At 68.5% G+C, this 54,458-nt stretch carries 60 protein-coding genes and 8 pseudogenes (2 of these 68 running past the window's edge); 28 read left to right on the forward strand and 40 right to left on the reverse strand.

Annotated elements, in window-relative coordinates:
• Nucleotides 1-88: the start of a caspase family protein gene (locus STRBO_RS0125040; RefSeq protein ID WP_020115004.1), read on the reverse strand. Its footprint begins 1,067 nt before the window's first position; 88 of the gene's 1,155 nt are visible here — the first part of the coding sequence; it begins with the start codon at nt 86-88; its stop codon lies beyond the left edge, outside the window.
• A complete protein-coding gene (locus STRBO_RS0125045; protein WP_319239509.1) occupies nt 85-564 on the reverse strand; it encodes an effector-associated constant component EACC1 in 480 nt (159 codons plus the stop codon). Before STRBO_RS0125045 ends, STRBO_RS0125040 begins: the two co-directional genes overlap by 4 nt.
• 782 nt (nt 565-1,346) lie before the next feature.
• Between STRBO_RS0125045 and STRBO_RS0125050 the strand changes: the two genes are divergently transcribed.
• Nucleotides 1,347-1,673 carry a hypothetical protein gene (locus STRBO_RS0125050; protein ID WP_005477261.1) on the forward strand — a complete coding sequence of 109 codons (327 nt, stop codon included), beginning with the start codon at nt 1,347-1,349 and terminating at the stop codon, nt 1,671-1,673.
• A 10-nt stretch (nt 1,674-1,683) separates the two neighbouring features.
• Complete coding sequence (locus STRBO_RS0125055) at nt 1,684-2,673, forward strand: helix-turn-helix domain-containing protein (protein WP_005477271.1); 990 nt, start codon at nt 1,684-1,686, stop codon at nt 2,671-2,673.
• Between the two features lie 244 nt (nt 2,674-2,917).
• Here the strand turns inward: STRBO_RS0125055 and STRBO_RS40525 are convergent, their stop codons facing one another.
• Both STRBO_RS40525 and STRBO_RS0125065 read right to left on the reverse strand, forming a co-directional pair.
• Nucleotides 2,918-3,175 (reverse strand): hypothetical protein, encoded by a 258-nt coding sequence (locus tag STRBO_RS40525; RefSeq protein WP_020115006.1) that lies wholly within the window; start codon nt 3,173-3,175, stop codon nt 2,918-2,920.
• A 152-nt stretch (nt 3,176-3,327) separates the two neighbouring features.
• Entirely contained in the window at nt 3,328-3,903 is a 576-nt protein-coding gene (locus STRBO_RS0125065; protein WP_005477278.1) for a GNAT family N-acetyltransferase, read from the reverse strand.
• A 470-nt stretch (nt 3,904-4,373) separates the two neighbouring features.
• Between STRBO_RS0125065 and STRBO_RS0125070 the strand changes: the two genes are divergently transcribed.
• The 3 genes and pseudogenes from STRBO_RS0125070 to STRBO_RS44980 all read left to right on the forward strand — a co-directional run.
• Nucleotides 4,374-5,261, forward strand: coding sequence for a DnaB-like helicase C-terminal domain-containing protein (locus STRBO_RS0125070; RefSeq protein WP_005477279.1), 888 nt, complete (start codon nt 4,374-4,376; stop codon nt 5,259-5,261).
• A 212-nt stretch (nt 5,262-5,473) separates the two neighbouring features.
• The gene (locus tag STRBO_RS0125075; protein ID WP_245170620.1) at nt 5,474-5,845 is read left to right on the forward strand and encodes a hypothetical protein; all 372 of its coding nucleotides are present in this window, start codon (nt 5,474-5,476) and stop codon (nt 5,843-5,845) included.
• A 212-nt stretch (nt 5,846-6,057) separates the two neighbouring features.
• Nucleotides 6,058-6,422 (forward strand): annotated as a pseudogene (locus STRBO_RS44980) (transposase); the annotation flags it as partial.
• A gap of 15 nt (nt 6,423-6,437) precedes the next feature.
• On the opposite strand, the gene STRBO_RS44985 reads toward STRBO_RS44980, so the two are convergent.
• Both STRBO_RS44985 and STRBO_RS44990 read right to left on the reverse strand, forming a co-directional pair.
• The gene (locus STRBO_RS44985; RefSeq protein WP_225968474.1) at nt 6,438-7,085 is read right to left on the reverse strand and encodes a hypothetical protein; all 648 of its coding nucleotides are present in this window, start codon (nt 7,083-7,085) and stop codon (nt 6,438-6,440) included.
• 78 nt (nt 7,086-7,163) lie between these two features.
• Nucleotides 7,164-7,601: a hypothetical protein gene (locus tag STRBO_RS44990; protein WP_020115007.1), complete on the reverse strand. Its 438-nt coding sequence runs from the start codon at nt 7,599-7,601 to the stop codon at nt 7,164-7,166.
• 628 nt (nt 7,602-8,229) lie between these two features.
• Here STRBO_RS44990 and STRBO_RS0125105 point away from each other — a divergent pair.
• The 3 genes from STRBO_RS0125105 to STRBO_RS0125115 all read left to right on the forward strand — a co-directional run bounded on the left by STRBO_RS0125105 (nt 8,230) and on the right by STRBO_RS0125115 (nt 10,338).
• Nucleotides 8,230-8,979: an IS5/IS1182 family transposase gene (locus tag STRBO_RS0125105; protein ID WP_028796838.1), complete on the forward strand. Its 750-nt coding sequence runs from the start codon at nt 8,230-8,232 to the stop codon at nt 8,977-8,979.
• 396 nt (nt 8,980-9,375) lie between these two features.
• Nucleotides 9,376-9,915 (forward strand): hypothetical protein, encoded by a 540-nt coding sequence (locus STRBO_RS0125110; protein WP_005477292.1) that lies wholly within the window; start codon nt 9,376-9,378, stop codon nt 9,913-9,915.
• A 108-nt stretch (nt 9,916-10,023) separates the two neighbouring features.
• On the forward strand, nt 10,024-10,338 hold the full coding sequence (locus tag STRBO_RS0125115; protein ID WP_237547399.1) for a hypothetical protein: 315 nt from the start codon (nt 10,024-10,026) through the stop codon (nt 10,336-10,338).
• A gap of 135 nt (nt 10,339-10,473) precedes the next feature.
• On the opposite strand, the gene STRBO_RS0125120 is transcribed toward STRBO_RS0125115, so the two are convergent.
• The 7 genes and pseudogenes from STRBO_RS0125120 to STRBO_RS0125140 form a co-directional block, all read right to left on the reverse strand.
• Nucleotides 10,474-10,959 carry a hypothetical protein gene (locus tag STRBO_RS0125120; RefSeq protein ID WP_020115010.1) on the reverse strand — a complete coding sequence of 162 codons (486 nt, stop codon included), beginning with the start codon at nt 10,957-10,959 and terminating at the stop codon, nt 10,474-10,476.
• Between the two features lie 94 nt (nt 10,960-11,053).
• Nucleotides 11,054-12,046 (reverse strand): annotated as a pseudogene (locus STRBO_RS40535) (IS256 family transposase); the annotation flags it as partial.
• A 38-nt stretch (nt 12,047-12,084) separates the two neighbouring features.
• A pseudogene (locus tag STRBO_RS45520) lies at nt 12,085-12,141 on the reverse strand (hypothetical protein); the annotation flags it as partial.
• On the reverse strand, nt 12,122-12,340 hold the full coding sequence (locus tag STRBO_RS45525) for a hypothetical protein (RefSeq protein ID WP_272926544.1): 219 nt from the start codon (nt 12,338-12,340) through the stop codon (nt 12,122-12,124). The pseudogene STRBO_RS45520 and the gene STRBO_RS45525, both read right to left, overlap by 20 nt.
• Before the next feature lie 33 nt (nt 12,341-12,373).
• Nucleotides 12,374-12,592, reverse strand: a complete 219-nt coding sequence (locus STRBO_RS0125130) for a hypothetical protein (protein ID WP_005477300.1) — start codon at nt 12,590-12,592, stop codon at nt 12,374-12,376.
• Nucleotides 12,593-12,820: 228 nt separating this feature from the next.
• Nucleotides 12,821-14,134, reverse strand: a complete 1,314-nt coding sequence (locus tag STRBO_RS0125135; protein WP_005477302.1) for an MFS transporter — start codon at nt 14,132-14,134, stop codon at nt 12,821-12,823.
• Nucleotides 14,131-14,736: an ArsR/SmtB family transcription factor gene (locus tag STRBO_RS0125140; protein ID WP_005477304.1), complete on the reverse strand. Its 606-nt coding sequence runs from the start codon at nt 14,734-14,736 to the stop codon at nt 14,131-14,133. The genes STRBO_RS0125135 and STRBO_RS0125140 overlap by 4 nt, the downstream gene beginning before the upstream one ends.
• A gap of 281 nt (nt 14,737-15,017) precedes the next feature.
• On the opposite strand from STRBO_RS0125140, the gene STRBO_RS0125145 reads away from it, so the two are divergent.
• Nucleotides 15,018-15,554: a 2'-5' RNA ligase family protein gene (locus STRBO_RS0125145; protein ID WP_028796839.1), complete on the forward strand. Its 537-nt coding sequence runs from the start codon at nt 15,018-15,020 to the stop codon at nt 15,552-15,554.
• Between the two features lie 42 nt (nt 15,555-15,596).
• On the opposite strand, the pseudogene STRBO_RS43050 reads toward STRBO_RS0125145, so the two are convergent.
• From STRBO_RS43050 to STRBO_RS0125170, 5 genes and pseudogenes are all read right to left on the reverse strand, one after another.
• Nucleotides 15,597-15,791: pseudogene (locus STRBO_RS43050) on the reverse strand (IS5/IS1182 family transposase); the annotation flags it as partial.
• Between the two features lie 198 nt (nt 15,792-15,989).
• Nucleotides 15,990-16,448 carry a GNAT family N-acetyltransferase gene (locus tag STRBO_RS0125155; RefSeq protein ID WP_106438186.1) on the reverse strand — a complete coding sequence of 153 codons (459 nt, stop codon included), beginning with the start codon at nt 16,446-16,448 and terminating at the stop codon, nt 15,990-15,992.
• 138 nt (nt 16,449-16,586) lie between these two features.
• Nucleotides 16,587-17,719: pseudogene (locus STRBO_RS45710) on the reverse strand (IS630 family transposase).
• A gap of 377 nt (nt 17,720-18,096) precedes the next feature.
• Nucleotides 18,097-18,561, reverse strand: a complete 465-nt coding sequence (locus tag STRBO_RS0125165; protein WP_005477317.1) for a hypothetical protein — start codon at nt 18,559-18,561, stop codon at nt 18,097-18,099.
• 107 nt (nt 18,562-18,668) lie between these two features.
• Entirely contained in the window at nt 18,669-20,273 is a 1,605-nt protein-coding gene (locus STRBO_RS0125170) for an ISL3 family transposase (RefSeq protein WP_005477319.1), read from the reverse strand.
• 262 nt (nt 20,274-20,535) lie between these two features.
• Here STRBO_RS0125170 and STRBO_RS0125175 point away from each other — a divergent pair, with 262 nt between their 5' ends.
• Nucleotides 20,536-21,063, forward strand: a complete 528-nt coding sequence (locus tag STRBO_RS0125175) for a DinB family protein (protein ID WP_028796840.1) — start codon at nt 20,536-20,538, stop codon at nt 21,061-21,063.
• Nucleotides 21,064-21,194: 131 nt separating this feature from the next.
• Here STRBO_RS0125175 and STRBO_RS0125180 read toward each other — a convergent pair whose 3' ends face one another.
• The 6 genes from STRBO_RS0125180 to STRBO_RS0125210 form a co-directional block, all read right to left on the reverse strand.
• Nucleotides 21,195-21,737, reverse strand: coding sequence for a hypothetical protein (locus tag STRBO_RS0125180; RefSeq protein WP_005477324.1), 543 nt, complete (start codon nt 21,735-21,737; stop codon nt 21,195-21,197).
• Between the two features lie 55 nt (nt 21,738-21,792).
• Nucleotides 21,793-22,871, reverse strand: a protein-coding gene (locus tag STRBO_RS46035) for an IS630 family transposase (protein ID WP_425336025.1) whose coding sequence is annotated in 2 segments (ribosomal slippage) — nt 21,793-22,370 and nt 22,370-22,871 — 1,080 coding nt in all. Because the reading frame shifts where the segments join, the coding sequence is not laid out codon by codon here.
• Nucleotides 22,872-23,182: 311 nt separating this feature from the next.
• Nucleotides 23,183-23,755 carry a hypothetical protein gene (locus tag STRBO_RS0125195; protein WP_005477333.1) on the reverse strand — a complete coding sequence of 191 codons (573 nt, stop codon included), beginning with the start codon at nt 23,753-23,755 and terminating at the stop codon, nt 23,183-23,185.
• On the reverse strand, nt 23,755-26,295 hold the full coding sequence (locus STRBO_RS0125200) for a type II toxin-antitoxin system prevent-host-death family antitoxin (protein ID WP_005477339.1): 2,541 nt from the start codon (nt 26,293-26,295) through the stop codon (nt 23,755-23,757). The genes STRBO_RS0125195 and STRBO_RS0125200 overlap by 1 nt, the downstream gene beginning before the upstream one ends.
• 277 nt (nt 26,296-26,572) lie before the next feature.
• Nucleotides 26,573-27,193, reverse strand: a complete 621-nt coding sequence (locus STRBO_RS0125205; RefSeq protein ID WP_020115018.1) for a hypothetical protein — start codon at nt 27,191-27,193, stop codon at nt 26,573-26,575.
• A gap of 415 nt (nt 27,194-27,608) precedes the next feature.
• Nucleotides 27,609-28,487 carry a hypothetical protein gene (locus STRBO_RS0125210; RefSeq protein WP_005477347.1) on the reverse strand — a complete coding sequence of 293 codons (879 nt, stop codon included), beginning with the start codon at nt 28,485-28,487 and terminating at the stop codon, nt 27,609-27,611.
• Nucleotides 28,488-28,710: 223 nt separating this feature from the next.
• Here STRBO_RS0125210 and STRBO_RS0125215 point away from each other — a divergent pair, with 223 nt between their 5' ends.
• The 5 genes from STRBO_RS0125215 (at nt 28,711) to STRBO_RS44205 (ending at nt 32,900) form a co-directional block, all read left to right on the forward strand.
• Entirely contained in the window at nt 28,711-29,169 is a 459-nt protein-coding gene (locus STRBO_RS0125215; RefSeq protein ID WP_020115019.1) for a hypothetical protein, read from the forward strand.
• Nucleotides 29,170-29,361: 192 nt separating this feature from the next.
• Complete coding sequence (locus STRBO_RS40545) at nt 29,362-30,081, forward strand: hypothetical protein (RefSeq protein WP_020115020.1); 720 nt, start codon at nt 29,362-29,364, stop codon at nt 30,079-30,081.
• The gene (locus STRBO_RS0125225) at nt 30,047-31,069 is read left to right on the forward strand and encodes a tyrosine-type recombinase/integrase (protein ID WP_005479607.1); all 1,023 of its coding nucleotides are present in this window, start codon (nt 30,047-30,049) and stop codon (nt 31,067-31,069) included. The genes STRBO_RS40545 and STRBO_RS0125225 overlap by 35 nt, the downstream gene beginning before the upstream one ends.
• A complete protein-coding gene (locus STRBO_RS45010; protein ID WP_005479606.1) occupies nt 31,069-32,289 on the forward strand; it encodes a hypothetical protein in 1,221 nt (406 codons plus the stop codon). Before STRBO_RS0125225 ends, STRBO_RS45010 begins: the two co-directional genes overlap by 1 nt.
• On the forward strand, nt 32,178-32,900 hold the full coding sequence (locus tag STRBO_RS44205; RefSeq protein ID WP_245170656.1) for a tyrosine-type recombinase/integrase: 723 nt from the start codon (nt 32,178-32,180) through the stop codon (nt 32,898-32,900). Before STRBO_RS45010 ends, STRBO_RS44205 begins: the two co-directional genes overlap by 112 nt.
• Before the next feature lie 39 nt (nt 32,901-32,939).
• On the opposite strand, the gene STRBO_RS40955 is transcribed toward STRBO_RS44205, so the two are convergent.
• Nucleotides 32,940-33,308, reverse strand: coding sequence for a hypothetical protein (locus STRBO_RS40955; RefSeq protein ID WP_158698344.1), 369 nt, complete (start codon nt 33,306-33,308; stop codon nt 32,940-32,942).
• Nucleotides 33,309-33,518: 210 nt separating this feature from the next.
• Here STRBO_RS40955 and STRBO_RS40555 point away from each other — a divergent pair.
• Nucleotides 33,519-34,896 (forward strand): annotated as a pseudogene (locus STRBO_RS40555) (IS1380 family transposase).
• A gap of 165 nt (nt 34,897-35,061) precedes the next feature.
• Nucleotides 35,062-35,481 (forward strand): annotated as a pseudogene (locus STRBO_RS0125250) (IS21 family transposase); the annotation flags it as partial.
• Nucleotides 35,482-36,302: 821 nt separating this feature from the next.
• Here the strand turns inward: STRBO_RS0125250 and STRBO_RS45015 are convergent.
• The 3 genes from STRBO_RS45015 to STRBO_RS45025 form a co-directional block, all read right to left on the reverse strand.
• The gene (locus STRBO_RS45015) at nt 36,303-36,896 is read right to left on the reverse strand and encodes an RHS repeat-associated core domain-containing protein (RefSeq protein ID WP_237547392.1); all 594 of its coding nucleotides are present in this window, start codon (nt 36,894-36,896) and stop codon (nt 36,303-36,305) included.
• Nucleotides 36,897-36,958: 62 nt separating this feature from the next.
• A complete protein-coding gene (locus STRBO_RS45020; protein WP_020115021.1) occupies nt 36,959-37,174 on the reverse strand; it encodes a hypothetical protein in 216 nt (71 codons plus the stop codon).
• 170 nt (nt 37,175-37,344) lie between these two features.
• On the reverse strand, nt 37,345-38,154 hold the full coding sequence (locus STRBO_RS45025; RefSeq protein WP_005477362.1) for a hypothetical protein: 810 nt from the start codon (nt 38,152-38,154) through the stop codon (nt 37,345-37,347).
• 99 nt (nt 38,155-38,253) lie between these two features.
• Here STRBO_RS45025 and STRBO_RS0125265 point away from each other — a divergent pair, with 99 nt between their 5' ends.
• Complete coding sequence (locus STRBO_RS0125265; RefSeq protein ID WP_051085321.1) at nt 38,254-39,438, forward strand: IS701 family transposase; 1,185 nt, start codon at nt 38,254-38,256, stop codon at nt 39,436-39,438.
• 162 nt (nt 39,439-39,600) lie between these two features.
• Here the strand turns inward: STRBO_RS0125265 and STRBO_RS43515 are convergent, their stop codons facing one another.
• The 3 genes from STRBO_RS43515 to STRBO_RS0125275 form a co-directional block, all read right to left on the reverse strand.
• Nucleotides 39,601-39,801 carry a hypothetical protein gene (locus tag STRBO_RS43515; RefSeq protein WP_158690958.1) on the reverse strand — a complete coding sequence of 67 codons (201 nt, stop codon included), beginning with the start codon at nt 39,799-39,801 and terminating at the stop codon, nt 39,601-39,603.
• 753 nt (nt 39,802-40,554) lie between these two features.
• Nucleotides 40,555-40,935 carry a PIN domain-containing protein gene (locus STRBO_RS0125270; protein ID WP_020665611.1) on the reverse strand — a complete coding sequence of 127 codons (381 nt, stop codon included), beginning with the start codon at nt 40,933-40,935 and terminating at the stop codon, nt 40,555-40,557.
• Nucleotides 40,932-41,189 carry a hypothetical protein gene (locus tag STRBO_RS0125275; protein ID WP_020115022.1) on the reverse strand — a complete coding sequence of 86 codons (258 nt, stop codon included), beginning with the start codon at nt 41,187-41,189 and terminating at the stop codon, nt 40,932-40,934. The genes STRBO_RS0125270 and STRBO_RS0125275 overlap by 4 nt, the downstream gene beginning before the upstream one ends.
• A 533-nt stretch (nt 41,190-41,722) precedes the next feature.
• Here STRBO_RS0125275 and STRBO_RS0125280 point away from each other — a divergent pair.
• A complete protein-coding gene (locus STRBO_RS0125280) occupies nt 41,723-42,400 on the forward strand; it encodes an HNH endonuclease family protein (RefSeq protein WP_005477369.1) in 678 nt (225 codons plus the stop codon).
• Entirely contained in the window at nt 42,397-42,687 is a 291-nt protein-coding gene (locus tag STRBO_RS0125285) for a hypothetical protein (protein ID WP_005477370.1), read from the forward strand. The genes STRBO_RS0125280 and STRBO_RS0125285 overlap by 4 nt, the downstream gene beginning before the upstream one ends.
• A 390-nt stretch (nt 42,688-43,077) precedes the next feature.
• On the opposite strand, the gene STRBO_RS45715 is transcribed toward STRBO_RS0125285, so the two are convergent.
• From STRBO_RS45715 to STRBO_RS43060, 4 genes and pseudogenes are all read right to left on the reverse strand, one after another.
• The gene (locus STRBO_RS45715) at nt 43,078-43,323 is read right to left on the reverse strand and encodes a DUF6417 family protein (RefSeq protein ID WP_020115023.1); all 246 of its coding nucleotides are present in this window, start codon (nt 43,321-43,323) and stop codon (nt 43,078-43,080) included.
• A 12-nt stretch (nt 43,324-43,335) separates the two neighbouring features.
• Nucleotides 43,336-43,701, reverse strand: a complete 366-nt coding sequence (locus STRBO_RS45720; RefSeq protein ID WP_063744655.1) for a DUF6417 family protein — start codon at nt 43,699-43,701, stop codon at nt 43,336-43,338.
• A 209-nt stretch (nt 43,702-43,910) separates the two neighbouring features.
• Entirely contained in the window at nt 43,911-44,501 is a 591-nt protein-coding gene (locus STRBO_RS0125300; RefSeq protein WP_020115025.1) for a hypothetical protein, read from the reverse strand.
• A gap of 160 nt (nt 44,502-44,661) precedes the next feature.
• Nucleotides 44,662-44,823 (reverse strand): annotated as a pseudogene (locus STRBO_RS43060) (IS5/IS1182 family transposase); the annotation flags it as partial.
• A gap of 334 nt (nt 44,824-45,157) precedes the next feature.
• Here STRBO_RS43060 and STRBO_RS0125305 point away from each other — a divergent pair.
• Nucleotides 45,158-45,643, forward strand: coding sequence for a lamin tail domain-containing protein (locus tag STRBO_RS0125305; RefSeq protein WP_005477379.1), 486 nt, complete (start codon nt 45,158-45,160; stop codon nt 45,641-45,643).
• Nucleotides 45,644-46,052: 409 nt separating this feature from the next.
• On the opposite strand, the gene STRBO_RS46040 is transcribed toward STRBO_RS0125305, so the two are convergent.
• Nucleotides 46,053-46,562, reverse strand: a complete 510-nt coding sequence (locus STRBO_RS46040) for an excalibur calcium-binding domain-containing protein (protein ID WP_401612564.1) — start codon at nt 46,560-46,562, stop codon at nt 46,053-46,055.
• 315 nt (nt 46,563-46,877) lie between these two features.
• Here STRBO_RS46040 and STRBO_RS0125310 point away from each other — a divergent pair, with 315 nt between their 5' ends.
• The 5 genes from STRBO_RS0125310 (at nt 46,878) to STRBO_RS0125330 (ending at nt 49,443) form a co-directional block, all read left to right on the forward strand.
• Nucleotides 46,878-47,087, forward strand: coding sequence for a hypothetical protein (locus STRBO_RS0125310; RefSeq protein ID WP_020115026.1), 210 nt, complete (start codon nt 46,878-46,880; stop codon nt 47,085-47,087).
• Nucleotides 47,088-47,091: 4 nt separating this feature from the next.
• Nucleotides 47,092-47,628, forward strand: coding sequence for a DUF6879 family protein (locus STRBO_RS0125315; protein ID WP_005477383.1), 537 nt, complete (start codon nt 47,092-47,094; stop codon nt 47,626-47,628).
• Entirely contained in the window at nt 47,625-48,467 is an 843-nt protein-coding gene (locus STRBO_RS0125320) for a helix-turn-helix domain-containing protein (protein WP_005477384.1), read from the forward strand. The genes STRBO_RS0125315 and STRBO_RS0125320 overlap by 4 nt, the downstream gene beginning before the upstream one ends.
• Before the next feature lie 293 nt (nt 48,468-48,760).
• Complete coding sequence (locus tag STRBO_RS0125325) at nt 48,761-49,246, forward strand: hypothetical protein (RefSeq protein WP_020115027.1); 486 nt, start codon at nt 48,761-48,763, stop codon at nt 49,244-49,246.
• Nucleotides 49,243-49,443: a hypothetical protein gene (locus tag STRBO_RS0125330; RefSeq protein WP_005477387.1), complete on the forward strand. Its 201-nt coding sequence runs from the start codon at nt 49,243-49,245 to the stop codon at nt 49,441-49,443. Before STRBO_RS0125325 ends, STRBO_RS0125330 begins: the two co-directional genes overlap by 4 nt.
• Nucleotides 49,444-49,740: 297 nt before the next feature.
• Here the strand turns inward: STRBO_RS0125330 and STRBO_RS0125335 are convergent, their stop codons facing one another.
• Nucleotides 49,741-50,238: a lamin tail domain-containing protein gene (locus STRBO_RS0125335; protein WP_005477392.1), complete on the reverse strand. Its 498-nt coding sequence runs from the start codon at nt 50,236-50,238 to the stop codon at nt 49,741-49,743.
• Nucleotides 50,239-50,451: 213 nt separating this feature from the next.
• On the opposite strand from STRBO_RS0125335, the gene STRBO_RS0125340 reads away from it, so the two are divergent.
• Nucleotides 50,452-51,051, forward strand: coding sequence for an isochorismatase family protein (locus STRBO_RS0125340; RefSeq protein ID WP_005477397.1), 600 nt, complete (start codon nt 50,452-50,454; stop codon nt 51,049-51,051).
• Nucleotides 51,052-51,061: 10 nt separating this feature from the next.
• Nucleotides 51,062-51,970 carry a GlxA family transcriptional regulator gene (locus tag STRBO_RS0125345; protein ID WP_020115029.1) on the forward strand — a complete coding sequence of 303 codons (909 nt, stop codon included), beginning with the start codon at nt 51,062-51,064 and terminating at the stop codon, nt 51,968-51,970.
• A 288-nt stretch (nt 51,971-52,258) separates the two neighbouring features.
• Here the strand turns inward: STRBO_RS0125345 and STRBO_RS0125350 are convergent, their stop codons facing one another.
• The 3 genes in view from STRBO_RS0125350 to STRBO_RS0125360 are tightly spaced (at most 60 nt apart) and all read right to left on the reverse strand, a layout consistent with a single transcriptional unit that may run on beyond the window.
• Nucleotides 52,259-53,398 (reverse strand): Gfo/Idh/MocA family protein, encoded by a 1,140-nt coding sequence (locus STRBO_RS0125350; protein ID WP_005477399.1) that lies wholly within the window; start codon nt 53,396-53,398, stop codon nt 52,259-52,261.
• The gene (locus STRBO_RS0125355; protein ID WP_020115030.1) at nt 53,368-54,078 is read right to left on the reverse strand and encodes a ThuA domain-containing protein; all 711 of its coding nucleotides are present in this window, start codon (nt 54,076-54,078) and stop codon (nt 53,368-53,370) included. Before STRBO_RS0125355 ends, STRBO_RS0125350 begins: the two co-directional genes overlap by 31 nt.
• Nucleotides 54,079-54,138: 60 nt before the next feature.
• Nucleotides 54,139-54,458, reverse strand: the 3' portion of a protein-coding gene (locus STRBO_RS0125360; RefSeq protein WP_005477403.1) for a class I SAM-dependent methyltransferase. It continues 532 nt past the right edge of the window; 320 of the gene's 852 nt are visible here — the last part of the coding sequence; the start codon falls outside the window, past its right edge — the gene reads right to left on this strand; its stop codon occupies nt 54,139-54,141.

Genomic DNA, 54,458 nt, shown 5'->3' on the forward strand with positions numbered 1-54,458 from the left:
AAACAGCCGGCAGCTGCTCCAGATGCTCATAGCGGCCCGTGCCCACCACAACCGCCCGCGAGGCCCCCGGATCGGGCAACACGCTCACCGACCACCGCCCTCATCACGGGCGGCGGCATCAAGCGCCCGGACCGCCCGCTCGATCTCCTCCTCGGAACAGTCCATGAGGACGACGACCGTGTCCCCGCGGCGGATCTCCACCCGCGGCCGCTGCGGCCGGGACTGCCGCCACGCCACCACCGCCAAAACGAACGACGCCGCACTCCACCCATTCCCCGTCACCAGCTGCAGCACCTCAAGCCCCGTGCCCATCTCCCCCGGCCCAGGCACACCACCCCGTACCTCAACCGCGGCCGACCGGCGCACCTCAGGATCCGCACGCAACCAGCCCTGCAACGACCGCAACTCCCCCACAGCCGACCCGACCCGCACCTGTAACCGCACCCTCGCCCTCCCCTGACCGGCGTGCACCCAACCCGACCACCATGCACAACCGATCAAGAAAACCGCTACAGGACAACACCCCCACCGACCAGGCAAAACACCCCTGACCAGGCAAAACACCAATCAAACCCTTAGACGCAGAAGCCACCCACAACACCCCGGCCATTCCCACTGAAACCCCCACAACCCCAGGTCACCGCCCCCACAGCCCACCAAACGCAGTTATCAACCAACCACCAACACCCCAGCTCACCCACCACCCCACACACCAACTACCCCCCGCCTCAGCGACAGCCCGGCCGGACAGGACGGCCGCGGCCTGCGGTCCCGCGCTTCCTTCGCACGTTGCGCGGGACCGCACTCATCGCGGAGCACCGCAGCTCGAGGACGGGGATGCCGGGAACGGCGCCGAGCCGGCACCGAGGGCGGTGCCGGCTGGGCGGGTCGGCGGGCGCGGGCCAACGCGCCTGCCGGAGAGTCCTGAAACGGGTTCGGGCTTGCGACCAGGGCCGTCAGGAGAACGCCGGCGGCTTGGCCGTCGGCGTTGTGCTGGGACCACCGTCTTTCTGATGGGGCCTGGGCCGCAAGTCGGCTGGAACAAACGGTGAGCCGCCCAGGGCGCTGTGCGCGCGGACGGCGACGTCGCCGGCACGGTGGGCGGGGGCCGGCGAGGCGGCGGATTTCGTGGCGGAGCGGGGAACATCCGCGAGGCCAGGAAGCCACATAACGGATAGAAGGTGCGCCGGGGTGGGGCGGCGGAATCCGGGATCGTGGAAGGCTGTGTGCCGCGCAGCCCGCAGCGTGGCAGGGCCAACTGCCTTGCGGGACGCGTCACTTTGCGACCAGAGCCCGGGTCCCGGCATGCCGCCGGCGGCCCCTGTCAGGACGGAGTCCTGCACGCCATGAGCCATGTCCCCCTCCCCCGCCCGGCCGGCCCCGCCCCGGCCTGTGCCTGTCCCTCCGCCGCCGCCGTGCCGCCAACAGCCCGCGGCATCGAACCGGACGGTACCGCCGGGCGGTTCGGGCCCACCCACGCGCTGATCCTGCTGATCGCCTTCCTGGGGCTGGGCTGCGGCCTGTTCCTCGCCGGCACCGAGCTGGACACCGTCCTTGTGCTGCTGGGCGGCTGCGGGGCGATCGGCGCGGCCACGCTCGCCGCGGCCAGCGGCGGCCGCCGCCTGATGACGGTCCTCGTGGAGACCGCCGTGCGCTCCGGCGCGGGCAGGTAGGCGGCCGTCCATGACCCGTTCTGCTGCCGACGGCGCACCGCAGCGCCCCTACGCTCACCTCGCGGAACACCTGGCCGAGCTGCGCCGGGCCGCCCGGCTGCCCCAGCGCACCCTGGCCGAAGCCGCCAACATCTCCCGCGGCGCCGTCCAGCGCGCCGAGTCCGGCACCGCCGCGCCCACCGAGGCCGTCCTCGACGCCTACCTGCACGCCTGCAGGGCCGGCGAGGCCGACCGGGCCCGGGCCCGCCTCCTGCGTACCCGCGGTCGCACCGCACAGCGCGACAAGCTCCACGAGCTCAAGGCACCAGCCCCCGAGTTCATCACCACCAAGCGGGACCTCGCCCTCGCCCTCGCCGAACTCTACGAACGAGCCGGCGCCCCCTCCCTCAACGACGCCCGCGTCCGCAAGCTGCTGCCACGCACCACCGCCTGGCGGATCGTCAACCGCAAGGGCCTGCCGGCCAGCGCCGAGCAGCTGATCACGTTCCTGAGCGCCTGCGGCATCAGCCGTCCGGCCGCACAGCGCCCGTACATCGACGCCTACCACCACGTCATCACCCAGCGCGGCACGCGCCCCGCGCCCCCACGCACACAACGCATCGACGGCCGCATCTACCGGACACCCCTGGCGTACAGCGGCGGGATCTACACCGAGATGAGCTCCGAACTCGCCGCCACGACCGCCGACCTCGCCCGGCTGTTCCCCGCCCGCGTCCTCGAAGAGGCCTTCACCACCACCCTGCAGCATCACGCCGGCCGCGATGCACACCGCAACGGCGCCACCCCACCCCGCTGGATCACCACCTCTCACAATCTCGACCGACTCACCGCCCGCGCCCCCGACCACGCCGACGACCTCGTCGTCCGCTCCAGCGATGGCAGCACGGCCCGTTACCAGGTCAAGCTCCACCTGCGGCGGCTCGGGCCGCCCCCGGCACTGTCAGGTGTCCGGGCCCCCACGCCACCGCCACGACCGGCTCCGGCCTCCCGCGCTTCCTGACCACCGCCGCAGGCGAGCGGCAGCCGCGCCCAGGTACTGCCCGCGCGGCAACACGCGGGGCCGGGTGCCCGAACCAGCCCGTGGGGCCGCCTCCTCCGCGGGCACCGCGTTCCGGCACGCATCTTGAGGGCGTCGCTGTGGCCGCAGAGACCGCCTCTGGGCCGACCATGCGCTGCCGGGTGCGCCGGGAGGGTCAGGCCTCCCCCGTCGGCTCGGCGGCGAGCCGGGTCGCGGTCCGGGGCCGTCAGGTGCGGGCGGCCTGGATCTCGCCGGCGTCGATCAGCGCCCGGCGCAGCCGCTCCGTCTCGGCCGGGCGGTCGGCCGCAGGCAGGGCCACGGCGGCCTCGAGCAGGGTTCGGGTGTGACGGCGGACATCGGTGTCGCGTTCGAGGCCGGGGGCGGGCCAGGTGAGCAGGTGTGCGGCCAGGAGCAGGGCATCTGGGCTGTGGGGGTGGCCGGCGGCGCGTTCGGCGACCTTGGCGGCGTTGTCCTGGGCGGGCATGAGCCGTGCGGAGGCGATGCCCGGATCCGCGCCCCTTCCGGCCGGCAGGAACCGCCTGCGCGGCGGGAACGCGGGCCGGGTGGGCGGCGAGTGACGGCAACTGCCCGCCACCCGAGGCCGGCCCGCGGTCTCCTGGGACAGGCGGGCCGGCCTCAGGACGACGGGCCCGCCAGCAGACCGTTCAGCACCCCGGCCCGGTACGACACCCGCGAGGTAAGGGGGCGCGCCAGGTGCCGCATCGACGCATCCGCCGGCCACTGGATGCGCCCGTTGGGCAGTTGCAGGACGAGGGGGGCGCCGGGGGCCAGGACATGGAAGTTGTCGGCCTCGTAGTACGGGGCCAGGTGCGGTTTGTGGGTGTGGATGCCGCCCAGCATCGCCTGGTAGCCCTGGCGGGTGTAGGAGCGGACCAGGTGGTCGACGAGCTGGTGGCCGAGGCCCTGGCCGCGGGCGCTGTCGGCCACGGACACCGCCTCCAGCTCGACGAGCGCCCTTGCGAGCAGCAGGCACAGCGGTCGGCCCAGGCCGGCTTGCATCTCCATCAGCCACTGGACCGGCGGGATCGCGTGCGCCAGGCCGACGAGCCGCCCCGCGGGCTGCTCCTGGGCGAGCAGCAGGGTCGCGGTGCCGAACTGCGGCGGCAACTGCCAGCCGGTGCGCATCCGGTCGATGATCTCCTCGGGCATCGCCTCGTCGAGGAAGTCGACCGGCTGCAGCAGCGCGCGCACGGCCTCGGGGTCGTCGTCGGGGGGTGGCCGGGCGGATCAGGTAGCGACCGTGGGCCTCCGGCGCTTCGGCGCTGCCCGGCCGCGGTTCCCCTGGCGCGCTGCGGCGCTCTGCTCGGCGTCGAGAGGCTCGTCCCATGCCGCCATCGTGCCTCAACCACAGCATCCGACGGCCGAGTTGGCCATGACGGTACGCGACCGGGAGCCGGGGCCGGGAAACTGAACGACTGGACGGAAACGTCTGTCAGCGCGTCGGAAGCAGGGCGGCATCGGCTATCGTCGCCGGTGGTGCTGGACACGCACGCACCCAGACCGCCGGAGATGCTCCCACGCAGCCCCGGCCCACAGGTCGAAGGCCCGCCGGACAGGGATACCGGCACCCCGGCACCCGCCGGGCGGGGACCCGTGCAGCTTGACCGCGCCCTTCTTCGTACGGCGCGCAGGCGTGGGCGGCGCGCCGGGAAGTGACCACTGTGAGCCGTCGTCGCACCAGCTCCGATCTGACCGCCCGCGCCCGGGAGCTGGCCGGCCGGGCCGGCATCCCCTATTCCGCGGCCCTGGCCGCGCTGCGCACCCCGCGCACCGCGCGCTCCACCGGCCCAGCCGCGCCGGACCACACCGCGGCCACCGGCCTGCCCGCACTGGATGGCCTGCTCGGACCGCTCACGCCCGGCACCCTGACGGTGCTGGCCGGGCGGACCATGGCCGGCACCACCGCGCTGCTGCTGGGCATCGCCCGCCACCACGGACACCGCGGCCGGCCTGTCATCCTGGCCGAGCTCCAGAGCAGTCCGCACGCGACGATGCGCAGCCTGCTGGCCGCCGAAGCCGGCCAGGACCTCGACCGAACGGCCGACTACGCCCCCGACCGGCAGATGGTGGCCGAAGCAGCCGCCCGGCTGCACGGGATCCCGATCCGCCTGCTCACCCCCGACGGCTCCAACGCCGTCAGCCGGCTGCGCGCCGAAGCCGCCGCCGGCGGGGCGGGACTACTCCTCGTCGACACGCTCCGCCTGGCAGCCGGTATGGAACCCTCCCCTCCCCTGCCTGGCCAGAGCGCCGCCGAACTCGTGGCCCTCGCCCGGGACCTGGATGTCCCCGCCGTCGCCACTGCCCACCTGCGCCCCCAGCCCGGTGACGGTGACAGCCGGCCCCGGCCCGACGACTTGGACGACCCCGGCGTCCTCGCACACGCCCACCGCCTGGTCCTCCTGCACCGCCCCGCCCGCCTCGGCCCCCTCCCCGGCCAACGCGACCTCGTCACCCTCCACGTCGCCCGGCCCGACGGCACCGAGGCGGGCACCACCACGATGCTGTTCGAACCCGAATACCACCGCATGGTCGCCCCTCCCTGCACCTGACCCGGCCCACGGCGCAGACCTGCGGGAAGAGGAACGCGCGCGCCCGCCGGCCGCCCAGGAGCCGGGCAGCCGGCGGACAGTGGTGCCGCTCGGCCCGGGCGTCGTTTCACGACGGCCGCGGGTGTCGCCTGCGGCCTAGAGCATGGTCAATGTCAGTGACTCCGGGAATCGGTGGGCCGGCCCCCGACAAGATGGAGGCCGTGAAAGAAGACGTGCAGCGATCCGAGGCCATGCTGGCCGGTGCCCTGGTGATCGGCCCCCGGGAGATGCCCGAAGGGCTGGAGCTGAGCTACCCCGATGCATGTACACGGCTGGGCCTCCAGCCCCGGGCCCAGGGGTACGTCTTGTGGGCTCTGCTCCGGCTCGACGCCCGCACCGGGCAGATGACGCGTTCCATGCTGGTCACCACCCTGGTCGACGACACGCGCACCGCGCTGTCGGTCTGGCGCATGGGAGTGGAGTGCGCGCTGCCGGACCTGGTGGGCGACCAAGGCCCAGCACTGATCACTGCCCTGGACGACTGGCCCCTGCCCATCACACCGGTGCCGCAACTCGCTGATCCGGCCACCTTCGACGACGAGTAGACGCGCTGCACAAGGCCATGCACGCCACAGCCCGGCAGTCGTCCAGGATGCCCTCCCGAAACCGGCGACGCCGGTCCTGCTGCCCTCGCCATGGCATCCGTGCTCACTGGGAAACGCCTCCCCCAGACACGCGCAGAGCCAACGGGGCGATACCCGGCATCGGTGGAGGGTGGCGAGCAGGCTGGGCGGGGCATCCACGATGACCGGGCCCAGAGATCCACCTCGCGGCCGACGGCCGGTGCCGGCCACTGGCGTTTGCCCTCACCGCCGGCCAGGCCGGTGACGCACCCGCCTTCACGGACGTCTTGGCCCGCTTGCGTGTTCACCTGCGCAGACGTGGCATCCGTGCGGTAATCCCGGAACGGGCCGACCAGCAGGCCAGCCGGCGGCAGCGCGGACAGGCGGGCGGCAGACCGCCGGCTTTCGACCGCGAGGCATGCAGCAACGCAACACCGTCGAGCGGTGTATCAACCGCCTGAAGCAATGGCGCGGCATCGCCACCCGCTATGAGAAGACCGCGACCATCTACCTCGCCGGACTTCACGTCGCGGGCATCTTCCTCTGGTCCGCCCGCTGATCCAAACGAAACCGCCTAGCCTGCGGAGCACAGACCGTCGTTCGGACAGAACAAGACCCACGTGTAGTTGTAGCCCGTTCGCACGGTCACGGGATTCGGTGCGGGGCCCTGATTGACGTGGGACCCCGGGTCGGGTGTGGCGGTGAAGGTGACCGTCGTGCCGACTTCGAAGCCCGCGGTGCACGTGCCGGTCGGGTTCGGCTGCGGATCGTTGGTCGCATACGGGTCCCACGCCTCCTGATGGCAGTTGATCCCGGCGGGCTGGCTGGTGATGGTGCCGCCGCCCCAGCCGTCGCTGACCCACGCGGACAGTTGAGCGGTGGTCTGGGCCTGGGCCGGGGCGACGGAGGCGATCGCGGCGGCCGTGGCGAGTGCGGTGACAACTCCCGTCGCCCGCCAGGCGCCGTTCCTTTTCCTGGTCATGGAAGGCTCCTCGAATCGAACCACGTCGACCTCTGCGACCAGCCTATTCACCTTCTCGGGGATCTGCAGCCCGCGCGCAGGCGGCGGCCCTAGGGGCCAGCCGCCGTCACGCTCGACCAAGGCACGCAGTCGGACGACGCAATTGGGCGAGGTGGTGACGGTGCTCTTCGCGGCGCCGCCGCGGATGACCGCTTGCGTAGCCAACTGGACAGGCAGGATGGGCTGTTCCTCGCCGTCCACCGGGGTCCTTTCGCCGGGCCGGTGGCCACTGTCGGAGGGCGGTGTCCCAGTCGTACCGCGCGCCGAACACCCGATGGGTCACGACGGCTCCCCATCCGCAGCTTCCAGCTGCCCCTTGTATTCCGCCCACCGAGGCAGGGTCGACGGCAGCTCGCCGGCCTTCGCCCTGCGGGTCTCGAACTCTCCGACGATGCGTCGACGCTGGATCTCGGCGAGGGCTTCGTTCCTGATCGTCTTCATTTCCGCAGGAGATTCGCACTCCCTCTCGTCGATGACGAAAGCCGCGAGCATGAACCCGCCCGCAGCCCTTCTGCGGAACGTCGAAATCATGACGAACTTCGCCCCCGTCTCATCTGTCACGACTACCTCCTGCGAGTCTCTTCCCCTGTTCGCAACCTCCGCACCCAGCCCGGTGATCCCCGAAGCCACCTCGGGATGTCGCTTGCCGAGGGCCTGCGCCACATCGGCGCGGGTTCTCCCTCTGATCCCCCGCCTCTGGAGCGTCGGCCGAGCCATCCTCGCCGTCCTCCTCCGACGGCGTGTCAGACCCGTTCACATCCTCTGTCTCGCCGGGGTCCGTTGCCTCGTCCGGATCCGCGAGCTCGTCGGGCCCGACCGATTCGCGGGGCCCTTCGGATTCGGCAGACTCGATGGACTGGGCCAACTCTTCGCCGATCTCGGGCTGATCCGGCCCTTCCCAGTTCCTCAGTGTCCTCGGCACCCCCGGCCGCCCGACTCCTCCGGCTCTTGCGGATCCTCGCCTCCCTCCGAGGCCTCAAGGCTCCTCGGCAGCTCCCTCAACTGCAGGGCAGGGGGATGGGGCGGGGGCGGGGCTGCTCACGCGAAGTACCGGCCGAGCAGGACAGCGCCGAGGATGAGCGGTCCGAAGATGCCCAGGAGGTTGACGGCGTTCATCAGCGGGCCGTCACCGCGTCGGCGTGGTGGCATGGGTGTTCGCATCCCTTCTCAGGCGCCGAGACCGACGTAGGAGACGTAGGTGTAGGCGCCCCAGTCGGAGTCGAGCTCACTGAGCTTCTTCGATGTGGCCACCGATCGGGTGACGGTCCGTGAAGCGCAACGAGCGAAGCCCCCGGGCTGTTGATCGAGATGTCTGACGTCTCAATCACGTTGCTCGGGGGCCTCGTTGGTCATGCATCCTGCCGCACTCGACCTGCCGCATGCACTCGTGGAGTGGGTGACCATGCTGATCGTCACCCGTGAGGGCGACCGGCGCTGCAAGCTCCGCCCGTCACAGCGAGCGATGGTGGCACTGGTGTACCTGCGCGAACACACCACCCTGGCGAAGATCGCCGCCGGGTTCGGGATCAGCGAGTCCACCGCCCACGCCTACACCAGCGCGGTCGTCGACCTTCTCGCCGCCCGTGCACCGGGTCTGCTGAAGACGCTGCGCGACCACGATCCCGACTTCGTCCTGCTTGACGGCACCCTCGCCGAATGCGACCGGGTCGGCGACGGCCGGGCCGACTACTCCCACAAACACCGGCGCCACGGCGTGAACGTGCAGGTCGTCACCGACCCCGGCGGCCGGCTGCTGTGGCTCTCGCCCGCCCTGCCGGGCCGCACCCACGATCTGACCGCTGCCCGCACCCACCGGATCATCCGGATCTGCGAGCGCCAGGGCATTCCGATCGTGGCCGATCTCGCCTACCAGGGCGCCGGTCCGTGGCTGACCACGGGCATCAAGCGCAGGCCCCTGAAGGAACTGACCCCTACCGAGAAGACCCGCAACCGTGCCCTGGCCGCCACACGAGCCCCCGTCGAACGTGGAGTCGCCCGCCTGAAGTCCTGGCGGATCTTCCGCAGGTCCCGCTGCAGCCCCAACCGCATGACGTCAATCGCCAAGGCCGTCCTCACCCTGGGGCTGCAACGCTGAAGAAGCTCAGTGAACGAGGACAGTAGCTCCCGTGAATGTGCCGTGAACAGGCCAGCCGGAAGAAAGGTTCCAGCCACAACACGTGATCTCGATCACGCACTAAGCATGCTTGCCGCCCCTCCACCGCCCCGAACACCCGACGCAGCCCCCAAACGGCATACGGCACCGAAACCCGACGCCACCGGCGCACGAAGGTGGCTTCGTTCACGTGCAGGAGCAGCGTTTGACCAGCAGTGTGTGCAGCAGTTGGCGATCTTGAGTGCTGCCGATGCTCACGAGAAGTGACGTCGCCGTGGTGCGGTGCCACCGGAGTGCGGCAGAAGCGGTCCGTCTCTTGATCACCGGTCGTTATACTCCCGGCGTTCGGATGCTGTCGATGGACTGGAAGGCCAAGCCATGGACGATGCCCGTTGGGACGACTGGCCGGAACGGTGGGTCGGCACGGACTGCGACGTGCGGGCGGCCGTCAGCGCGATCCCGCGGGAGGTCAAGGACGGGTTCAGGTACGACGAGGTCTCCTGGCAGCGGTTCCGGCACTTCTACGGCCCGGGCGAGGAGATCCCCGGTCTCCTCGCCACGCTCGCGTCCGCAGACGCCGAAGCTGCCGACAGGGCCTTGCGGCAGCTCTGGACGAGTCTTCACCACCAGGGCGGCACGATCGCGGTGGGAGCCTTGGCCGTGCCGTTCCTGCTCCGGATCGCGGCGACCGCGCGCCCCGAACTCCGTGCCCGAACCCTTCGCCTGGTCGCCGAGATCGGCCGGTGTCAGCACATGGGGGACGGATCGCGGGAAGGACTGCTCCAGGTCGCCGAGGATCCGTCGGTGATCGAGGGCAGCACGATGTGCCCGGTGGACTGGACGATCCAGGCCGCCCGTCAGGCCGTCACGGACGACCTGCACCTTCTGCTCCCGCTTCTCTCCGACCCCGACCCCTAGGTCCGCTCCGTGACCGCCTACGTTCTGGCGGCGGCGGCCGGCGAGCTTTCACACATCTCCTCCGCTCTGCAGTCCAGGCTGGCGGGGGAAGACGATGCGGTGGTCCGGGTGAGCTTGATCCTTGCGATCGCCCAACTCGCCCGCGAACACCAGGATGAGCACGCTTCCCAGTGGGCTCGGGGCCTGTGGTCGGATCCCGGACGACCGCCCGAGGTCCGCATCGGCGCCGGCCTGGCCTGGCTGTGCCTGGCCACCGGCCCCGCCCCCGACGAGCTCCGCGCCCTCCTCACCGACCCCGGCACCCGTCAGTACGACGTCCTGCTCCAGCAGGTGCCGTGGTTCACCTGGATCGACCCCGCCGGCGTCGGGCTGCGCAGCTGCACCGACGAAATGCTCACGGCGAGCATCCCGGAACAGACGTGAGCGCACCACTCACCGTGAGCGCTTCCAGGAACTCGAACAGCGACTGGCCGCCACACACGGCGAGATCCTGCGCTTGCACCGCGTGATCCAGTCACACGGCCCGGGGCGATGACAGCGCTCTCCGGGCTGCAGAACTTACGATCCGGAGCGCAATCCGAGAACACTGTGCTGCACCACACCCGAGGGAAGATCCTTCTTTCCCGAAGCCCTGGCAGTCAACTCAACAAGGCCAGCCCGGAGTTCGGCGGCGGGCTCACCAAGGACGATCGCGCTGATGATCAGCTCCATCATCAGACAGTCGTACTCGTCGCCTCTGCTCCGATAGCGTTCCCCATCGGCCTCGACCACAGCAGAGGCGATCCTTCTCCCACGACCAGCCGCGGGGGCAAAGGACACCTCATAGACTCCACGGCCGGTCCAACTCCGGTGCATGAAAAGGACATCGCCTTCAACGAAGACGTTCCACTTCTCATCCATGTCCCGGGCTCGATATCCGCGCTGGATCCGGTCCCAGTCCTCGTCAGTCCAGACACGATCAGGAATCTGAGACACCGGCCGGGGCGTGCTGATGGGGTGGAGGCGCCGGAACGACTCTCGGGTGAGCGGGGCATCGGCAGTCATCACGCGATCATATGGAAGCACCACTCCAACAGAACAGTGGATTGCCTCCAAGAGCGGGTCTGTGTAGCGAACGGTGGAACTCAGTCGGTTTTGTTCAGCGGCGTCCGGCGGTGAGCCGGCCGTCGAAGGTGATGTCGAAGGCTTGGAGTGCGGCCTTCCAGCGCATGGTCCAGCGTTTGCGTCCGGTGCCGGTCGGGTCCAGGCTCATGACGGCCAGGTAGACGCACTTGAGAGCGGCCTGGTCGGTTGGGAAGTGTCCTCGGGCCCGGACGGCCTTGCGGATCCGCGCGTTGATGCTCTCGATCGCGTTCGTGGTGCAGACGATCTTGCGGATCTCCACGTCGAACCGGAGGAAGGGCACGAATTCAGCTCAGGCCGCCTTCCAGAGCCGGACGATCGCCGGATACTTCCCGCCCCAGGCGTCGGTGAACTCCACGAACCGCTCCAGCGCGGCCTCCTCGGTCGGCGCGGTGCAGACGGGCCTGAGCGCCTTCGCGATCTTCTCCCAGTCCTGCCGGGCCGCGTAGCGGAAGCTGTTCCTCAGCAGGTGAACGACACAGGTCTGGACGATCGTCGCAGGCCAGAGCGTGTTCACGGCGTCCGGGAGGCCGGTCAGGCCGTCGCAGACCAGCATCAGGACATCGGCCGCGCCGCGGTTCTTGATCTCGGTCAGGACCTGGAGCCAGTACTTCGCGCCCTCCCCGCCGTCGCCGATCCACAGACCCAGACTGTCCCGATGCCCCTCGGCGGTGACCGCCACCGCCATGTAGACAGGCCGGTTGGCGACCTGACCGTCCCTGACCTTCACGTTCACACAATCGATGAAGACGACCGGGTAGACGCTGTCCAGGGGACGGTTCTGCCATTCCGTCATGCCGGCCGTCACGCTGTCGGTGATCGTGGAGATGGTGGACTTGGAGATCTCCGCGCCGGACACCTCGGCGAGATGCGCGGAGATCTCCCCGTGCGTCAGCCCTTTCGCCGACAGCGACAGGACCATCTCGTCCACCCCGCCCAGACGCCGCTGCCGCTTCTTGACCAGTTGCGGCTCGAACGACCCGGCCCGGCCAGCGGCACCGCGATCCCGACCGGCCCCGACTCGGTGATCACCGTCTTGGACCGGTGCCCGTTGCGGTAGTTCTCCCGGCCGCCCTCGGCCCGCTCACCGGGCTCGTGCCCCAGACGATCGGGTGAGCTCGCCCTCCAGTGCGGACTCCAGCACCCGCTTCGTCAGCTGCTGCAGCAGGCCGCCCTCCCCGGTGAGCTTCACCCCACCGGCCTGAGCCCGGGCCACCAACTCGGCGACCAGCCCGTCATCCACGGCTCCCGCCCCACTCACAACGGCCTCCACGGCCCCGATGTCACTCGCCACGTCAGTCATCAACTGTCGCTTCCAGCTCGGGAGTTACACCGCTCACCGTACAGACCCCCACAAGGCGGTGATTTGGCTCTCGGCCAGGGCCTTGGTGCGGTCGGGCGGTGCCGGGCGCCGCTCGATGCCGATCGTCGGATCGCAGATGATCCAGCCCTGGCGCTGCCACCAGCCGATCGTCTTGCGCGTGATGGACAGCTCCCAGTTGACGGTGTCGGCGTCCATCTCGTCCGCCCGCGCCGCCGCCAGCTCGGCCAGCACCTCTGGCAGCGCCGGGTCGTCGATCGCGGCGACGGGAAAGACGGGCGGCTTCGCGCCCCGGCGGGCGGGCCCGGTCGGCGCCGGGGCGTCTCAGTTCTTCGTGTTCGCCAACTGTGAGTGGGCGACGGTGTCAGTTCATCGTGTCCACGGGTGCGAAGTTTCCCTGTGCGATCGGGCGGGAGGTTCTGGCACTCGTTTCCGAGCGGCGATTGCCCGGTGCGGTCGTGGTCAATGACGAGGTAGGGCCGACTCGCCAGCAGAATTCAGCGGGAGTTTGGAATCACTCGTTGGCCGGCGGGACGTCGGCAGGTCTCGGGTTCGCCGGATCGGGGAGAAGAGCAGGATCAGTGCGGCCAGCGGGACTCCCGCTGTCGTGATGGACATGGCGGTGCGGAGGCCGAGTGCGGTTCCGAGCACGCCGCCGAGCAGTGCTCCGATGGGGATCGCTCCATAGCTGAGGAATGCTGTGCTTGCGGTGAGACGGCCGAGGAGATCCGGCGGGCAGTAGCGTTGCTGGAAGCTCGCCTTGATGATGTTGCCGGCGACGACGCCCGCGGAGACGCTGAAGCCACCTGTCACAAAGAGCAGGACCCCGGCTCCGCCGACGGTCAGCGGGATGAGCAGACCGAGCATGGGAAGTCCCAGTTCGAACAGCAGTGTCGCGCGAGCCGTGCCGATCCGGTGAGCGACCCGGCGTGCGGCAAATGCCCCGGCCACGCCTCCGGCGCTAGTCGCCGCGATGAGTACGCCGACCGTCCCCGGCGCCAGGCCGACGCTCCGGACCAGGAAGACCACCTGGATTGACTGGTATCCCATAAGGGCAAGGTTGGAGGCGGCTCCGAAGAGTGTGAGCGTGCGAAACCAGGGGTCGACGGCGATCAGCCGCAGGCCTTCGCGGACTTCACTGACCAGTGACTTGGGGCGATGTTCGGTTCTGGTGACGCGTGGCTCGCGATGCCGGATGCCTGCGAGGCACAGAAGGGAGACGAGGAATGTCGCGGCGTTGGCGAACATCCCGTTCACCGCACCTGCCAACTGTGCGATCAGGCCGCCGGAACCGAGCCCGGCAATCTGCGCGGCGGACGCGCTGCCGTGCAGTTTGGCGTTGCCCTCGGGCTGGTCATCGGGTTCCACAATGCTGGGGAGATAGGCGCTGTAGGCGGTCTGGAAGAATACCGCTGCCGTGCCTGCCAGCAGGGCGACGGCCAGCAGTAGTCCGATACTCAGCCGCCCGGACCATGCGGTGACCGGGACGCTGGCGAAGAGTAAGAGGGAGAGCGCGGCGGCGGCCAGCATGATCGGTCTGCGGCGCAGCCGGTCCACCCAGACACCGACCGGGAGACCGATGATCAGCCAAGGGGCCCAGGCGGCGGCGCTCAGCAGGCCGACCTCGAAGGTGCTGGCGTGCAAGGTGGAGACGGCAACCAGCGGCATCGCCACCCCGGTGACGGACGCGCCGAACTTCCCGGCGGTCTCGCCGCACCACAGCAAGCGGAAATCGTGATGGCGGTGCAGGAGGCCACCGCGTATGCCACGGCTCATGCGGTGCCACGCTCCTTGCGGGGGAAGGACTGGAGCTGCACGACGACAGGGAGTGCGTCCGGGGCGGGCTCGGCGTTCGGAGCAGGGGTATGGCGGGCGATGACAGCCATCAGCTCCGCGTTGAGCGCCTCCAGCTGAATCGGGGTCATCCGCAGGTCGCTCCAGTCCGAGACGGTGCCGGCGCTCCGCCACGTGTCGTCCCAGTCCTCGCTGATGTAGTTCACGACCCGACTGAAGTGCTGCTGCAGCAGTTCGTGCAGGTAGACCGAGAGCGCGCCCCTGGTGTCGGGGTCGTCGCGGAAATCGGCAGTGTTCAGCTCGTTCGTGACGCCGACCCTTCTCCACCAGCGCTCGCGTTTCGTGCCCCGTCCGGTTTCCTCCTCGATGAAGCCGTGCTCGGCGAGGTGGCGCAAGTGCCAACTGATGGTGCCGGTGTTCTCCCCGAGGCGTTCGGCGAGCTTGGTGGAGGTGGCGGGGCCATCCAGGCTGAGCAGTTCGAAGATGTTCATCCGCAGCGGGTGGGCCAGCCCTCGCAGACTGCGTGCATCGAGGCGTCGGGCGGGCTTGGCGGGCTGTGGTGTGTGTTCGGGTTCGTCGGACATGCCAACAGGGTATGTTGCAGAGTCTTCTCTGCATAGGATTCTATGCAGAGAAGACTCTGCAGTGAGTCGCTGCCGCTATCGGAAAGTACAACGGTGCCTCCCGGACCTACGCCAGGATGGTTCAGGAGGTCATGCTGAGCTTCGGCAGCGTTCAGGCACGGCGACCGAGTCGATTGGCCCCACCTGAGCGGGGGTCGCCGTGGGTGTGTCGACCGCGGGTTCAACCGCCCGCGATCGTAATCGGGTCGCTGTCGTTCCGGGCTCGCTGATACATATGTGCGATGACAGGCGAGGACTCCGGTGAATCTCAAGCAGGGCAGTCGGGACTCATCGTGAGGGTTCCCGAGGCAGAACCTGCTGTTCGAGCGTGGCGTGACCGGCTGGACCTGTCAGCTCGTGCGGGTGTTCCGGCCCATGTCACCGTCCTGTTCCCGTTTCTCAACGAGAGCCGCATCGACGACGGTGCTCTCGCTGCCGTCGGAGAAGTGATCGGGCGTCACCGGCCCTTCGAGGCCCGGTTCGAGTACTGCGGGCGATTCCCGGGGATCTTGTATCTCGTCCCCGAACCGGACCTCCCGTTCCGCCGGCTGACCGAGGCGATCGCGGACCGGTGGCCGGAGACCCCACCGTTCGGCGGGCAGTTCGACGAGGTCCTCCCGCATCTGACCATCGCCCAGGGGCAAGGCGACGCCGTGCTGGAGGAGGCCGAGGCCGACCTTTGCGGCCGACTTCCCATCACTGCCCGCGTGTCGTCGGTCGATCTGATGGTCCACGACGGAACGAGGTGGCAGCAGCGAGCATCGTTCGCGCTCCGGTGATCCCTCTGTCGGTGAGCGGTCAGCCGCCGCTCTGCCGGGCTTGGCATGGTGCGTTTCGATGCTCCAGCGGTGCCTGCCCAGCCGCTGCCAGGACTCGACGCCCTTACGGGCGATGCGGTGCGTAATGCCGCGCTCGCGCAACCATCGCCGCAGGTGGGAGTAGGCATAGCGCTTGTCGTCGTGAAGCTTGCCCGGTCTGCGTCGCCGAGGTCCCCGGCGGGATCGGATTGGCGGTATGCCCTTCACGAGCAGGTCAGAGCCTGGTCGCTGGCGCCGAGGCCCGGGCCGCCCGGCAGCACAAAGACCGGGTCCTGGCCGAGGAGATCGGTCAGGTCCACGGCGAGTCCGGTGGCACCTACGGCTCCCCGCGCGTGACTCCGTCGAGGTTGGTTACAGCGGCCTACGGCACGTTTCCGGCGTATTCCGGTTGGCCCTTTACAAGACGCATTTCATTCGCGGGGCTGACGCCAGCGTGAAGCCGAGCTTGTCGTAGAGGCGCTTGCCCTCCGGGGTAGCACTCAGGTCCACGCGGTCGGCTTCAATGGACCTGGCCCAGCTGAGCACGTCGAGGACGAGCGCCGTCCCATAGCCGTGTCCGCGGTGTTCAGGCAGGGTGAGGAGGTTTGCAAGGCGCACCGTGCGCCCCTTCGTGCATTGGGGGTTGGGCACGCCGAGTTCAAGAGTGCCGATCGCTGTGGCGACGATGGCACCGTCAACCTCGATCACCGGGAAGCGTGCATTGTCGAGATCGTCCACGAAGCGAGCGAACCACTCGGCTGCGTGACCTCTCCACGACTCCTGCGTATCTGCGTCGTCGAACAACAGCTCCCAGAGATGGAGCAGTGCCACGCCATCGTGTGCGGTCGCGGCACGAAGGCGGCCGTTGCCCGTCATCGTCACGCCGCCATACTTGCACGCGGCGCAACCCCTCGATGCGGCGCCCATATGAGTGCTCAACCACCGCTGTTGTCGGCGCACTCTTCCTTCGGGCCGGGCCGGTACGTTTGAACGTCCCCAGTTGCTAGTGCCGCATCAGGCAACGTTCGCCCTGTTCACGACCTCGCGGAGGCGTTCGTCGGCGGCGTGCTTGTTCCGCCAGATGATGTAGCGGCGGATCATGCTTCCCTGCTCCTTGTGGCTGGCATGGTCGGTGCCGTCCAGTGCGAAGTAGCGCAGGGCGGTGAACTGGGCCTCGATCCGGTTGAGCCAGGAGCTGTTGGTCGGTGTGTAGGCGATCTCCACGTTGTTCGCCGCCGCCCATGTCGCGACCCGCTGGCAGCGCTTCGTTGACAGGTGCGGGGAGTAGTTGTCGCAGACGACCGCAATGCGCACGTCCATGGGATGCAGCGAGCGCAGGTAGCGGCAGAACTCCAGGAACTTCGACCTGTTCTTGGTCTTCTTGACGTGCCCGTAGAGCTGGTCCTTGGCCAGGTCGTAGGCGGCGAACAGGTGCCGGACCCCGTGCGGGCGGGTGTAGGTCGCCCGACGGCGGGCCGGGGCGCGCGGTCCGGGTCCTTGTGCCGGCCGCCCCGTTCGGCCCACTGCCGGCCGGGATGGGGCTGCAGGTTGAGCGGCCCGAACTCGTCCATGCAGAAGACGACTTCGGGCTCGCCGTCCTCGGCTATGACCTCGCCGTCAGCGATCGCGTAGAGATGCTCGACGCGGGCCTTCTTGGCCGCGTAGTCCGGGTCGCGTGAGGTCTTCCAGGTCTTCACGCGTTGAAACGAGACGCCCTCCTCGCGGAGCAGGACCCGAAGGCCCTCGTGGCTGATGTCGTCGACCACCCCCTCAGCGACCAGGAAGTCGGCCAGTTTGGCCAGGCTCCAGGTCGAGAACGGCAGGCCGTGCTCGGCCGGCCTGGACCTGGCGATCTTCTTGATCTCCCGGCGTTCCGGGAGGGTGAAGGTTCTGGGCCTGCCGCCCTTGTACTTCGGGTAGAGCGCCTCGAAGCCGTCCGCGTTGAAGTTGTGGATCACATCCCGGACCCGGTCCGCGCTGGTGAACGTCACCTCGGCAATCTTCGCCACAGGCATGCTCTGCGCGGATAACAGCACCATCTGGGCCCGCCGCCAGGTCACCACCGAACCGGTACCCCTGCGGATGATCCGCAGCAGCCGCCTGCCCTCGTCGTCATCAATCTCCCGGACCTTCACCCGTTCAGCCACGTCATCATTCTGGCCGTCCGATGCCGCCCGACGCAGCAACCGAGCGCTGCGCCACGGCAGGGCGAACGTTGCCTGATGCGGCACTAGGACGCGGCGGGGGACGGAAGCGCTGGTCGGCCTGGGACCGCAAGAGCGCCGGACGGGCATCGATGATCTTCTCCAGCAGCTGCGTATGCCGCAGATGGGCCCGGCCCAGCAGCCGCAGGACCCGCTCACAGGTACTGGCTGTGTCACTTCGTTGGGGAGTCATTTGGAGGTGCTTTCGGGAGTCACCTCGCGGGGCTCAGCAAGATCAATGTCAGCGAGTTTTGGGCTCTGGCACAGATCTTGGGGAGCGGTCGCGGAGTGTCACAAGGCAGATCGCTTCGCGGCTGTGATCACACCTGCTCTTGGTAGACACGGACTTCCTGGGGGTGGAAGTTGCGGACGATCGGCCAGAATTCCTGGCGGCCAAGGCTGTCGGCCCAGGCGTCGAGTTCGTCGTCCGTGTCGTGGAAGAACCAGGTCTCGAAGTGCCCCAGCGCCCGAAGTTGGGGGACGGGCTCGTATCGAAGTTCGCAGTGGAGCTGGATGTAATGATCATGCTCGCCGGAAGAGTCGTTGATCTCGAACTGCCGGGCCAGGTCCAGCGTGAAGACGGGCGGTCCCTCGAAGGCGTGAGTCCCGTACTGGAAGAGAAGGCCATCAGCGTCTGGCGTGTCCGCGGTGTCGAAGCGCTGGGAGCCGAAGCGCACGAACCTGAGCCACACCTCGTTCAAGTCCAGTTCGGCGAGGGGCTGCTGTCCACGGCTCAGCTCATGTTGAAGTTGCTCCTCGGCCCGGTCTATGGGCGGTCTCTCCACATTCTGTCCTTCGCGGTATCGACGGAATCTGTGGCCTCGCGGTGATCTTCTCAGCCCGCCACGCTCGCTGACGTGACCAGGGTTGGCTGCAGAGTCTGGGCCCGACGCTATTGGATCAGGATCAGCTTGCGGAGCAATTCGAATCCGGCACGGCCGTAGAGCTGCCTCTTGATCTTCTTGATGCGGTTCACGGCGCCTTCCGTGCCGCCGGAGCTCCAGTGCAGGGTGAGGCCGGCGATCACCGCGTCCAGGTCTCGGAGCAGGTGAAGGGCAAAGTTGGTGAGGCCGGGCAGCTGGCTGGCATCGACGGCTTCGATCCATGCGGGGAGGGTGGGGCCCAGCCGGTGAGCCAGGATCTCGCCGAAACCGCGGACATGTTCGGCCGCGGTATCCAGTTCTGGACAGCGAGCCAGGACATCCTTCAACGCGGCGCGCTCGTCTTCGCTCAGGGTTGAGGGGTGACGGGTGAGCCAGCCGGTGACCCGCCGCACGGTCGGCGGCGGGGGTGGCGCCTGCGGCGGTGCGGCGCGCAGGGTGGCAATGTAGGCGCGGACCATCTGGTAGCTGACGGGCGCGTTCTCGCCGGTCAATTCACGGTGCAGGCGGGTGACGTTCGTGCATCCCGCGGCGAACCGCCGCGCCAGATAGGGCTTGTAAGGGTCGAGACGACTGGGCCGGGGGCGGTTTTCTCGGAGGGTGTCCTGCCAGGTGGCAGCACGGGCGTAGCGCAGCACGGTGTTGAGCCCCCAGCCCAGATGCCGGGCGATCGCCCGGCGGGAGTGCCCCTGGGCGATCAGCTCGTGAACCAGGGCGTGCGCCGCCTTCTTGCGCTGGGCCCGCCGGCCATCAAGGTCCGGTCCGCCGCGCACCGAGTCGTCAGGCGACGCCGCAACGTCCTGTCGCATTGGCGGTGTTGGTCCATTCAGGCATTCGCGGTGGGCCGCGACGCAAGTTTCCACGGCTCGGCCGACGCCCTGCCACAGGTGGAACCGGTCGGCGACCTGGGTCGCGGCGGGAGCGCCGAGTCGCGCGCCCTCGGCATAGGCCCCCGCCCGGTCCCGGCAGATGATCTCCACACCCGGATGGGTGGCCAGCCAGGCGGCCAGCGGCCCGGAGTCGCGCGTCGGAAGCACGTCCACCACGCGGTGGGTCTCTCCGCAGGTCAAGACGGTGGAATAGGTCTGCCCACGGCGGGTGGCGAAGTCGTCCACACCCAGCACACGCGGCGTGCTGAGCTGCGGGTCAGGCAACGCCATGACCCTACGCATCAGGGTCATCCGTCCCACGTGGAAACCCAGTTGGGCAGTCAGCCGGGCGCCGGCCCGTCCGGCGAGTGCGAGCCCGACACGCTCCAGGATGCGGCCCAGCCGCGTGGTGAAGCGTGCGTACGGGGCGGTCAACTGAGTGAACGGCTCGGCGAACGTACGACGCGGGCAGTCGTCCGTGCTGCAGATGAAGCGCCGGACCGTCAGATGGATCACGACACACTGTTCAGCGAGCGGCAGATCCTTCAGTCTGCGCTGGTAGGAGTCGTGCACTCGGTCCGAGGAGCGGCCGCAGTCCGGACATGCTGCCCCGGCTGCCCGACCTCTGGCCGTGACGTCGACCGTGCCGAAGGCAGCGGTCACCGCTTCGACCTCCACGCCGTCGATTCCGTCGAACACGAGCGAGTCCCAGAACCTTGCGTCGGCCTGCATGACCAGCACCGTCACCGCTCGTTGCGGTCACCGGGGAGGTCCAGCACAGACCTGACGGAGCGTCACTCTCGGCTGCAAGGTGGGAAGGCGTACGCGGTCTCGCGCGAATCCGGGCTCTTGCAATCGAACACCGCAGTGACGCTCCGCGACCGCTCCCCAAGATCTGTGCCAGAGCCGAGTTTTGATGTCACTGGCTCGCCGTGGAAGGGGACGAGAGGCGTGTTCGTCGCCAGCGAAGGCGGTCGTGGGCCTGGGCTGTTGCTGCCATGGTTTTCCGATGAATACGACACCGGACGGACGGCCTATCCCACCCGCGCATGCTGACGAGCGCGCCATGCTGGAGGCATGGCTGGACTTTCACCGTGCAACTCTTGCCTTGAAGTGTTCGGGCCTCAAGGATGATCAATTACGGCTTGCCGCAGTACCATCCTCGTCGATGACGCTGCTCGGTCTCGTCCAGCACCTGGCTGAGGTGGAACGCAACTGGTTCCAGCGTGTATTCGCAGGTCAGGAAGTGCCGCCAGTCTTCGGGGAAAACAACGTCGACGGCTATGCGCTCCGGCCGGACCAAGGGCTCGACGAGGCGACGGCTGCCTGGCAAGCCGAGGTCGCCCGAGGCCGTGAGGTGATCGCCGACGCATCGCTGGACGATTCCGGTCACCTGTCCGAACAGGACGCGGGTTTCGTCGGCGATCAGGGGGTCTCCCTGCGCTGGATCATGGTGCACATGATCGAGGAATACGCACGTCACAACGGTCACGCTGATCTCATCCGCGAGCGGATCGACGGAGTCACCGGCGCATGAGATGTCCCTGCGCGGTCGCAAGTACCGCGCAGGGACCCAGCTCGGACCCTCAGCCGGCGGCGGTCCGCTCGGCCGCGCGAGCTGCTGAATGACGCGCAGCACGGAGAGGAGTTCGAGGTCTCCTACAGCGACTACCGCGCGGGGCACAGCCGGGTCACCCTGTCGCTGCGGATGCTGGAGGAGGGCATCGGCAGGCGTGGCCAGGCCGTGCTGCGGGCCACGACCCCGGCCATCAATCTGCTGCTCAGGACGAACCGGGACACCGCCAGATGCTCGGAGGTTTCCCGCTCGGGCGCCGCACAGGCCGCCAGGGACGCGAGGAACTCGACCACCTCCTCCGTCGTCGCCTCCGCCTCCATCTCCTGCCTGTTCACCACCGCCTCCAGCGCGGCCAGGGCGAGGGTGCGGGGGTCGTAGAGACCGCGGGGGAAGCGCTGCCAGGCCTGGCGCTGATCGATCTGGTGCAGTGGGGCGCCGCGAGCCAAGACCGAACTGCGTCGGACGAAGCCCACCGCGGCCACCAGCGCCCGCCACTCATCGACGCCATCGGGAACTGTCGATGCCGAGGCGATCAGCCGCCGCTCCTCGCGATCCAGAAGTGCCTGGATCATCGGATCGCAGTCGTCTTCCTCCGCACGGTCGAAGCCGTCGAGGAACGCTTTGTGTTCTGCCATGTCGTCAGTGGAGCAGCAGACACTGACAAACTAGGCGGTTACTGACTTCGGCTCGTCAAGGTGACGCTGGATCGACGAGGGTCAGGCCGGTACCGGCTATGAAGCCGTCGAGGGTGTGGGGCCGATACTGGAGGCGCTTGAGCCGGTTGCGGACCAGCGTTTCGAGCCGGTCGAGGGCGACCACTGCGAGGTTGGCCAGGCTGCGTTTGACGTATGCCCATACCCATTCCACGGGGTTGAGATCGGGTGAGTAGGCGGGGAGCAGGAATACCGTCAGCCATTCGCGCTCGGCGATCAACTCACGCATGGCGTGGGAGACATGGGTGTTCAGGCGGTCCCAGACCAGCACGATCGGCGCCTTGACGAGCTGGTGGATGCCGTCGATCAGTGCGATGAAGTCGCGCTCGCCCATGCTGCGGCGTGCGCCTTTTCCAGCGGGGTGGGTACGCAGGCGATGGCACAGCCTGGTGCGGGAGCCGGGCCGCATGGCGATCAGTCCGGCCACGGACAGTCGGCCCGAGCGTCGTCCGCTCACCGTCACCTGCGGAGTCACTCCGCGTCGGCCCCAGGTGCGTCCCTTGGGCGGTCGGCGGGTGAACCCTGCCTCGTCCTCGAAGCAGATGTAGCCCCCGCAGGCCGCCCGGACTCTTTTACCTCGGCCCAGGTCGCCTCCTTCCACGCGGTCACGGCCTGCTCGTCGCGCTCGGCGACCCGCCGCGCGGGGACCTGCGGGCTGAAGCCGAGCCGGTGCATCAACCTGGTGGCACCCGAGACGCTGTAGGAGACGTGGAACTTCCTGCCGATCAGCGTGGCCACCCTCGCCGCGGTCCACACCTGGTCCTCCACCCAGCCATGCTCGGCCGGCCCCTGCTCGAGATACCCGGCCAGCTTCTCCAGACAGCGAGGGGACAGCCGGCATCGCGATCCACTCGGGTCATGGGAGGCCAGAGCCTCACGACCGCCAACCCGCCACAGTTGGCGCCACTGGTAGGCCGACTTCAGGCTCACCCGCAGGCGCTGTGCGACCTCCGACGGCTTGCTCTTCTGCTCGAACAGCTCGGCTGCCTGCATCCGTACTGTTTCCCGGCGCTGCCGCCCCCCAGCAGTCAGCCCACCCCCATCCGCATACCTCACAACACCACGGATACAGCCACCGCCCCAGACCCTTCAGGGACTTCAAGCAACTTCACCCTAACGAGCCGAAGTCAGTAACGGGGTCCGCAGCTACGTAGGCACTTCCTCGATGGCACTGGCACCCACACTCTGGCGGGCGGCATGCGGCGCTCGTCGCTCTTCAGCGTCGGGCCCGCGGGTCCTGCCCGATCACGTTGCGGAGCAGGACCCGCTGCTGGTCGGCAGCCAGTCAGGAAGCCTGTGTCCTACGGGTACGGGGGGAATGTGGTGCGCTCCGCGTATTTCCGTGGTGGCCTTCCAGGAGCACGACTTCACCTCAGTTCGACGGAGTACGAGGCGCCGGGGAAGTCCCATCCGTCGGTGCCTTCGCCGATGTCCTCGACGATGACGTCGTCGATGAAGTGGTCCTCGAACTGCTCGTCGGTGAGTTCGCCGGCGAGCCAGAGTTCCTCGATCGTGTCCCAGTTGCCCCGGCTGCCGTCGATGCGCAGGGGCGCGGCGTCCGCGGTGCCGCGTGTCCGTTCGTCGTCGCCGGTTTTGACGACGCCGCTGATCTCGTACTGGCCCCGCTTGATGTGGTCGGGGATCGGGTCGGCGGGGACGATGGCGACGTTCTCGTACGCGGTGTGGATGATGTCCAGGTAGCTGCGGCGAACGTTGTACTCGGAGTCGGACAGCCAGTTGACCTGAGTCTTGGTCGTCACATGGAGACCGGCGTCCGCCAGGGCCTGCTGCCCGCGGTGGGTCGCCGTGAGCTGGCTGAGCTGGGCGTGCCAGTGTTTGGCGTTGTACGACGACAGTCGGTGGCGGGGGGTGACCTGGGAGCGCAGGAGGTTGTTGAGTGCGGCGCCGAGGGAGTCGCCGTGGCCTGTGGGGCCTGCCATCAGTCGTCACCTTCGGGGATGATCTCGCCGGGCTTAACGAACTTGGCCTTCACTTCGCCGAAGCCGGTCCCGATCCGGTACGTGGCGGGCGCGGTGCCGTCGGGCGTCCAGAAGACGGCTGCGTCGACGTTGCGTAGTGCGAGGAGCTGGTGGCCTTGCTGGACGGCCCTGAAGGCCACCGACCAGTGGCGGACAGATGCTTCGGCGACCATGCTCATGCGCCAGTCCGGCCGCCAGAACGGGGACCGCTGTGCGGGGCGCTTGGGCCACAAAAGGCGCAGCGCGATGGACAGTCGGGTCTTGTACGCCTTGTAGGGGTCGCCGCCGACCTGGACGAGCTCGGTCCGTGCCTTGCGGGTGGCCTCGTAGAAGGGCTTGAAGAGGGACTCGTTGTACTTCCCGGTCCAGGAGTCGTGAATGGCCGGCATGGCGGCGAGGTGCTTCTCCCGGACGAGTTTCTCCAGTTGCTTGATGTGTGGGGTGGTGACCCATACCCGGCCGTTCTCGTCGGGACGGTCGATGATCCGCCCCAGGGGGTGCGGCATGTCGGTGCGGGTCCATGCCGGGATGTCGATGAGGTAGATGCCGGCTCCGGCCTTGTCGTAGGCGTCGAGGGGGCCGGTGTGCAGGAGCTTGTTCGGGGCGAGGGGAACGGCCGAACAGGCGGAGGGGAAGCTGCCGTTGCGGTCGATCAGGCACAGCACGCCCTCTCCGAAGGAGTCGGGCACGTCGAGCTGGTCGCGCCGGACGCGCTTTCCGTTCGCCCGGATGTGGGGAACACGGGTGGCGGTGACGTCGGGGTGGACCCAGCGGGGCTCGCCGTCCATGTGCTCGCTGATCAGAGTCCACGGGGGGCTGTCGCGGGCCTCGGTGCGGATGACGGGGAGCGGGTGCATCTTCGAGCGGCCGACCGAGTCCTTGAGGATCTTCAGGGCGGGGAAGACGTGGCCCTCGGGCTCGTCCTCCTCGTCCCCCGGCGCCAGACCGTCCTCGCCGTCTTCCTCGTCTTCCGCTACGTCATCCTGCCCCTGGCCGCTGTCTGCCGGGGCGTGCACAGGGGCACCGGCAGCAGGGGCCTGACCGGCGCTTCCGGCAGTGTCGGCGGACATGGGCGTGGTGAAGGGCCGCAGTGCGGCGGCGAGGCGGTGCCCTTCGTGAGTGTCCGGCATCTCCGATACCGCTGCGGCGGCCTGGAGCAGCGGCGGCAGGATCTCCTTGAGGGCGTCCTGGTCGCCGCCTGTGACTGCGGTCCGCCATGCCGCCAGTTCGTGGGTGAGGGCGGCGGGGATCCCCTGGTGTCCGCCGGAGGTGTAGGGAAGGGCGGCTTCGGCCAGTTCCAGAGCCGCGGTTCCCGTTCCGCCGGTGGCAGGCGAGAGCCCTGGGCCCGCCGGGCTGTGGGCGCGGTCGATGGGTCCGGTTCCTACGTCGAGGAAGCGGGCGTGGAGCAGGTCGGGCTGCAGGTATGCCGAGCCGATTGTACCGAAGTCGCGTTCGGTGACCGTCACTTGGACCTTGCCCAGGTCGGCGGTCGCGGTGAGCGTCACGACGACGTCGGCGTCCAGGAGTGCCAGGAACGTGGGGTCGTCGCTGTCCACGACGGCGAGGACCGGTACGTGAAGGGTGCGTGCGAGGCCGGCCAGGACCTGGGAGGCACCGGGGAGACGCTCTCCGGACAGCGGCAGGCGGGCGCTATGGGCGGCCTGGAGGCGGTCCACGACCACGAGGGCCAGGCCCTCCATGTGCGGCGCGGTTTCCGCGATGTCCTCGGCCCTCAGGTTGGTGCCGTCATCGATCATCAGCAGGTCTCCCGCCTGGACCAGCTGCCGGGCGACCTGCTGCTCCTGCTCGGTGAGACGCCCCTGCTTCAGGCGCGGGTAGTCGCCGCCGGTCTCGGCGGAGATGATCCGGCGGAAAATGTCGTCCCGGTTCGGTCCCGACGCCGCATACAGGACCGTGCGACGGTCGACGAGCGCGGTCTGCCGTGCGGCGGCAAGACCCAGCAGGCTCCCGCCGACGTTCGGGGCGGCCGCCACGAGCGTCAGCCGGCCCGGCTGCAGACCGCCCGTCGCGGCGTCCAGGCCGGGCAGCCCGAACAGGGCTCCGCCGACCGGGCCGTCGGTGAGTACGGAACCGATGGCGTCGCCCAGCGTGGCGAGCCTGCGCGGCGCGCTGCTGCGGTCCTGATTGCCTTGGCTGTTCACCGCACCTCCTGCGGGCGCCGCGCCGGTGTGCGCGGCCATGTCGGACGAGAGGGCACTTGAGACGGGGTCGGCGGGAAGCAGCACCGCGACCGGTGTGGTGTTCCGCAGGAGCACCTGCGGTTGGCCCTGAGCCGCCCGCGTGACGAGGTCGCCGAAATCCTTCTGCGCCGCACTCAGCACGTGGGACGGGAACGCCTCGGTCTTCCGGGCTGCCGGAAACCGGTCCAGCGGCGCCAGCAGAGCGCGATCCTGCCGCTTGTGGATCAACGTGGTGCGCCCGTCCTCTTCGGCGAGCCTCACCAGCGAGTACAGGGCGTTCCGGGCTGCGGTTGCGTTCATTGCGGCCTCCGCCTGTGGCGACTGACTCACTCACCCTCCCAGGCCTAGTAACTCACCGCCATGATAGCACTTTTCACGCAGTCACTTAAGTAAAGTCACACAGTTTATCGCTCTGACTCACTCATTCGTGAGGGTGTGGAGTGTGCGTTGACAGCCCTGCTGGAGCTGTCGGGTTATCAGCGGGCGGCCGAGGGCAGAACGAAGGCCGGGGTCCCCATCGGCCCCGGCCTTCTCCTTACTTCGCCCGGCAGGTGATGGAATCTCGCCCAATGCGAGGTCAGCTGTGTGCTGCCGACTCCTGCTTCTTCTGCTCGTCAGACACCTGTTTCCGGAACCTCTCGTGTGCGGACTGCTTGCTCGTCATGAGCGCCTGCGCGATCTCGTCCCAGGAGTAGTCCGCCGCCCTGGCTGCGCGCACGGCCTCCTTCTGCCGTTCCTCGGCACCCGCCTGGAGCCGGGTAGCCACATAGACGGCGAGGAGAGGGCGCTGCTCGTCGGGTTCACCGCTCGGCCGCAGCGGGGCGCTGAGCGCATGGACCGCTTCCTCCACCTCATCGAGCAATCGCCGGAGCCGCTCGGGCAGCGTGCGAGACATGCTGCCCTCGGTGTGCCGGACCCACTCCCGCTGCAGCCCCTCATCGCAGGCATCGGGGTCCTCGAAGTCCACGGGTCGACGAGGCCCGCGCCAGCCGCATGCGCAAAGGACCCGGAGCCCCTGGGCGCGCCGTCGCCCTTCGCTGCCGTCGTACTTGTAAGACCACGCCCAGTTCACGCGCCGCCTCCAGGTCTCTTCCGAGTCCTCGAAGGTGTCGTGAGGCGCATCCTCCCCGCCCGAGAGCACCGCAACGACCCATCCCTCATGGGTGCCGTCCTCGTCGTCCGTGTGCAACCAGCCCATACGCCACTCGTCGACTCGACTGCGGCCGGAGACCGTCAGGGACTCCTGACGGTACCAATACCGTCAGGAGTCCCTGACGAGAATGAGGGAGAAGGGCGCTGGCGGCGAGGCTCGGCTTCGGCCGCGTGCACGACGGGAGGCATCAGGCGGACCGGTACGGCTTGTCGCCAAGTGCACGACGGGCCACCGATTCAGCACAGGGCTCCGGGCAGGTGCTTCACCACCGCCGTCGCAGGAAGGCGGGGCTGGCAGGTGCTACTCCCAGCAGTGGCATCCGGCGCACAGAGTGCAGCAGCCGCAGCCGTAGTCGCACATCGACGACTGGAGGTGGCCGCAGGCGGGGTTGATCGGGCTTTCGCCGGGGATCGGGCAGTAGCACTCGCCGTCCGGGCAGTCGCGGCGGCACCCGTCGTCCTCATCGTCCGGTGGGAGTCCGCATGGCCCGGAGTGCGAGCGCCTTTGAGGACAGGCCCGGCCGGCACCGTCGACCCACCGCCCGCAGTGGGTGACGAACAGCCCGCCCTCGGGGATGCGCCACTTCTCGTCTTCGGCGCGCTGCCGCGCGGCCCAGCCCGCGGCGACTTCGGCATACCAGTCGCTGCTGGGCTCCGCTGCCGTCACCGCCCGGCCGCCTGCTGCTGGGTGGGGAGCGCGGCGAGAGGGGACCGGTGGCCCTTGGGGACGCACGGACGGCATCCCAGTCGATGCGGCGGCTTCGGGCGATCCGGTCCAGGTCAGCCTGGCGGTAGAGCAGGACGACGTCATGCCTGTTCCAGCCGGAGCGGGCCGTGTCCGCGTGGGCCAGGAGCCCGGCACGGATCAGGTGGTCGAAGTCCGAGGCACGAAGTCCGAGGATCCGTGCGGCAGCGTCGCGCATGTGGAGCTGCCCGGCGGTCGAGGCACGTGCGACCTTCTGCCGGTCTGTGAAGTTCTCCAGGGCGAGCCCGCAGTACAGGAGGTAGCCCTTGTGCTCGCCGACCACGGGCAGGTGGCCCCGGCGAGCGAGTTCGGCGGCGGTGCCTGCGTACACGACCAGGTTGAAACGCTCGGCGAGGTGCTCCTCAGCGCGGGTCGCGCCGACGTCGGGCAGGGTGCCGACGGCCCCCTTGATGGCGTCGATGCGGGCAATCGCGTCGTCGAAGACGGCTGCGGACCATCGGTCACCGGCGACGTCGGGGCCGGGGATGAGCCCGAGGCGCTGGGCGCGGCTGAACTGCCACAACGTCAGGCCGGAGCGGTCGGGGAACTGCAGAGGGCCGTACGTCTTGAGCGAGCTGGCAGTGGTGGTGGTCATGGTGGATCTCCGTCCGAGGGGCTACAGCTGAGGTGGTTGGGGCGCCGGTCCGGCGATCGAGCCGGGGTTCACCGGTTGTCGACGGTCACGGAATTCCCCAGTTGTGACGGGTTGAGCGTCACGGAATTCCTCACCCTCACGGTCACGAGTCCCCATGGGGACGGCGGTCGCGGGGAGTTGAGAGACTCCCGCTATGGGATCTTGGGGAAGTTTGGGGCCAGCGTTGTTGTCTCTGGCCGGTGTCGCACTCGGCGCTGGCGGGTCGATCCTTGGCCAGTACATCGTGTCGCGAGCGAGTACCCGGCAGCTCGAAGTGCAGGAATCAGCCGCGCACCGCGCGGAGTTGAAGAACGCGGTGCTGAAGTTCCTCGGCATTGCGTCGCAAGTGGAGAAGGCGGCCCTCACGCGCCCGGTCAGTGATGGCACGGCAGACGATGCGGTGCTCGACCGACTCGTCGATGACCTGTGGCTGGCGCAGGCGGAGATCGACCTGGCGGCCAGAAGCGAGCCTCTGCGAGGATCTGCCTTTCGTTATGCGTTTTCCCTGGTGCAGGCAGTCCGGGGCGAGATAGCCGACTCCTCTGCGCTGCGCGGGCCGCAGGCGCAGTTCATGGACGCCGCGTATGACGACATGTGGCCCGGCCAACGGCGGGCAACCGGGGATTCGGCCGCACCTCGGTGAGGCGGACAGAGGAATTCCGCATGTCGGGCGGTTTGAGCGCCATGTAGTTATTCATGCCGATTCCTCCTGATTGGCCATGGGCAGCGCGGAGGTCGGGATCGAGGGACCTGGTCGTCGCGGAGCTGCTCATGTTCCTCGTCCCGTGGTTCTGATGGCCGATGGGCAGCCCGGATGGCGAGGAGAACGTTCGTCGTGGTCGACATCACCGAGATCTACGTCCACTGGTACGCGGGCCGCTCGAAGAGCGCGCTGGCCGCGTCGCTGGGGGTGGACCGCAAGACTGTGAGGAAGTACCTGGCCCCGGCGGAGGCGTCCGGGATCACCCCGGGCGGCCCGCCGATGAGCGAGGCCGACTGGGCGGGGCTGATCGAGGGCTGGTTCCCCGGCCTCGTGGACAGGAGACTGCGGCAGGTCACCTGGTCCGACATCGACGAACACCGCGATTACATCAAGGACTTGCTGGGGACCGTGACGGTCTCCACGATCCACCAGCGGCTGCGGGACGAGTACAAACTGAAGGTGTCGATCTCCTCGTTCCGCCGCTGGGTCCACGCCACGCTGCCCGACGAGGTGAGCCGGTCACAGGTCACCGTCCTGCGTGACGAGGTCGAGCCGGGCGAGGAGGCCCAGATCGACTACGGGTTCCTGGGGCAGTGGACCAACCCCCGCACCGGTAGACGGCACCGCGTCTGGGCGTTCGTGATGGTGCTGCCCTGCTCACGGCACATGTTCGTCCGGCCGGTCCTGCACCTGGACCAGCACGCGTGGACCGAGGCGCACGTCGCGGCCTTCCGCTACTTCGACGGTTATGTGGGTGACAACTCTTCCTCGATCTCGTGTTGCCCGTCAGGATGGTCGCTCCCGTCGAGGAGCTCGGATGGCCTGGCAGCCGGAGTTGGTACGACGTGTTGATGCCGCGGGCAACCCTGCTGCATCGCTCGGCCACGTCCTGGTCGACGACTACCTGGAGTTCGTGGCGGCCCGCTGCAGGCCGAACACCCTGCTGGCCACCGCCTACGACTTGAAGGTCTTCTTCTCGGTGGTGCCCAAGGAGCCGGCCGACGTCGTCACCGCAGACATCTTCGCGTTCATCACCGCGCAGAAGAAGCCGCGTCAAGGCCCGAAGGTCGTCCGGCTCGAAGACGGTGAAGCCGGACTCTCAGCCCGGACCATCAAGCGCCGGCTCGCCAGCGTCTCTGGGCTGTTCGGCTACCTGATGACCCGCGACGACCTCGCTGTCGACCGCAACCCGGTGCCGACGGGACTGGCCAACCGCCGCCGCAGTGGCACCCGCGGGGCACCTCTGCTGCGCACGCCTCGCACCCTCCCACGCGTCCTCGGGCCGACCGAGGTCGAGGCGGTCCTCGGCGCCCTGAACACCGCACGGGACCGGGCGATGATCCTGGCGATGCTGCTGGGCGGGCTGCGCCGCTGCGAGGTCCTCGGCCTGCGCCTGGGTGACCTCTCACCGGGCGAGCGTCGGGTCTTCATCAGCGAGGGCAAGGGCGGGCACCAGCGCCTGATACCCGTCTCCGCGCAGTTCTTCAGCGCGGTCGGCGACTACCTGGACCGTGAGCGTCCACCCGTGGACCACGACCAGCTGTTCGTGGTGTTGCGCGGGCCGACCCGCGGCCGGCCGCTCTCCGCCGACGGTCTCGACGAGATCCTCGACGGAGTCCGAAGACGAACCGGACTACCGAAGTTGACATGCCATCAGCTCCGGCACACCTGCCTGACGCGGCTGCGGGAGGCAGGCATGGCTCTGGAAGCGGTACAGGCCCAGGCCGGACACCGCTCCATCGAGTCGACCCGCGTCTACATCCACCTCGCGAACAGCTGGCTCGTCGAGCAGTACCTGGAGGCCAGTGCCGCGATCGACGCCGACCGAGCGGAGTCCTGATGCGCCGGGCCCGCGCCGCGGCCCTGCCGATAGTGCGCCCGGACCTGGTCGAGTTCTACCTCGCCCACCGGGCCGCGCAGGGCATGAACACCGACCACAAGGTCCGCTGGGGTGCCCGGGCACTGCTTGCCGCAGTGCCTGACCTGACCGACTTCTGTCGCCTGCCACTGGAACGTCAGCTCGCCTTCAACCACGAGACCCACCGGTTCATCAGCTGGCTTGCGGTCACGGGACGGATGCAGCCGGGCGCGGACTACCTGGTCGCCCGGCGCCCGCGACTGGGGATCGTACTCGCCCGCACGGAGCCGGAACTGCACCTGCGGTTCATGGAGACCGCCCGCACACTCGGCTTTCGCGACACAGTGGCCATGACCCAGTTCAACCTGCTGGGTCACTTCGTGGCACTGTTCGCCAACCAGCCCCACGAACTGCAGCAACGCGACTGGGACGAGGGACGCCGCCTTCTGCTGGACGCCGCACGCCGCATCCCCAACCGCGGCGTCAAGGCCCTGTCGACCGCCCTGTTCAACCTCGAAGCCACTCTGTTCCACTGCGAGTTGACCGACCAGCTCCCGCGCCGACGCACCCCGGACCGGGCCGACATGCGAGCCCGCGAATGGGCCCGCGTCCCGGCCAGGATGGCGGAGACGATGCAGCACTATCTGCAGCAGATCGCCGGGACGCTGCGGCCGGGCACGGTGAAGAACGCCGAGCTGACGCTGCGAGAGTTCGCCTTGCTGGTCGCCGCCGAAGACGCGGCCGTCAGCTGCGTCGCCGAGCTCAAGCGGCGACACGTCGAACGCTACCGACAGTGGCTGCTGGAGCGGCCGGCCGCCCGCGGAGGCCCGCTGCACCGGCACACCGTCCGCGACCGCCTGAGCAAAGTCCGCGGCTTTCTCCGCCGCCTCGACGAATGGGACACCGCCGACCGGCCACCTCGCCAGCTGGTGTTCGACAGCGACTTCCCGATCGCGGACGAGCCACTGCCGCGCTTCCTCGACGACGCCGCGGCCGCCAAACTTCTGTCCGCCGCTCGCAAGGATCCTGATCCGTATTCGCCCGCCTGGCCATCGAAATTCTCGCCCGCACTGGGATGCGACGCAGCGAGATGCTCGGCCTCACCATCGATGCGGTCGTGCAGATCGGCTCCGCCTACTGGCTCCGTGTCCCGGTCGGCAAGATGCACACCGACCGCTATGTTCCCCTGCATCCGCAGCTGAAGGCGCTGCTGGACGACTGGTTGCTGCACCGCCCCGAGGGCCTGCGCTCGAACCTGCTGTTCACCGACCACGGCCGCCCGGTCAATGCCTCCCGCATTGAGGCCGCCGTCCGCAAGGCCGCCGAGCGGGCCGGACTGGGCAGGGTCACCCCGCACCAACTGCGCCATACTCTGGCCACCCAGGCGATCAACCGAGGCATGTCCCTGGAGGCCATCGCCGCACTCCTGGGACACAAGTCACTGTCCATGACACGCGTTTACGCGCGGATCGCTGACCGGACCGTTGCCGACGAGTACTTCGCCGTCTCGGAGAAGGTCGAGGCACTCTACGACGCCCCGCGCCAGCTGCCGGCCGACGCCGAGGGAACGGAGATGACCAAGCTCAGGCGGGAGATGCACCGCCGGATGCTCGGCAACGGCTACTGCGCTCGCCCCGTCGAGATGGACTGCCACTTCGAGTCGATCTGCGAGTCCTGCACCTTCTTCGTCACCACGATCGAGTTCCGGCCCACCCTCGAACGCCAGCGAGACGACGCGGCGGCCAAGGGACAGGTCGCACGCGAGCAGATCTTCGACGGACTCCTCAGCCGACTCGACGGAGAAGCCTCCTGACTGTGTCGACTCGCCAAGTTCGTACGACAGTTGCCCACCTCACGGGACCTCCCCAGCGGCTGCCTGAGCTCGTGCAATCTCGGCATGGTGTGAGGCTTCGGCAGGGGCGTCCACATGCTCCAGTCGATTCCAGCGGTCGCTGTCGTATCCGTCGCGATAGTTCCACCAGCTTGCGGTGGTCCACAGCCGGTTCCATTCACGGAGCATGGTGGACCGCTCCTCCTGGCCAAGCCCGCCCCGGTCGAGGAGTGCGAGCATCAGTCCTGCCGAGTCGCAGACCAAGATTTCCAGGGAACGCAACGCGCAGAACGTGTCCCCGGTCTCGCCAGCCGCATCCTGGACTGGCCGAATCTGGGAGTAGATGAACGCCTCCAGCGCGAGGACGTCATCGCGGATGATGTCGTCCACATAGCGCAGGCTGCGGAGCGGCTCAGTGCTCACTGGGCGGACTCTCCCTCGATTCGACGATGACTTGACAACGAGACCCGCATATTAGCCTCGCGCTTTCACGAGGTGGGCTGTCCGACTGGTGATCGCGAAAGCAGAAAGTGCCTCTGACCAGCGAGAATGAGGATTGCTGAGGTCCTTGTTCCCGCCCCTGTCGGAGGCACTTTCCAGGTGAAGCAGCCTATCGGGTCCTATCCCCATGTCCGTGTCCGGGATGACGGCCGAGCCGTGGTCTCGCAGGCCGGTTCGGTCCTGCTGGTCGAAACGGTCCGCAAGATCGGCCTCGACCAGGCGATATCCGCAGCCCTGACCCCGTGGCGGAGACCGCGAGCCGTCCACGACCCCGGCAAGATGCTCGTGGACCTCGCACTGGCGGTCGCACTCGGCGGGGACTGCCTCGCCGACATTGCACTGCTGCGGTCCGAGCCGGCCGTGTTCGGGCCAGTCGCCTCCGACCCGACGGTCTCCCGCCTGATCGGCACCCTCGCCGCTTCGGGCGAGAAGGCGCTGACGGCGATCCGCACCGCACGTTCCGAAGTACGCAGGCGGGTCTGGGAACTGGCCGACGACCGTGCTCCGGACGTCGGCGCTCAGGTGACCGTGGACCTGGACGGGGTCCTGGTCGTCGCGCACTCGGACAAGCAGGACGCAGCCCCGACCTGGAAGAAGACCTACGGCCACCACCCGCTCATGGGCTTCGTCGACCACGGCCCGGGAGGAACCGGCGAACCTGTCGCGGCCCTCCTTCGGCCCGGCAACGCGGGCTCGAACACGGCCGCCGACCACATCACCGCCGCTCGCCTCGCCCTCGCTCAACTGCCCAAGAAGTACCGACGGGGACGGCGGACGCTGATCCGCTGTGATTCCGCGGGCGGCACCCACGAGTTCGTGGCCTGGCTCGCCCAGCGCGGACGCTGGCTGTCCTACTCGGTCGGCATGGTGATCACCGAGGCCATCCACGAGCACGTCCTGAAGATCCCGGCATCGGCCTGGACACCCGCGGTCGAGTCGCACGGCGAGATCCGTGACGGGGCCTGGGTCGCCGAACTCACCGGCGACCTGCTCGACGGCTGGCCGCAGGGCATTCGGTTGATCGTCCGCAAAGAACGGCCCCATCCCGGAGCCCAGTTGAGGATCACGGACGCTGACGGCATGCGGATCACCTGCTTCGCCACCAACACACTCAACCGGCCCATCGCCCAACTCGAACTCCGCCACCGGCTGCGGGCCCGCGCGGAGGACCGCATCCGGGCCGCGCGTGCCACCGGACTGCGGAACCTGCCCCTGCACACCACCGCGCAGAACGGCATCTGGTTGGAGATCGTCCAGATCGCCCTCGACCTGCTGGCCTGGATGCCCATGCTCGCCCTGACCGGCCGGGCGAGGCTCTGGGAACCGCGTCGCCTGCGGTTTCCGCCTGTTCTCCGCAGCCGGCCAGCTCGTCACCACCGGTCGGCGCAGGATTCTCCGCCTCGCCCGGCACTGGCCCTGGGCCGGTGAGATCACCGCCGCACTTGAACGGCTCGCGCTCCTGCCCGACCCCGGCTGACCAGCAACCGACCGTCCCTGCGACAGCATCACCCGCCCGGGGCAGTGGAACCTGGCGCCCACCCGACGCGACAGCCGGGCCACCAACCTGCCCGGCATCAGCTTCCGGAAAGCAAAAGGGTCCACCGACTCCGTCGGTGGACCCTCAAGAAAGATCGAGGTTAGAGGCGTCCCGCGCCGACTGGTGCCCGATAACCTGAAGACCGGCGTCGACAAGCCCGACCTCTACGACCCGAAAATCAACAAGGCGTATGCCGAACTTGCCACCCACTACGGAGCGTTGGTGGACCCGGCGAGGGCATCGAAGCCCAAGGACAAGCCCAGGGTGGAGCGGCCCATGCCCTATGTCCGCGACTCGTTCTGGCGCGGGCGGGAGTTCACCTCGATCGAGCACATGCAGACCGAAGCGATCACCTGGGCCCAGCAGGTCGCCGGACGCCGGCAGTGCCGGCCGCTGGGCGGCGCGGCCCCGATGGCCGTGTTCGGCGCGGTCGAGGCCGCCGCCCTGCTGCCGCTGCCACCCACCCCGTTCACCCTGGCCCGCTGGTCGACGGCCACCGTCGGCCCTGACATCAAGGTCGGCCGCACCGCACGAGAGGCGGCGAGCGCATGACGTCGCCCGGCGGTACGCCCGTATCGCGAGGCGGTTCGTGCGCGTGGAACCACGGCGCCGGGCACGGGCGTTCGTGCTCGGGCTGTTGTCGGGCCTGCCGCGCAAGAACGACGCACCCACGACGCGGCCCACCGACTCGACTGGTCCCACTGGCGACGACGCCACCAGGCCCGATCCTAAGCCAGCCACTATCAGCGGCAAGCCACCCACGCATGAAGATCGCGATCTACAGCTGGAGTAAAAAAGCCCTCCCTCGGCACATGGCGGACCGAGTTTCTGCACATTCTCGCGACCGAAACCCTGTTGCGGGAACCGATTCTGCCGGGCGGCGTGGCGTCATCGTCCTTCACCAGCAGAGGGCGGCAGCCACCAATCCGACGCCCGGAACTGCTCCGGAGAAATAACGCAATTACCCATCTACTACGTTGGTGAGCCCTTCCAGTCTACGACTGGAAGGGCTCACCGAGTCACTCGACTGGATCAAATCCAGCTATAGCAGGAGGCGGGAGTGACACCAGGCGGCTATCGGCCAGCCGTCCTCGTTTCACTCTTTCCAGTCACTTCCACCTATTCGAAAATGTAGATAGGCGAAGATAATTGCCGCCACCTCTAGAGCAGGTGTGGCGTAGAGCATGCCTTGACCGATCGCATCGGCGTGACGCCAAGGAAGCGACATGCACACCCATCCGAGAATCCAGAAGAATATCCCGGACAACCCAAGACAGAGCGACCATTTACCCGCAGGAGAGGTTCGCAGCGAGGTAACCCTCCGCTTTCTGCCAGGGTGATTTGACCTACTGATGCGTGACATACGGGGGAATCGATACATAAGCCTTCACTGTCTTTGTGCCCCTTTTTGGATACCACTCGAGCGTCTTATTGAGCCACTGCCTGTACACCTCACCTGTAGCATAGATGGCAGTAGCCAGGAGCAGAGCTGGACCGGATGCGGCTGCAGCCGCATATTCGATCCAGGCCGCTATCGCAGTTATCCCGAAGTTACCAATTTTCATGCGATCCGTGAGCCACTTTGTTCTCTTTCTACTCAGCTTCAGGGTGCAACTGACATAGCCACAGGAAAGCTTAGTCTTGTTGTACTTTTTGATCGCTTTTCGACCGTCGAGATCGTATTTGTTCACCGGATCCGAGGGATAGCCGTAAGTATTCGCGTTGCCCCCCATCGCAGGGTCGACACTGAGGAATCGCCCGGTAGTGGAGTCGTACAGCCGGACTCCCATGAGGGTCAGCCCATTGAGGGTGCGAGTCGACCTCTGGTAGGTGCCGAGTGGGCCGTACTGGGTCGCGGAGGTGCCGTCGCTCTTGTTGCCGTACTCGTCGTAGTGCTGGACCGTGCTCGCCACGGTGGTGTCGAGCGGTTGCTGGACCATGATGTCGCCGTGGATGTTGGCGAAGTGGAGGACGATGGAGCCACTGGCCGCTGTAGTGGCGGTCAGCCCACCCTCATGTCCGTGATGTTGCGGCTGACCGTGTCGCCGGTCTTGCTCCAGGTCGGACGGTCAGTTGCGTCACCATAGTGGCTGGTGGTGGTGCCATCAGTGCTCCACGTGCCATCGGTTGCCTGGGTCTGGGCGGTCTGGACAGCGAGGCGTCCAGTGGCGTCCAGGGTCCAGGTGTTACGGCTGGTGCCGACGGTCTCCGAGGCCACCAAGTCGTTGGTGTGGTAGGTCAGAGCCGATTCACCGTTGGAGGTGGTGCGGCCGAACGCGTCGTAGGCATAGCCGGAGTTCGCCAGGCGGTCGGCGCTGTCGTAGGTGTACGACGTGATGGCCGTGGTGGTGTCGTTGGTGCTGCTGTCGCAGTCGTCCGAGCTGGTCTTCAGCGCGGTGCGGTTGCTGTTGGCGTCGAGGGTGTAGGCGCGGGTGACGCAGCCGGTCGTGGTGGTGTCGGCTGCCTGGGTGAGGCGGCCTGAATTGTCGTAGGTGTATTCGGACTGGGTGTGGAGCCGTCTGTCTGCGTGTGGCCCGTCTGACGGCCGGTTATCGCATACCCGGCGCTATCGGAAGCCACCGTAACGCCGTCCGAGTCCGTGTATTCGCGGCCGGTCTCCTTGCCGGTCGGGTCGGTCGTGACGGTGAGTGTGTAGTCACCCGGCAGCGTTTCGGAGGTCAGCGCGCCGTCCGCGTCGTAGGAGGCGGTGAACGTGCTGGCGACCGAGTCGGTCAGGGTCTTGAGGTTGCCCGCTGTGCCGTAGGTGTAGGTCACCGTGGACGGGGCCGAGTCGGTGGTCTTCACCGGCCGGTTCAGGAGGTCGTAGGCCGTGGTGCTGGTGTTGCCCGCACCGTCGTCGTACGAGATCGGGCGTCCGAGGGTGTCGTATCCGTAGGTGATCGTCTGGCTGTTCGAGGACTGTGTGGCCACCTTGCCGTTGTCCGTGTTGTAGGTGACGGTGGTGGCCGGTGTGGCTGTACCGATGCCGCCGGTGATTGCCATCTTGGTGACGCGGCCTGCGGCGTCCACGGTGGTCGTGGTGGTGCGGGTCACGCTGTTCGCTGTCTCGGCCTTGGTGGCGATCTGTCCCCAGCGGTTGTACGTGTAGACCGTGGTGACCAGGCTGGCGGGGTTGCTGCCGCCGCCCGTGCTCGTGGCCGCCGGTGTGGTCCGGCACAGCAGCCCGGCCCAGAGCACGGAGGAGCAGGCGCCTGTGCCATCGGCGCTGTAGTACGTGTACTAGTACTGCAACGGTGTCTACCGTGACTGCTGGCCAGGTTCGTCGTTGTTGTGGTTATGGGTGGGGACCTTGCTGATGTGCGTGTGTGGGCGCGTGAATTGGATGCGGTGCACGGGCGGTTCGTGCACCGGTTCAGCCGGTCGGAGCCGCGGGAGTCGGCGCTGGCCTATATGCGGGGCCTGATCGCTCCGTTGCAGCGCAAGAACGGTTGGACGCTGGCCGAGGAAGCGGGCCATGGCGGGCCGGACCGTATCCAGCGGATGCTGAACCGGATCGAGTGGGACGCCGACGAAGTCCTCGACGACGTGCGCCGCTACGTGGTCGACAACCTCGGTGACCGCGAGGCGGTGCTCATCGTCGACGACACCGGCTTCCTGAAGAAGGGCACCCGCTCGGCAGGAGTGCAGCGGCAGTATTCCGGCACCGCGGGCCGCACGGAAAACTCCCAAATCGGCGTCTTCCTCGCCTACGCCGCCAGCCGGGGACGCACGCTGATCGACCGCCGTTTGTATCTGCCCACGTCCTGGACGGACGACCGGGAACGCTGCCGCCGGGCCGGCATCAGCGACGAGATCGCTTTCGAAACGAAGGTGGCCATGGCCAAGGCGATGGTCCGAAAAGCGATCACGGACCGGATCCCGTTCCGGTGGGTGACCGCGGATGCCGCCTACGGCTACAGCAAGGGCTGGCGCTTCGAACTCGAGCAGGCCGATGTCTTCCACGTCATGGCCACCACCCGGCACGACACCGTCGTCACCCGCTGGTCCATCGACCACCCCGTCCACGACCTGTTTCCCGGACTGCCACGGCAGAAGTGGAAACGCCGCTCCTGCGGTGAAGGAGCCCACGGCCGGCGGATCTACGACTGGGCCCGCGTCGAGGTGAGGCCCTGGCACCGCGAGGACCGCCGGCACTGGGTTCTCGCCCGCCGCAGCGTCAGCCAGCCCGAGGAGATCTCCTACTACATCGCCTACTGCCCCGCCGACACCACGCTGGACGAGCTGATCCGCGTCGCGGGCAGCCGATGGGCGGTGGAGGAGTGCTTCCAGACGGCGAAGCAGGAGTGCGGCCTGGACGACTACCAGGTCCGCCGCTACCCCGGCTGGCACCGCCACATGACCCTCGCCATGGCAGCCCACGCCTGCCTCACCGTCCTGCGAGCCCGCCAGCTGGACACGGAGAAAGCAGAAACGGATCCTCCCAGCTCATCCACCTCAGCCTCGCCGAGATCCGACGCCTGATCACCCGTCTCACCAACCGCCGCCCCACCCCTACCGACCACATCCTCCACTGGTCGACATGGCGCCGCAGACGGCAGTACCAAGCACGGTTGAGTCACTACAAACGACGCGGACACAGCCCTTGAAAACTGCCTAGCATTCAGAACAAGCACCGTTGCAGTACTAGAGCGTGCCGGCGTCCGAGCCTGACGATCCGGCTGTGCGGGTGGTTGCGACGCGGCCGGAGTCGTCGTACGTCGTGGCTGTGGTGCTCTCCTCTCCACCGCTGGTGGACTTCTGCTGTCCGGTGGCCCAGTCGTAGACGGCTGTCGATGTCTGTGTGTCCGCGTCGGTGGCGTATCCCGGTATTGCCGCTCCTGTCACGACCGAGGTCACGAGGCCGGAGACCGCGGCGGAGGTGGGTCGGTCCTCGTCGTAGGAGTACGACGTGTGTTCACGGGCCGGGGTCGCTGTCCCGACGGCAAGCGTGGTCTCGCTGGTGGAGCCGGATAGCTCACCACGAAGGCATCTGGCACCAGAACCTCGCCAGCCGATGCGACGACCTGCGCAATCTGCTGACCTATCTTGATCAGGATGCTGCAGCGTGGGTTGCTGCTTCGTCCCGTATTGACACTGTGCTCGGGCAACGCCCCTGACCCTCCACACCTGCCGAAGGATCGCTGGCAGGTTCGGCGGAAGACGTCCGGCCCGAGCGCCGCCAGCCGCCCCGGGCCCGGGCAGGCCAGGCCGGGCCTGGCATCACGCTGGACGACCGATCACACACCGGCCCCGACGACGCGACGACGCCACTCGCCACCCACGACCGGCCCGAAGCAACTGCCGGCGACCAGCCGCCGCCCTCCTAGAAACGGAAGCCGTCCCGGACCAGCGCAGTGCTGCCTGGATATGCGACGTCGCGTGGCTGAGCCGGTTATGCATCAACTGGCCGTTGTGCTCGACGAACTTCTCGACGTGCCAGGCGAGCGGCGTGGCAGCGGGTACGTCGTCAGAGAGCAGCCCGCGCGCCAGCGGGGCGGGGCCTGGTCACCGTCCGGCCCGGTCACCTGTGCGCCAACCGATGAGGCACTGCGGGCCCCGCCGGAATCCGGCGAGGCCCGCAGACGTCTGCTGCTGTGATCAGGGGGTGAGGTCCAGTACGCGGACCGGCTCGCCCGCCCACCGCTGCGGGGCAGTGGTCGCGATGATTGCGCCGTCGGGACGGTCCGGGGTGGGCTGCGCCGCGTACTGGCTGTGCGCCGCGGCCCAGGTCTCCTGTCGCGCGACGTCCAGGGCGGCGGCCAGGTCCAGATCGAGGACGGTGATGCCGGGAAGGGAGGCGAGGTGTTCGGCCGTGCCGGGCCGGGCGCGGTCGGCTTCGACTAACGCGCATGCCGGGGCGTACAGGAACCAGCCCGATTCGGCGTGGGCGCGGTGGATCAGACGGGAAGCGAGGACGTTGCCCTGGCCGGCTGCGGCCATCGCGGTGTCGTCCAGGACGATGTGCACAGCGTCACTCACCGGCTGGTCACCTGGGCCAGGCGCCGGTCCAGCTCGCTGTCCAGATCCTGCTCCTCGGCAGCGGTCGGCGCATAGCCGTTCCACTCCTTCAACGCGGCCAGAGCCTTCTCCGCCCGCTCGGCACGCTCGCCCGGAGTCAGCAGCGTCTCCGCGAGACGGGCGAGATACGCGCGCAGCGACAGACCCTCAGCGGCAGCTATAGCGGCCAGCCGGTCTTTGGCTTCCTCGGGGATACGGACGTTGGCATCGGACATCGTCGTGCTCCTTCCCATATCCCTCCAGGGTACGGGTACGTACCCGTACCCGCACCTGCTGTGCGACTGATTCCGGTCAAACCCCTGTGGCCGAATCCAGTGCAATGCTGTGAGGGCGGTGGTCCTCCAACCCCCGTGGAGGCCCCCACCTCTGGCCCCGCCCGCGTGCTGACTGCCTGGGCGGGGTCGCGCCCTACGAGCAGGCGATAGCCACCGTTCAGGCCGCATGTGGCGTTCCGTCCAGCCGCCCCGGACGCCTCCTGGCCGGACGCCACGCCCGCGGACCCCCGCCCTGGCCCGCAGGACCTCGCCGACGACGACCTCGCCGACGGCTGGACGACCAGTTGCTGTTTCAGTGGAAGCCCTGCCCGGCCGTTCGCCTTCGGCTTCTGCAGACGGCTTCGGTGCTCTTTGTGCGGATGTGCCCTGATGGGGGGTTAGGCTGCGCGCGGGTAAGGCCGTCGGCGGGGAGGGGCAAGCAGGTCATGAGGCGTCAGCAGTGGTGGGGGCGGTGTCTGGCGGCTGTGGCCGTAATGGCGATGACGGGGTGTACGGCGCTCGAGGACGGCGGGGTCGCTGGCCCGGAAGGAAGCACGGCGTCCGAGTCGGGGGCCGAGGCCGGGCCCGGTGACAGCAAGGCGGGCCCGGATGACGGCACGCTGCCCGGAGTTCCGGACGCGGATACCGCGCGCACGCAGCTGGCCGGGCTGAAGGTGGCCGCACACGGCTCGATGACCGGCTACAGCCGCTCGAAGTTCTCCCACTGGGCGGAGCAGGGCGAGAACTGCAACACCCGCGAGGCGGTGCTCGAGCGCGACGGCACGGATGTACAGCGCGATGAGGAGTGCCGAGCCACCTCCGGAACGTGGGTCAGCGTCTACGACGACGTCACCGTAACGGATGCCTCGAGGCTCGACATCGACCACATGGTGCCCCTGGCCAACGCGTGGCGCTCCGGTGCCAGCACCTGGGACGCGGACAAGGGCAAGGCATTCGCCAACGACCTGACCCATCCGCAGCTGATCGCGGTGACAGCCTCCTCCAACCGGTCCAAGGGCGACCAGGGCCCCGATGAGTGGCAGCCGCCGGCCAAGACCTACTGGTGCACCTACGGGAGAGCCTGGACCGCGGTGAAGACCGCCTACGAGCTGACAGTCACCGAGGCGGAGAAGGACATGCTGGCCGAAATGCTGGACACCTGTACGTCATGACCAGTCCCGACAGCAGGCCCGTGCCCGAGCGGCTCCAGAGCGAGGTGACAGCCGGGCGCGGCGGTGCCATGACCGACGAGGTCGGAGTCATCACCGGCGACCTCACCATCGCCACCAGCCCCCTGCCCGACGGGCGCGCCGACGTCCGGATCCAGTACACGGGCGCGGAGGAGTGGTACACCCTCACCGGCAGCCCCGCCCCCCTGCCGCCGGGCGGGCTGGCCGCGCTCCAAGCGGACGTCGTCCAGCGCGTCCGGCACGGAGGCGCGGCACAGGCCCCGCAGTAGCCGGAACGCGGGAGTCCCGGCAGCCGCGTTCCGCCGTGGGCCTTCAGCAGGCGTAGGTCTTTCCGCTGGCCGCGGTGTGCCAGTTGCAGGAGCTGATGGTGCCGGCGGCGGCGTTGTTGTCGGCGCTGCCGGGCTTCTTCAGCCGCTGGGCCGCGTACCGTACGGCGCCCGCGGCGGCGTGGGCTGGGCCCCGGTTTCAAGGGCATCTGGAGGAAGCCAGCAGCGCTATCCCCGAGCCCTGCGGAACACTGCTGCGGGTTGTGCTGGCTCGCCGGAACCCCCTGTCTACCCGGGGGCTGGCAGCGGGCGCACGAGCGCCCCGGGACCAGTCTCTCCCGTGCGGTCCGCAGCGCGGCGGAGGTCAGGCAAATCCGGAGGCCATGATGCCGCTTACGGCTGTTCACTGGGGCTGGCCCGCCGTGAGGCGGGAGAGGCCGCCGGGCGTGGAGCGGGGTGGTGGGTGATGCCGTAGTCGCGGGCGAAGTGGTTGGCTTCCATCGCTGATCCGGTCATCCGGTGCAGCCAGAACCCGTACGACACCGACTCCGTCTGCTCCTGTGTCAGGTACAGCAGCCACCGCCGCGCCCCGTGATCGCAGCGGGCCGTACGCGCCTGCTCCGCCAGCCCAGCCGCCACCGGCACCCGCAGCTAGCCGGCCAGCCCCAGGAACAGACGCAGCGCCGCCATCTGCGAGGGCAGCAACTTCACCAGCCGCCGTCCCGCATCCGGTACTTCGCCGGCGTTGTGGGGGCGGGGGCGGGAGCTGGCGTAGAGCAGGAGGTCGTGTCCGGCCGGGGACAGGCGGGCCGCCCACAGCACCACGGTGCCCTCCCACGCCGACAGCTCCGCCCGGTCCTCCCTGCCGGCGATCTCCACCAGACCGCGGTCGGCCAGCCCTCGCACCTGCTGCTTCATCGACAGCACGTCCGCGGCCAGCACCCAGCCGTGCACCGACGCCTGCGCCCGCTCATCCAGCGCCCCCAGCGCCGCAAGAACCTGCTCCCCACCCCGCACAACCGCCCCCTCCCGGTGAAGCCGCGCCCGATTGACCCAACGAGGCATCGCGGGCGGAGGAAACGACCACGCCGACGTCCGGCCACGCGCGACGAAACGCCCTGCTGCCGGGCTGGGCCGCGCCGAAGTCGACCGCCAGATGCCGCGGCCGTCCTACCGGGTGAGGGAACGCCTCTCCCATCCGACCAGTAGGACGTCGTTGCGGATGGCTACGGTGCAGAGCGGGCAGCTTCAGGGAAGCCCAGTTCGTCGAGCAGCACGTCGAACAACTCCTCCACAAAGGTCTGTCGAGTGCGCAGCAGTTCCTCAATCCGAGGCTGCTGCGCCGTGGCCTGGACACTGGCTGCTGAAGCCCACATGAGAGCACCTTCGGCGTCGGTCGGTACCTCCGCATCGAGCTCTGCACGCTTATGTCTGACGGCTTCTTCGAACTCCGAGGTGGCCATCCACAGGGTCACGTCGTCCACGTCCTCGGGTTCCTCAACGAGGAGAGCCGCGGCATTGTCCGGATTGAGCCATGTCTGCCAGCGGCGCCCGTAGGCGTCGAGGCCGGTCACGAGGGCGACGCTGCTGTCGGAAACATCGGCGACGCAGGCCGGGGCACCGGACCATTCGACCAAGGTGAACAGGTACTCGTCTTCCCAGACACCTCGATCCAACTGCAGGGTCTGCCAGCCGCCCGGTCTCGGCTCCCACTCATGCACGTCGTCCCTCAGCCCTTTACCGATGCTGCCGAACAGGGGTGCTTCCAACAAGGGGCGCCCGCTGCGCGCAAAGACCAGATGACCGGAAAAGCCCATGGAACCTCCTCGTCGAATGTCAGCGCACCCTACGAGCCGTCACTGACACCACCGACGCCGACCGACTGTCGCTCGGACCGACTGGCTCACCGAATCAGTGGCGGTAGCCGATGAGGGGTGCGGCTATGCCGACGAAGGCCAGGAAGTGCTCGGCCTTTCACTCGTAGCACCGGTGGAGCCTTCGGTAGCCGACCAGCCAGGACACGGTTCTTTGGACCACCCAGCGGTGTCTGCCCAGCCGCTGCGAGGAGTCGACACCCTTGCGGGCAATACGGTGGCGGACGCCTCGCTGACGGGGCCATCGGCGCAGGTGGTGATAGTCGAGCTCGGAGGCAGCCTGCTGTTACTCACTTTCGGGTGACGGCCCGAACCCAGCAGGGTGGCGCACCGTGGCGGAGAGACGCCATGCCCTAACCCCTGCAAGACCTCTCCCGACCTGCGGGCACGTCAACACGGCCATACGTGAGATAAGTGGGCGTTGCATCTGAGAGTCATGGAAATATGGGCAGCAGGTAACAGAGGCCGTGTTCTGCCCGTGGGTGCCCTGTGGTGTGGACAAGGTGGGTGTGCGGCCAGTCGGCCGCCGACGCACATCACACCGGATCCCGGGGCCTGTTCAGGCTTCGGGGGAGGGTGTCCGGATCTTGAGGAGTCTCATGTCCGCTTCCGCTTCTGTCACCGCTCGTAGTCTTGTCGCCGCCGCGCTCGCCGCCGGCGCCGTGGTCTCCATGGTCACGCTGCCGGCATCGGCCGCCGACCACCGCCCTGAGCGGTCGAGGGTGAAGATCTCGGACGTCCAGTACGACTCCCCCGGCTACGACGACCGCTCCAACCGCTCCCTGAACCGCGAGTGGGTGGAAATCACCAACACCGCCCGCCGCAGCGTCAACCTCGACGGCTGGACCCTGAAGGACGAGGACGGCCACACCTACACCTTCGAGGACTACCGCCTGGACGGCCGCACCACCGTCCGCATCCACACCGGACACGGCCGCGACACCGACACCGACCTCTACCAGGACAGCCGCCGCTACGTCTGGGACAACCGCTCCGACACCGCCACCCTCCGCAACGACCGCGGACGCCACATCGACAGCGACTCCTGGGGCCACCACCACAGCGGAGGCGGCCACCACCACTGACCCACCACCACACAAACGACCACCACCCACCCACACCCAAAGCACCTGGACGCGCCCGGCCACCCACGGCCGGGCGCGTCCCCCTGCGAGCCACCGACGGCCACCCCCTCCCGCCTCGCCGGCGGCCGGAAGCTCCAAAGCCCACCCGGTCACCAGCGCGCCGATTGCGGCACCGAGCCCCATCGGCTCGCGCCCGTCGCGCCAAACTTCGCGGAACGGGCGGTGGCTCGCCCCTCCACCGGCGCAGGCCGGGACCACCGGGTCCCGGCCTCGTCGCTGCTCCCAGGCGGCCCCGACCCGTTGCCGAGGGACAGAACGCGCCGCCGACGGAAGCAACGGGACGACGATGTGACTTACCGGCCTTGAGGGTGACCGGCAGACGAATCCGACGCTGTCGCGTTCTCGGCCACTACGGCTCGCACGCCACACCGTCGCCATCCCGGTCCAGGTGCGGCCCATACCCCGGCTCCCCGGCGTACACAGGTGCTGCTCCAGCATCCCGTGCCGCGTCGCAGTTCTCGTAGTACACGTCTGCGGGCGGCGCCGTCGTGGGCTCCATGGGTTCCGGGTCCGTCTCCTGCGGGGGCGGAACAGGGGTAGCCGTCACGGTGGCCGTCTCTGTCACAGCGGGCCGCGAGGGCGGCACGCCAGGCGGGGAGGTCGTCGGCGACGGACTCGATGGCGAGGGCGACCCAGGTGTCTCCTTCGAGGTTGTCGGCGACGGACTCGACGGAGAAGGCGACCGGGGTGTCTCCTTCTCCTCAGCGCCACACGACGCGAGGACCGCACCGAGCACGATGAAGATCACCAGAAGGCCGATGACCACACTGACGATCCGGCCGGGCCACCCCATCGCGGCCCATTTTCTTCTGGCCCGCCATCCAGGCCCTCGAGCCCGCCGCCCGCCAGCACCAGCCATAGCCACCACCGCCGTGCCGAACTAAATGTTGGCCCCCAGTGCATCACGCGCTCCCCCCTGCCGCACTCTGTGGCTCACAGACCCACGGCGTGCCATACGAGCGCCATCACCCATAGAAACCCGCAGGTCATAGCCAATAGACCGCATCTCCTATGCGGTTAGGGGTGTGCCGAGGAGCGTCGGCTACTGGGTGCCATTGCGCGCAATCCAGCCTCGCCGCACACCGGCCGCGCAATCTGCCGCAATCTCCGTACGCCCGGCCGCCATCAGCCGCATTCTGAAGACTCACCCACCGGCACGAGAGGGAGACCGGCCATGGCCCTACAGCTCCGCATGCTCGGCACCACGAGCGACGACGGCAAGTGCCCCACCTTGTACGAGGACGTCGATACCGGCGACATCGTCGTGCAGGGCTACACCGTCACCGATCCCGAGGACGTCGCCCAGCTTCAGAACATCCTCACCGGCGAATCGTTCGTACGTGTCCCGCGCGAGCTGCTCACCCGCTTCGCCCCCAAGGAGTAGAGGCGTGCCGCAGTTCATCGACGACACCACGTTCGGGGCCTACTTCGAGGAGTTCCAGCACACGGCCTGGAGGCTGGAGTCCCGCCGCGGCTACGCCTCCGACCGTGCCGGGGAGAAGTACCGCCGCTACCTCGACACCGGTAAGGTGCCCGACGACTCGCACCGGCCCTGGTGCGTCAACGTCCGGGCGCAGACCGAACAGGGCAAGCGCATCGAGCGCGTACGGATCGTCGACTCGCCACCCACGCAGGAGCAACTGTTCCTGCTCGCCGCCTCCGCGATCAACAACGCCGCGGGCGAGGACATCCGCAACCTGTGGCGTACGGACGCGAACAAGGCCGACCTGCCCACCGAGGACTTCTGGCTGTTCGACTCCCGCCGCGCCCTGCTCCTGCACTTCGATGAAACGGACGGCTACCTCGGCGCCGAACTCATCGAAGACCCGGAACGCGTCGTCCGGTTCTGCCAGATCCGGGATGCCGCCTGGCATCACGCCATCCGGCGCGAGGAGTTCGTGGCGCAGGTAGCTTCGACCGTGTGAGCACCGACTACCAGCAGGCCCGCGAGGGGCTCGGTGCGTGGCTGCGTGAGCTGCGCACCGAGACCGGCCTGAACGGCAAGGACTTCGCCGAGCGCCTCGGCTGGCAGCGCTCCAAAGTCAGCAGGCTGGAAAACGGCAAGCAGACCGCGACCGAGACGGACGTCGAGGCGTGGGCCCGCGCCGCCGAGCGCCCGGACGCCGTCGACGAGTTGAAGCGCCGACTGCGCAGCCTGGAGACGGCGTACCGGAGTTGGAAGCGGCAACTGTCGGCCGGCCACCGCGCCGTGCAGGAGAGCCACGTCCTCCAGGAGGCGCAGGCCGAGACGATCCACTTATTCGAGTCCAGCATCATCCCGGGCATCTTCCAGACCGCCGACTACGCGCGCGGCGTCCTGACCGACGTGTCCGACCGGCTCGGTACGCCCCGCGACGTCGAGGAGGGAGTGCGGGCACGGATGAAGCGCCAGGAAGCCGTGTACGAGCCGGGCCGCCGCTTCCACGTCCTGATGTGGGAGGGCGCCCTGCACGTCGTACGGTGCGCGCCGGAGGCCATGGCCGCGCAGCTCAACCGTCTCAGCGGGTTCATCGGCCTCGACACCGTGACGCTCGGCGTGATCCCGCTCGGTGCGCGAACGCCGTTCTCCCCGAAGCACGGGTTCTGGATCATCGACCAGCGGCTCGTCGTCGCCGATACCTGGAACGCGGAGCTGTGGCTGGACTCCGCGGACGACGTGGCGTTCTACCGCAGAGTGTGGGACCTGATGCGCGAGACCGCGGTCTTTGACCACCAGGCACACAGGCTGATCGCACGGGCTCGAGCCGGTCTCACCCTCTCGTGAGCAATCGGCAGCAATCGCTCTGACTGCGGGCGCAATCCCGAGCAATCGGCGCGCGCACCCGCAATCGCCGCCCCTACGGTCCTGCTCATGACCCCAACACCTGCGACGCCTGACGTCGATCCGGTCACCGCCGTGGAGTCCCTGAGGGCGGCTCCCGACCAGGCCCGAATCATTTTGCCCTCCCTCGCCGTGAAACACACAGCACCCGATCTCCGGCTCGTCAACCTCGGGCGGGTCCGCGCGGACGTGACCATGCGACTGGCACGGACACTTCGGGGACAGGCCCCTGCGGCATGAGCACACAGTGGGCCGCATCGCCTTCGGAGACGATCGCCAAGCTGTACGAGGTCGGCGATTCCTGGCTCGCAGCCTGCTCCGCACACCCGCTCCTTGTACGCCAGGCCTGGGATATGGAGGCGCTCGCACCGATCGCCAGCGGTAGGAACTGGCTCGCCGTCGAGGCCCGTCTCCTCGACACAATGTACGCGGTCAACCGGATCGGAACCGAACGGCTCGGCCCGGTCCTCGCCGACCCCGGCGTCGAGCGGGCCTGGTGGCTGATCGCGCCGGACGCGGCCGAAGACCTCGCCGACATACGACAGGTACGCGTGCGGCCGGAAGGCTGGCCGCTGCACTGCCCGCCGACCGGCTGGTACCAGTGCGGCCGTCTGTGGATCCACCGCCCGGACGGCAGCGGCCAGCTGAACGACCCCACGCTGATCGCCGCCGCGCTCGGCCCCGGAGGCGGACACCGACTTCCCTCGGAGGAACCCCGATGAGGCAGCAGACGACTGACGAACCGCCCGTCGTGCTGACGGATCCGACGCGCCCGCCGCAGCCTGTCCCTGAATGCGATGTGTGCACGGCGCTGGACCGGCAGCGGGCCGCCGCCGAGGGCAGGGGCGACATCAAGGGCGCCACGACCTGCGAGGTCGAAATCCGCCGCCACCCCCATCCCGGCCGGAGCGAAGAGTGAGTGCCTATCAGCCCGGCGAGCTGGCCCAGTGCGATCCATCGTTCCCGCCGACGGACATCCCGCTGGGCGGGAGCCGATCTTCCTCCCCGTGATCAGCGGAGAGCGGGCCCCTTGTCACGGCGGGAGCCGCTCGATGTCGGTTGGTTTGCTTGCACACGCGAACCCATCGATCCGAACCGACGGTCTACGGAACGGGTGTCACTCGACATCCTGAGGTGGATGCAACCAGCACGGTGGCCTGCGCGGTGGCCGGGAACGGCCCGCCTGGGACGAGACCCAGTCCGCCTGCGGATAGGCCTAGTTGTGGTAGCGGATGTAGCCGTCGCCGTCGGGGTCGGATCCGCTCTTGGTGTAGGAGTGGACGTCGGCGCGGCTGCCGGAGGGCTTGTACAGGTAGATGGTGTCGCGGTCGTTGTTCCACAGGAAGTTGCAGTTGTCGCGGTAGACCACGTTGTACTTGTCGGAGGCGCTGCCGTGGCCACCACGCAGCTTCACGTAGTCGCCGGGCTCCAGGTAGTGATTGGCCGTGAACGTGAAGCGGTTGCCGGTGGCGTCCTTGACGACGTAGCCCTTGAGGTTGACGGTCGCCGTGGACGAGTAGTTCTTGACCGTCAGGTACTCGGCGGCCGTGTTGCCGGTGGAGCAGCTGTTAGAGTCCCGGCCGGGTGCGTCGTACTGCACCCCGCGGACCTTGAGCGCCGAGCTGTACTCGGCGGCCTGAGCCGACACGGCGGGGACCAGCGCGGCAACAGTGCCCGCGGTGACGGCTACGGCCAGGATGGAACGCTTACGCAAGATGGTCCTCCACGGTGGAACGAACGGTGCTGCATGTGGAGGACTGAAGGGAGCCTTCGACAGTTGCACGTCAGAGGAACTGTCACCCATTCGAGTGGCAGCTGCCGCGATGCATGGGTGCTCGACTGTCTGACTCCTGATGACCGGATCGGTCCGCTGCCAGACCCGATGCGGCCTGTCGCCGCTCCGCCCGCGTGGCTCAGGCTTGGGGACATGACCCGAGCACTGATCGTCATCGATGTCCAGGAGTCCTTCCGCGCCCGTCCGCTCTGGGAAACCACTTCCGACCTGAAGATCACCGACCAGGTCAACCGCCTGGTCCGGCTCTCCCGTCAGGCCGGGGATCTGGTGGTGTGGGTATTGCACTCCGAGCCCGGCACCGGCGATGTCTTCGACCCGGTCCTCGGCCATGTTCGGCTGATGGAGGAGCTGGAGCGAGCGGATGGGGAGCCGCTGATCCACAAGACCTCGCACAACGCCTTCACCACCACCAACCTGCAGCAACTCCTCACCGAGCGCGGTATCCGTGAGCTCACGGTCTGCGGTATCCGAACCGAGCAGTGCGTGGAGACCAGCACTCGCGTCGCCAGCGACCTCGGCTACCAGGTCACTTTTGTCATTGACGCGACCGCGACCAATCCCATCCCGCACCGCGATGCTCCCGCCGACCAGAGCGTCGCCGAGTTGCTGGCCGACCCGCGCACGCTGCCTGCCCAAGAGGTCATCAGGCGCACCGAGTACGCCCTCGCGGGACGCTTCGCCACCATCGCGACGGTCGACCAGATGGAGGCCGCAGCAGGACTTCCGGCATGATGACCAAATCGTGAGCCACGTCGCTTTCTTCCTGGTGCCCGGAGTCCACTTGCTGGACCTGGCCGGCCCCGCGCAGGTCTTCTCCACGGCCGCCGACTTCGGGCACCCCTACACGCTCTCTTACGTCGCCGAGCAGCCACAGGTCTCCACAGCACAGGGACTGCCCCTGATGGCCGGACTGCACTGGCCCGAGCTCGGGCCCGAGGATCTCATCGTGGTGCCCGGCTGGCGGACACTCCCCCTGGCCGACACCCCAGCCATCGCCCCCGCCGCCCTGCAGGTCCTCCGGGACCACCACGCCAGGGGCGGGACGGTGGCCAGTGTCTGCGCCGGAGCCGAGGCGCTCGGCCAGGCCGGCCTGCTGGACGGCCGCCACTGCACCACCCACCACGACGTGCAGGACGAACTGGCCCTGCGCCACCCCAGGGCAATGGTCGTCCGCGACGTACTGTTCACCGCCGACGACCGGGTGATCACCTCGGCCGGCATCGCCAGCGGCATCGATCTGGCCCTACACCTGGTCGCGACCCGGCACGGCCCGGCCGTGGCCGCCCAGGTTGCCCGGGACATGGTCGTCTACGCTCGCCGCAACGGCCATGAACCCCAGTCCAGCGCGATGCTCCGGCACCGCTCCCACCTCGACGACACCGTGCTCCGCACCCAGGACCTCATCGACGCCCGCTTCGACCAACCACTCCCCCTACCCACCCTGGCCTCGGCCGCTGGCGTGAGCGAACGCACCCTCACCCGCCTCTTCACGCGCGCCACCGGGCTCACCCCACTGCGCTACCAGCAGACCCTCCGCCTCGAACGCGTCCAACACTTCATCAGCCACGGCGCGACAATCGACGCCACCGCCCGCTCAGTCGGATTCACGGACCCACGCATGCTGCGCCGCCTCCGCGCCCGCACGGCCTGACTGCGCCAGGTAACCCACCGCCCCTGGGGGGCGGGATGGGGGGAAGGTGCGCGGGCGGCCAGGCTGCACCAGCGGACCCTCGACGAACCGCATCCGCGTCCTGGGCCCGGACCACCCCCAGACCCTGAACAGCCGCCAGGCCCTCAAAGCGGCGTTGGCCGCCCCACACACAACTCGCACACGAGGACGCTGGCTACAGCGCAGGACACTCCCCGACTGTGCCCACGGCGCGTAACAGCCATCCCGGATCACGTCACCGTGACACCTCCACGAACGGCATCTTCCAAATCATGCGCATCGACCACGGGCCGTGCGGGCAGCCTCTGACCTGCCACCCCAGTCCTCGGCGGCCGTCAGCGGTACGGAGGCGGGCGGCTGCGCCGACGTCGTCAGCTCGATGCGCCGTCCCTCGGCCGACGAACGCAGCAGCGCGGTCATCGTCTCCAATACGTGCAGGGCGAGTTCGCCGCTCGCGCGCGGTGCCCGCTGCCCGTCGGCGGCGATGAAGTCGAGCAGCCCCACTCCCCGTGCGCCGTCGACGTAGCCCGCAGACGGAGGAAGCGTGCGCCACTGCGTGCCGCCGAGTCCGAAGAGCCGTACATCGCCGTCGAAGCGGTTCGGATCCGGGACGGCGAGGGTTCCCACCTCACCGTGGACCTCGATCGGAGACGCCGTGGTAGCCACCCCGTCAAAGCTCGTCGTGATCGTCGTCAACGTTCCGGCCACGTGCTCCAGCACACCGGAGACATGACTGTCCACCTCCACCGGTATCCGCTCTCCCGTACGCGGGCCCGAACCGATGACCCGCTCGACGCGCAGCCGGCTGGACGCCCCCGTCACGGCCCGCACCGGGCCCAGCAGATGAACAAGGGAGGCGAGGTAGTACGGCCCCATGTCCAGCAGGGGCCCGCCGCCCTCGGTGTAGTAGAAATCGGGGTGCGGGTGCCAGCGTTCGTGACCCGGGGTGACCATCACGGCCGAGGCGAACAGCGGGCGTCCGATGCTCCCGGCGGCCAGGGCCGCCCGCGCCGTCTGCACTCCAGTGCCCAGCACGGTGTCCGGCGCGCACCCCACTCCGACTCCCGCCCGCGCGGCGGCCGCCATGACGGTGTGGCCGTCGGCGAGCGTGGCGGCGAGCGGCTTCTCCCCGTAGACGTTCTTGCCGCGACCGATGGCCCCGAGGGCGATCTCGGCGTGCGCCCCGGGAGTGGTGAGGTTCAGCACCGTGTCCACGTTCGGACTGCTCAGCAACTCCTCGACGGTCAGCGCCCGGACGCCGGGCAGATCGGCGGCGACCGCTGCCGACCGGGAGGCGTCAAGATCGGCGACCGCGGTCACACGCACGGCGGGATGACCGGCCAGCGTGTCCAGGTACGCGCGGGAGATGACTCCGAGCCCTACGACGCCGACGCGGTGCGCGTCGCCCACAGCATGCCCCTCTCGATGATGGTGCGGACGTTGGGGTTCTCCAGCACGTCGAGGCTGTGCCCCGGCGTCGTCACCACGATCCGCCCGACCCCCCACCGACGGGTCCAGACCGCCGGCGAGGTGACCGGCCGGTGCCAGGGCTCCCACGGCCGGGTGGGATGCGTGGTGGTGGCCAGGACGTCGATGAGATCGTCGTGGAGCACCCAGTACTGCTCGGTATGCAGCTCGAAGTCCGAGATGCCCGCGGTGACGGGGTGCTCGCGGCCGGCTTCGGTGACGGCGACGGTATGCGGCAGGAAGTTGTCCTCCGGCCCGCCCCGGCGCTCGCACGGTTCCCTGCCCGGGTGCGTGGCGAACTGCCCACCCACCAGATGGAGATAGTCGCAGGAGGCGCGGAACGAGTCGGCGATGCCGCCGTGCCAGCCGGTGAACCCGGTGCCCGCCACAACCGCGGAGGTCAGCCCCGCGAGCTGCTCACCCGTGATCTCCGACATCGTGACGCACTGCACGATCAGGTCGGTGCCGGCCATCTCGACGGTGTCGGCGTAGACGTCGGTCGACTCCTCGACCCGGACGGCGTATCCGTTACTCCGCAAGAAGGGCAGGAACAGTTCCGTCGCCTCGACCGGCTGGTGCCCCTCCCAACCGCCGCGAACCACCAGGGCCTTCTTCAGCGTCATCGTGATCTCACCATGCGCCGGGCGCCCGCGTTCACGCAAGAGGGCCGGGCCTCAGGAAAATTATGCTGACGAGGCTCGGGCGCCGACCATCCAACAGGCCGCGGTGAAGCGGACTTCCGTGCCGTGCACGAACGGCTCGAAGGCGGCACGGACCGTCCGAACGACCCGTCCGCGGGTCTGCTCGTCCACCCCGGGCAGATACATGCCCACCGGACCGAGCCGGGTGAAGTAACGAACCAGCTCCTGCTCGGGCAGGGTACAGACCACGTCGACCGGCCGGATGTCGATCCCGGCCCAGCCGCTCTCCGCCAGGAGGCGCCGGACCTTGTCCGCGTCCGCGAAGGCGAACTGTCCCGGCTCGTCCGGCCGGCGGACGGGCA

The organism is Streptomyces bottropensis ATCC 25435, from assembly GCF_000383595.1.
Taxonomy (GTDB): Bacteria; Actinomycetota; Actinomycetes; order Streptomycetales; family Streptomycetaceae; genus Streptomyces; species Streptomyces bottropensis.

What these genes read in the sequence shown, in the direction of transcription:
- STRBO_RS0125225 (WP_005479607.1), top strand. Translation starts at nt 30,047, where the DNA reads ATGGCCTGGCAGCCGGAGTTGGTACGACGTGTTGATGCCGCGGGCAAC.
- STRBO_RS0125310 (WP_020115026.1), top strand. Translation starts at nt 46,878, where the DNA reads ATGGCCCTACAGCTCCGCATGCTCGGCACCACGAGCGACGACGGCAAG.
- STRBO_RS44990 (WP_020115007.1), bottom strand. Translation starts at nt 7,601, where the DNA reads ATGGCTCGGCCGACGCTCCAGAGGCGGGGGATCAGAGGGAGAACCCGC.
- STRBO_RS0125155 (WP_106438186.1), bottom strand. Translation starts at nt 16,448, where the DNA reads ATGACGGGCAACGGCCGCCTTCGTGCCGCGACCGCACACGATGGCGTG.
- STRBO_RS0125285 (WP_005477370.1), top strand. Translation starts at nt 42,397, where the DNA reads ATGACCAGTCCCGACAGCAGGCCCGTGCCCGAGCGGCTCCAGAGCGAG.
- STRBO_RS0125300 (WP_020115025.1), bottom strand. Translation starts at nt 44,501, where the DNA reads ATGGGCTTTTCCGGTCATCTGGTCTTTGCGCGCAGCGGGCGCCCCTTG.
- STRBO_RS0125205 (WP_020115018.1), bottom strand. Translation starts at nt 27,193, where the DNA reads ATGGGCTGGTTGCACACGGACGACGAGGACGGCACCCATGAGGGATGG.
- STRBO_RS0125200 (WP_005477339.1), bottom strand. Translation starts at nt 26,295, where the DNA reads ATGAACGCAACCGCAGCCCGGAACGCCCTGTACTCGCTGGTGAGGCTC.
- STRBO_RS0125055 (WP_005477271.1), top strand. Translation starts at nt 1,684, where the DNA reads ATGACCCGTTCTGCTGCCGACGGCGCACCGCAGCGCCCCTACGCTCAC.
- STRBO_RS0125120 (WP_020115010.1), bottom strand. Translation starts at nt 10,959, where the DNA reads ATGACTGCCGATGCCCCGCTCACCCGAGAGTCGTTCCGGCGCCTCCAC.
- STRBO_RS0125340 (WP_005477397.1), top strand. Translation starts at nt 50,452, where the DNA reads ATGACCCGAGCACTGATCGTCATCGATGTCCAGGAGTCCTTCCGCGCC.
- STRBO_RS0125265 (WP_051085321.1), top strand. Translation starts at nt 38,254, where the DNA reads ATGGGTGGGGACCTTGCTGATGTGCGTGTGTGGGCGCGTGAATTGGAT.
- STRBO_RS40525 (WP_020115006.1), bottom strand. Translation starts at nt 3,175, where the DNA reads ATGCCCGCCCAGGACAACGCCGCCAAGGTCGCCGAACGCGCCGCCGGC.
- STRBO_RS0125195 (WP_005477333.1), bottom strand. Translation starts at nt 23,755, where the DNA reads ATGGCAGGCCCCACAGGCCACGGCGACTCCCTCGGCGCCGCACTCAAC.
- STRBO_RS0125050 (WP_005477261.1), top strand. Translation starts at nt 1,347, where the DNA reads ATGAGCCATGTCCCCCTCCCCCGCCCGGCCGGCCCCGCCCCGGCCTGT.
- STRBO_RS0125275 (WP_020115022.1), bottom strand. Translation starts at nt 41,189, where the DNA reads ATGTCCGATGCCAACGTCCGTATCCCCGAGGAAGCCAAAGACCGGCTG.
- STRBO_RS0125175 (WP_028796840.1), top strand. Translation starts at nt 20,536, where the DNA reads ATGAATACGACACCGGACGGACGGCCTATCCCACCCGCGCATGCTGAC.
- STRBO_RS0125280 (WP_005477369.1), top strand. Translation starts at nt 41,723, where the DNA reads ATGGCGATGACGGGGTGTACGGCGCTCGAGGACGGCGGGGTCGCTGGC.
- STRBO_RS46040 (WP_401612564.1), bottom strand. Translation starts at nt 46,562, where the DNA reads ATGGCTGGTGCTGGCGGGCGGCGGGCTCGAGGGCCTGGATGGCGGGCC.
- STRBO_RS0125145 (WP_028796839.1), top strand. Translation starts at nt 15,018, where the DNA reads ATGACAGGCGAGGACTCCGGTGAATCTCAAGCAGGGCAGTCGGGACTC.
- STRBO_RS0125355 (WP_020115030.1), bottom strand. Translation starts at nt 54,078, where the DNA reads ATGACGCTGAAGAAGGCCCTGGTGGTTCGCGGCGGTTGGGAGGGGCAC.
- STRBO_RS0125325 (WP_020115027.1), top strand. Translation starts at nt 48,761, where the DNA reads ATGAGCACACAGTGGGCCGCATCGCCTTCGGAGACGATCGCCAAGCTG.
- STRBO_RS0125305 (WP_005477379.1), top strand. Translation starts at nt 45,158, where the DNA reads ATGTCCGCTTCCGCTTCTGTCACCGCTCGTAGTCTTGTCGCCGCCGCG.
- STRBO_RS0125210 (WP_005477347.1), bottom strand. Translation starts at nt 28,487, where the DNA reads ATGACCACCACCACTGCCAGCTCGCTCAAGACGTACGGCCCTCTGCAG.
- STRBO_RS0125110 (WP_005477292.1), top strand. Translation starts at nt 9,376, where the DNA reads ATGGACGATGCCCGTTGGGACGACTGGCCGGAACGGTGGGTCGGCACG.
- STRBO_RS0125140 (WP_005477304.1), bottom strand. Translation starts at nt 14,736, where the DNA reads ATGTCCGACGAACCCGAACACACACCACAGCCCGCCAAGCCCGCCCGA.
- STRBO_RS0125135 (WP_005477302.1), bottom strand. Translation starts at nt 14,134, where the DNA reads ATGAGCCGTGGCATACGCGGTGGCCTCCTGCACCGCCATCACGATTTC.
- STRBO_RS45010 (WP_005479606.1), top strand. Translation starts at nt 31,069, where the DNA reads ATGCGCCGGGCCCGCGCCGCGGCCCTGCCGATAGTGCGCCCGGACCTG.
- STRBO_RS44205 (WP_245170656.1), top strand. Translation starts at nt 32,178, where the DNA reads ATGCTCGGCCTCACCATCGATGCGGTCGTGCAGATCGGCTCCGCCTAC.
- STRBO_RS0125330 (WP_005477387.1), top strand. Translation starts at nt 49,243, where the DNA reads ATGAGGCAGCAGACGACTGACGAACCGCCCGTCGTGCTGACGGATCCG.
- STRBO_RS0125180 (WP_005477324.1), bottom strand. Translation starts at nt 21,737, where the DNA reads ATGGCAGAACACAAAGCGTTCCTCGACGGCTTCGACCGTGCGGAGGAA.
- STRBO_RS45525 (WP_272926544.1), bottom strand. Translation starts at nt 12,340, where the DNA reads ATGACTGACGTGGCGAGTGACATCGGGGCCGTGGAGGCCGTTGTGAGT.
- STRBO_RS45015 (WP_237547392.1), bottom strand. Translation starts at nt 36,896, where the DNA reads ATGGTCCAGCAACCGCTCGACACCACCGTGGCGAGCACGGTCCAGCAC.